Annotated in this window: 56 protein-coding genes and 1 tRNA gene (2 of these 57 only partly in view); 42 read left to right on the top strand and 15 right to left on the bottom strand. The window is 67.0% G+C overall.

Translation table 11 applies throughout. From position 1 onward, the window contains the following. Nucleotides 1-43, top strand: partial view of a hypothetical protein gene (locus AC1DR1_RS11290; protein ID WP_229992921.1) — the end only. Its footprint begins 461 nt before the window's first position; the window shows 43 of its 504 coding nt (coding positions 462-504); its start codon lies off the left edge, out of view; the stop codon is at nucleotides 41-43. A gap of 84 nt (nucleotides 44-127) precedes the next feature. Here the strand turns inward: AC1DR1_RS11290 and AC1DR1_RS11285 are convergent, their stop codons facing one another. Both AC1DR1_RS11285 and purU read right to left on the bottom strand, forming a co-directional pair. Then, nucleotides 128-553 (bottom strand): class I SAM-dependent methyltransferase, encoded by a 426-nt coding sequence (locus tag AC1DR1_RS11285; RefSeq protein WP_229992920.1) that lies wholly within the window; start codon nucleotides 551-553, stop codon nucleotides 128-130. 21 nt (nucleotides 554-574) lie between these two features. Continuing rightward, nucleotides 575-1435 carry a formyltetrahydrofolate deformylase gene (gene purU / locus AC1DR1_RS11280; protein ID WP_364747198.1) on the bottom strand — a complete coding sequence of 287 codons (861 nt, stop codon included), beginning with the start codon at nucleotides 1433-1435 and terminating at the stop codon, nucleotides 575-577. 313 nt (nucleotides 1436-1748) lie between these two features. On the opposite strand from purU, the gene glyA reads away from it, so the two are divergent. The 11 genes from glyA (at nucleotide 1749) to AC1DR1_RS11225 (ending at nucleotide 11640) form a co-directional block, all read left to right on the top strand. Beyond that, the gene (gene glyA / locus AC1DR1_RS11275; RefSeq protein WP_290369333.1) at nucleotides 1749-3047 is read left to right on the top strand and encodes a serine hydroxymethyltransferase; all 1299 of its coding nucleotides are present in this window, start codon (nucleotides 1749-1751) and stop codon (nucleotides 3045-3047) included. Between the two features lie 3 nt (nucleotides 3048-3050). Next, nucleotides 3051-3974, top strand: a complete 924-nt coding sequence (locus AC1DR1_RS11270; protein ID WP_476992591.1) for a bifunctional methylenetetrahydrofolate dehydrogenase/methenyltetrahydrofolate cyclohydrolase — start codon at nucleotides 3051-3053, stop codon at nucleotides 3972-3974. A gap of 180 nt (nucleotides 3975-4154) precedes the next feature. Then, nucleotides 4155-5102, top strand: a complete 948-nt coding sequence (locus AC1DR1_RS11265; RefSeq protein WP_476992590.1) for an ABC transporter ATP-binding protein — start codon at nucleotides 4155-4157, stop codon at nucleotides 5100-5102. A 28-nt stretch (nucleotides 5103-5130) separates the two neighbouring features. After that, on the top strand, nucleotides 5131-5994 hold the full coding sequence (locus tag AC1DR1_RS11260) for an ABC transporter permease (protein ID WP_476992589.1): 864 nt from the start codon (nucleotides 5131-5133) through the stop codon (nucleotides 5992-5994). Beyond that, nucleotides 5991-6839 (top strand): ABC transporter permease, encoded by an 849-nt coding sequence (locus AC1DR1_RS11255; protein WP_229992915.1) that lies wholly within the window; start codon nucleotides 5991-5993, stop codon nucleotides 6837-6839. The genes AC1DR1_RS11260 and AC1DR1_RS11255 overlap by 4 nt, the downstream gene beginning before the upstream one ends. 64 nt (nucleotides 6840-6903) lie before the next feature. Beyond that, entirely contained in the window at nucleotides 6904-7260 is a 357-nt protein-coding gene (locus AC1DR1_RS11250; protein WP_229992914.1) for a VOC family protein, read from the top strand. 127 nt (nucleotides 7261-7387) lie between these two features. After that, the gene (locus AC1DR1_RS11245; protein WP_229992913.1) at nucleotides 7388-7957 is read left to right on the top strand and encodes a hypothetical protein; all 570 of its coding nucleotides are present in this window, start codon (nucleotides 7388-7390) and stop codon (nucleotides 7955-7957) included. 10 nt (nucleotides 7958-7967) lie between these two features. Continuing rightward, entirely contained in the window at nucleotides 7968-8801 is an 834-nt protein-coding gene (locus tag AC1DR1_RS11240) for an exodeoxyribonuclease III (protein ID WP_229992912.1), read from the top strand. A gap of 17 nt (nucleotides 8802-8818) precedes the next feature. Continuing rightward, on the top strand, nucleotides 8819-9913 hold the full coding sequence (gene trpS / locus AC1DR1_RS11235) for a tryptophan--tRNA ligase (protein ID WP_229992911.1): 1095 nt from the start codon (nucleotides 8819-8821) through the stop codon (nucleotides 9911-9913). Between the two features lie 4 nt (nucleotides 9914-9917). Beyond that, nucleotides 9918-10529: a 2'-5' RNA ligase family protein gene (locus AC1DR1_RS11230; protein WP_229992910.1), complete on the top strand. Its 612-nt coding sequence runs from the start codon at nucleotides 9918-9920 to the stop codon at nucleotides 10527-10529. After that, the gene (locus tag AC1DR1_RS11225; RefSeq protein ID WP_229992938.1) at nucleotides 10474-11640 is read left to right on the top strand and encodes a YihY/virulence factor BrkB family protein; all 1167 of its coding nucleotides are present in this window, start codon (nucleotides 10474-10476) and stop codon (nucleotides 11638-11640) included. The genes AC1DR1_RS11230 and AC1DR1_RS11225 overlap by 56 nt, the downstream gene beginning before the upstream one ends. Here AC1DR1_RS11225 and AC1DR1_RS11220 read toward each other — a convergent pair. The 5 genes from AC1DR1_RS11220 to sdhC all read right to left on the bottom strand — a co-directional run bounded on the left by AC1DR1_RS11220 (nucleotide 11603) and on the right by sdhC (nucleotide 16112). After that, complete coding sequence (locus tag AC1DR1_RS11220; RefSeq protein ID WP_229992909.1) at nucleotides 11603-12367, bottom strand: alpha/beta hydrolase family protein; 765 nt, start codon at nucleotides 12365-12367, stop codon at nucleotides 11603-11605. The genes AC1DR1_RS11225 and AC1DR1_RS11220 overlap by 38 nt on opposite strands. Before the next feature lie 116 nt (nucleotides 12368-12483). Beyond that, nucleotides 12484-13266, bottom strand: a complete 783-nt coding sequence (locus AC1DR1_RS11215; protein ID WP_018774751.1) for a succinate dehydrogenase iron-sulfur subunit — start codon at nucleotides 13264-13266, stop codon at nucleotides 12484-12486. Between the two features lies 1 nt (nucleotide 13267). Next, entirely contained in the window at nucleotides 13268-15067 is a 1800-nt protein-coding gene (sdhA, locus tag AC1DR1_RS11210; protein ID WP_229992908.1) for a succinate dehydrogenase flavoprotein subunit, read from the bottom strand. Between the two features lie 196 nt (nucleotides 15068-15263). Then, entirely contained in the window at nucleotides 15264-15728 is a 465-nt protein-coding gene (locus tag AC1DR1_RS11205) for a succinate dehydrogenase hydrophobic membrane anchor subunit (protein ID WP_018774749.1), read from the bottom strand. Between the two features lie 3 nt (nucleotides 15729-15731). Next, nucleotides 15732-16112, bottom strand: a complete 381-nt coding sequence (sdhC, locus tag AC1DR1_RS11200; RefSeq protein ID WP_079553238.1) for a succinate dehydrogenase, cytochrome b556 subunit — start codon at nucleotides 16110-16112, stop codon at nucleotides 15732-15734. A 267-nt stretch (nucleotides 16113-16379) separates the two neighbouring features. Between sdhC and AC1DR1_RS11195 the strand changes: the two genes are divergently transcribed. From AC1DR1_RS11195 to AC1DR1_RS11080, 24 genes are all read left to right on the top strand, one after another. Beyond that, nucleotides 16380-17513, top strand: a complete 1134-nt coding sequence (locus AC1DR1_RS11195; RefSeq protein WP_229992907.1) for a mannose-1-phosphate guanylyltransferase — start codon at nucleotides 16380-16382, stop codon at nucleotides 17511-17513. Nucleotides 17514-17611: 98 nt separating this feature from the next. Further along, entirely contained in the window at nucleotides 17612-18811 is a 1200-nt protein-coding gene (locus tag AC1DR1_RS11190) for an amidohydrolase (RefSeq protein WP_229992906.1), read from the top strand. A gap of 239 nt (nucleotides 18812-19050) precedes the next feature. After that, complete coding sequence (locus AC1DR1_RS11185; protein ID WP_229992905.1) at nucleotides 19051-19515, top strand: MarR family winged helix-turn-helix transcriptional regulator; 465 nt, start codon at nucleotides 19051-19053, stop codon at nucleotides 19513-19515. 83 nt (nucleotides 19516-19598) lie between these two features. After that, complete coding sequence (locus AC1DR1_RS11180) at nucleotides 19599-20030, top strand: organic hydroperoxide resistance protein (protein ID WP_229992904.1); 432 nt, start codon at nucleotides 19599-19601, stop codon at nucleotides 20028-20030. Continuing rightward, nucleotides 20027-21058, top strand: coding sequence for an NADP-dependent oxidoreductase (locus tag AC1DR1_RS11175; protein WP_229992903.1), 1032 nt, complete (start codon nucleotides 20027-20029; stop codon nucleotides 21056-21058). Before AC1DR1_RS11180 ends, AC1DR1_RS11175 begins: the two co-directional genes overlap by 4 nt. A gap of 367 nt (nucleotides 21059-21425) precedes the next feature. Next, nucleotides 21426-22532, top strand: coding sequence for a BMP family lipoprotein (locus AC1DR1_RS11170; protein WP_414645524.1), 1107 nt, complete (start codon nucleotides 21426-21428; stop codon nucleotides 22530-22532). A 163-nt stretch (nucleotides 22533-22695) separates the two neighbouring features. Then, entirely contained in the window at nucleotides 22696-24375 is a 1680-nt protein-coding gene (locus tag AC1DR1_RS11165) for an ABC transporter ATP-binding protein (protein WP_229992902.1), read from the top strand. Further along, on the top strand, nucleotides 24368-25768 hold the full coding sequence (locus AC1DR1_RS11160; protein WP_229992901.1) for an ABC transporter permease: 1401 nt from the start codon (nucleotides 24368-24370) through the stop codon (nucleotides 25766-25768). Before AC1DR1_RS11165 ends, AC1DR1_RS11160 begins: the two co-directional genes overlap by 8 nt. Next, entirely contained in the window at nucleotides 25765-27081 is a 1317-nt protein-coding gene (locus AC1DR1_RS11155; protein WP_229992900.1) for an ABC transporter permease, read from the top strand. The genes AC1DR1_RS11160 and AC1DR1_RS11155 overlap by 4 nt, the downstream gene beginning before the upstream one ends. Nucleotides 27082-27083: 2 nt before the next feature. Next, complete coding sequence (locus AC1DR1_RS11150) at nucleotides 27084-27488, top strand: cytidine deaminase (RefSeq protein ID WP_028277348.1); 405 nt, start codon at nucleotides 27084-27086, stop codon at nucleotides 27486-27488. After that, nucleotides 27485-28816 carry a thymidine phosphorylase gene (locus tag AC1DR1_RS11145; protein ID WP_364747207.1) on the top strand — a complete coding sequence of 444 codons (1332 nt, stop codon included), beginning with the start codon at nucleotides 27485-27487 and terminating at the stop codon, nucleotides 28814-28816. Before AC1DR1_RS11150 ends, AC1DR1_RS11145 begins: the two co-directional genes overlap by 4 nt. A 122-nt stretch (nucleotides 28817-28938) precedes the next feature. After that, entirely contained in the window at nucleotides 28939-29574 is a 636-nt protein-coding gene (locus tag AC1DR1_RS11140; RefSeq protein ID WP_229992897.1) for a DedA family protein, read from the top strand. Nucleotides 29575-29730: 156 nt separating this feature from the next. Next, nucleotides 29731-30450, top strand: coding sequence for a DedA family protein (locus AC1DR1_RS11135; RefSeq protein ID WP_229992896.1), 720 nt, complete (start codon nucleotides 29731-29733; stop codon nucleotides 30448-30450). Nucleotides 30451-30482: 32 nt separating this feature from the next. Next, nucleotides 30483-31634 (top strand): adenosine deaminase, encoded by a 1152-nt coding sequence (locus tag AC1DR1_RS11130; protein WP_229992895.1) that lies wholly within the window; start codon nucleotides 30483-30485, stop codon nucleotides 31632-31634. A gap of 64 nt (nucleotides 31635-31698) precedes the next feature. Further along, entirely contained in the window at nucleotides 31699-32283 is a 585-nt protein-coding gene (locus AC1DR1_RS11125) for a MazG nucleotide pyrophosphohydrolase domain-containing protein (RefSeq protein ID WP_229992936.1), read from the top strand. 185 nt (nucleotides 32284-32468) lie between these two features. Then, the gene (gene eno / locus AC1DR1_RS11120; protein ID WP_104172754.1) at nucleotides 32469-33749 is read left to right on the top strand and encodes a phosphopyruvate hydratase; all 1281 of its coding nucleotides are present in this window, start codon (nucleotides 32469-32471) and stop codon (nucleotides 33747-33749) included. Between the two features lie 86 nt (nucleotides 33750-33835). Continuing rightward, nucleotides 33836-34609, top strand: coding sequence for an FtsB family cell division protein (locus AC1DR1_RS11115; RefSeq protein WP_229992894.1), 774 nt, complete (start codon nucleotides 33836-33838; stop codon nucleotides 34607-34609). Between the two features lie 165 nt (nucleotides 34610-34774). Beyond that, nucleotides 34775-35446: a DUF501 domain-containing protein gene (locus AC1DR1_RS11110; protein WP_229992935.1), complete on the top strand. Its 672-nt coding sequence runs from the start codon at nucleotides 34775-34777 to the stop codon at nucleotides 35444-35446. After that, entirely contained in the window at nucleotides 35443-36426 is a 984-nt protein-coding gene (locus AC1DR1_RS11105; RefSeq protein ID WP_229992893.1) for a Ppx/GppA phosphatase family protein, read from the top strand. The genes AC1DR1_RS11110 and AC1DR1_RS11105 overlap by 4 nt, the downstream gene beginning before the upstream one ends. Before the next feature lie 65 nt (nucleotides 36427-36491). Continuing rightward, a complete protein-coding gene (locus AC1DR1_RS11100) occupies nucleotides 36492-37886 on the top strand; it encodes a S8 family serine peptidase (RefSeq protein WP_476992588.1) in 1395 nt (464 codons plus the stop codon). Nucleotides 37887-37924: 38 nt separating this feature from the next. Continuing rightward, nucleotides 37925-39388 carry an NAD(P)/FAD-dependent oxidoreductase gene (locus AC1DR1_RS11095; RefSeq protein ID WP_229992891.1) on the top strand — a complete coding sequence of 488 codons (1464 nt, stop codon included), beginning with the start codon at nucleotides 37925-37927 and terminating at the stop codon, nucleotides 39386-39388. 124 nt (nucleotides 39389-39512) lie between these two features. Continuing rightward, nucleotides 39513-40457, top strand: a complete 945-nt coding sequence (locus tag AC1DR1_RS11090; protein WP_229992890.1) for an N-acetyltransferase — start codon at nucleotides 39513-39515, stop codon at nucleotides 40455-40457. A 32-nt stretch (nucleotides 40458-40489) separates the two neighbouring features. Then, nucleotides 40490-40563 (top strand) — tRNA-Leu (locus AC1DR1_RS11085). A gap of 187 nt (nucleotides 40564-40750) precedes the next feature. Next, nucleotides 40751-42100, top strand: coding sequence for an ABC transporter substrate-binding protein (locus AC1DR1_RS11080; RefSeq protein ID WP_229992889.1), 1350 nt, complete (start codon nucleotides 40751-40753; stop codon nucleotides 42098-42100). A 353-nt stretch (nucleotides 42101-42453) separates the two neighbouring features. Here the strand turns inward: AC1DR1_RS11080 and AC1DR1_RS11075 are convergent, their stop codons facing one another. From AC1DR1_RS11075 to AC1DR1_RS11060, 4 genes are read right to left on the bottom strand one after another with little or no spacing between them, the layout of a single operon-like run. After that, complete coding sequence (locus AC1DR1_RS11075) at nucleotides 42454-43227, bottom strand: ABC transporter ATP-binding protein (protein WP_476992587.1); 774 nt, start codon at nucleotides 43225-43227, stop codon at nucleotides 42454-42456. Next, entirely contained in the window at nucleotides 43224-44306 is a 1083-nt protein-coding gene (locus AC1DR1_RS11070; RefSeq protein ID WP_229992887.1) for an ABC transporter ATP-binding protein, read from the bottom strand. Before AC1DR1_RS11070 ends, AC1DR1_RS11075 begins: the two co-directional genes overlap by 4 nt. After that, on the bottom strand, nucleotides 44303-45271 hold the full coding sequence (locus AC1DR1_RS11065) for a branched-chain amino acid ABC transporter permease (RefSeq protein WP_229992886.1): 969 nt from the start codon (nucleotides 45269-45271) through the stop codon (nucleotides 44303-44305). Before AC1DR1_RS11065 ends, AC1DR1_RS11070 begins: the two co-directional genes overlap by 4 nt. A 9-nt stretch (nucleotides 45272-45280) precedes the next feature. Continuing rightward, nucleotides 45281-46543, bottom strand: a complete 1263-nt coding sequence (locus AC1DR1_RS11060) for a branched-chain amino acid ABC transporter permease (protein WP_476992586.1) — start codon at nucleotides 46541-46543, stop codon at nucleotides 45281-45283. A gap of 499 nt (nucleotides 46544-47042) precedes the next feature. Between AC1DR1_RS11060 and AC1DR1_RS11055 the strand changes: the two genes are divergently transcribed. Together AC1DR1_RS11055 and AC1DR1_RS11050 are read left to right on the top strand one after the other, a co-directional pair. Continuing rightward, nucleotides 47043-47996, top strand: a complete 954-nt coding sequence (locus tag AC1DR1_RS11055) for a hypothetical protein (RefSeq protein ID WP_476992585.1) — start codon at nucleotides 47043-47045, stop codon at nucleotides 47994-47996. Between the two features lie 120 nt (nucleotides 47997-48116). Continuing rightward, the gene (locus AC1DR1_RS11050) at nucleotides 48117-49049 is read left to right on the top strand and encodes a Bax inhibitor-1/YccA family protein (RefSeq protein ID WP_476992584.1); all 933 of its coding nucleotides are present in this window, start codon (nucleotides 48117-48119) and stop codon (nucleotides 49047-49049) included. Nucleotides 49050-49165: 116 nt separating this feature from the next. Here AC1DR1_RS11050 and AC1DR1_RS11045 read toward each other — a convergent pair whose 3' ends face one another. After that, on the bottom strand, nucleotides 49166-50404 hold the full coding sequence (locus AC1DR1_RS11045; RefSeq protein WP_476992583.1) for an acetyl-CoA C-acetyltransferase: 1239 nt from the start codon (nucleotides 50402-50404) through the stop codon (nucleotides 49166-49168). 20 nt (nucleotides 50405-50424) lie between these two features. Further along, entirely contained in the window at nucleotides 50425-51585 is a 1161-nt protein-coding gene (galK, locus tag AC1DR1_RS11040; protein WP_476992582.1) for a galactokinase, read from the bottom strand. Nucleotides 51586-51661: 76 nt separating this feature from the next. Here galK and AC1DR1_RS11035 point away from each other — a divergent pair, with 76 nt between their 5' ends. The 4 genes from AC1DR1_RS11035 to AC1DR1_RS11020 all read left to right on the top strand — a co-directional run bounded on the left by AC1DR1_RS11035 (nucleotide 51662) and on the right by AC1DR1_RS11020 (nucleotide 55945). Further along, a complete protein-coding gene (locus AC1DR1_RS11035) occupies nucleotides 51662-52636 on the top strand; it encodes an aldose 1-epimerase family protein (protein ID WP_476992581.1) in 975 nt (324 codons plus the stop codon). 103 nt (nucleotides 52637-52739) lie between these two features. Further along, nucleotides 52740-54053 carry an AI-2E family transporter gene (locus tag AC1DR1_RS11030; RefSeq protein ID WP_476992580.1) on the top strand — a complete coding sequence of 438 codons (1314 nt, stop codon included), beginning with the start codon at nucleotides 52740-52742 and terminating at the stop codon, nucleotides 54051-54053. A 21-nt stretch (nucleotides 54054-54074) separates the two neighbouring features. Continuing rightward, a complete protein-coding gene (ilvA, locus tag AC1DR1_RS11025; protein WP_229992879.1) occupies nucleotides 54075-55313 on the top strand; it encodes a threonine ammonia-lyase in 1239 nt (412 codons plus the stop codon). Between the two features lie 5 nt (nucleotides 55314-55318). After that, nucleotides 55319-55945: a rhomboid family intramembrane serine protease gene (locus AC1DR1_RS11020; RefSeq protein ID WP_229992878.1), complete on the top strand. Its 627-nt coding sequence runs from the start codon at nucleotides 55319-55321 to the stop codon at nucleotides 55943-55945. Between the two features lie 156 nt (nucleotides 55946-56101). Here AC1DR1_RS11020 and greA read toward each other — a convergent pair whose 3' ends face one another. Together greA and AC1DR1_RS11010 are read right to left on the bottom strand one after the other, a co-directional pair. Then, the gene (gene greA / locus AC1DR1_RS11015) at nucleotides 56102-56596 is read right to left on the bottom strand and encodes a transcription elongation factor GreA (RefSeq protein WP_476992579.1); all 495 of its coding nucleotides are present in this window, start codon (nucleotides 56594-56596) and stop codon (nucleotides 56102-56104) included. A 207-nt stretch (nucleotides 56597-56803) separates the two neighbouring features. Continuing rightward, nucleotides 56804-57064 carry the 3' portion of a DUF4307 domain-containing protein gene (locus AC1DR1_RS11010; protein WP_229992876.1) on the bottom strand. 192 nt of this gene lie beyond the right edge of the window, so the window shows 261 of its 453 coding nt (coding positions 193-453); its start codon lies beyond the right edge, outside the window; the stop codon is at nucleotides 56804-56806.

Below are 57064 nucleotides of genomic sequence, written 5' to 3'. Positions count from 1 at the left end.
CGGCTTCCTGGGCGGCTACATGCGCAGCGTCCAGCGTCCCTGAGCCCAGACGAGGCCGTTGCGCTATCAGATGTGGTCCTTACGGGGCGCTGAGAACCACCACAAGTGATAGCGCAACGGGTGTTTTTCAGGCGGGGGAGCGGAGGACCGTGAAGCCCTCACCGCGGCTGCCGCCCTCGCGGCGCGGGTCCGGGACGGGCAGCACGACGGCGATTGGCGCGCCGGGTTCCGCCACCCGGCCAAGTTCGCGGACGACGTCGTCCCACTCCTCCGGGGCCAGGCCCGCCAAAGCGTCCACCGCCCACACCGAGGAAAACGCGGCATCGGCGAACGGCAGCGATGCCGGGCCCGCCACGGTGGCCTCGAGCCCGTGAGCCCGGGCGATGTGGATGTTCTCCTCGGACCGGTCTACGCCGGTGAAATGGATGCCGGACTGCACAAAGTGCAGCCCGTCGGTGCCCGGGCCGCAATCCAGCCCCAGCACTGCGTGCCGGCCCTCGTTCTTCAACAGCGCCACGAACGATTCGAGCCGGTCCCTGCGGGTGGGTTCCATAGCTCTAGTGAAGAACCGGTTTCAGTTAAAGACAACCGTCCGGTTGCCGTCGAGCAGGACGCGGTGCTCGGCATGCCACTGCACGGCCTGGGCGAGGGTGCGGCCCTCCACGTCGCGGCCCATCTGGACGAACTGTTCCGCGGTGCGCCGGTGGTCCACCCGGATCACTTCCTGCTCGATGATCGGTCCCTCGTCCAGGGCGGCCGTGACGTAGTGTGCCGTGGCGCCGATGAGCTTCACTCCGCGGGCATGCGCCTGGTGGTAGGGCCTGGCGCCCTTGAAGGAGGGCAGGAACGAGTGATGGATGTTGATGGCCTTGCCCGTGAGCTCGGTGCAGAGCTCGTCAGAGATGATCTGCATATACCGGGCGAGGACGGTGAGTTCGACGTCGTGCTCCTTCATCAGGAGCCGGAGGGCGTCCTCGGCCTGGACCTTGGTGTCCGCGGTGACGGGGATGTGGTGGAACGGGATGCCGTAGAACTCCGCCAAACCCTCAAGGTCGCGGTGGTTGGACACGATGGCCGGAATCTCGATCGGCAGGGTGCCGGAGCGCTGCAGGAACAACAGGTCATTCAGGCAGTGGGCTGACGTGCTGGCCATCAGCAGGGTGCGGACCTTCCGGCCGGCGGGGTTGAGGCTCCACTGCATCCCGAAGGCCTGCGCCACGGGCTCAAGTGCCGCCTGCAGCTCCGCCTGGGCCGCCGCCGTCGTCGCCTCCACCCGCATGAAGAAGGTGCCCGTGCCCTGGCTGCCGTACTGCTGGGAGTCGGTAATATTGCAGCCCGCCACCAGCAGGGCTCCGGCGACGGCATGCACGATGCCTGGCCGGTCAGGGCACGACAGGGTCAGGATGTAGGAGGCAGTCAGGTTCTCGTCAGTCACGAAGACCAGCCTACCTTCGCTTCAAGGGCAGTTTTGAAAGGGTTTTGGTAGTGTTAACCCGTCGCAACTGGCGTTGGATGGCTAACCATCAGGGAGCGGCACTCACGAAGACCACGGATCGTACGCCTGGGCCGAGGGTCATGTCTTACCGGTCGGCAGCATCACCGCTGCCGTACCGTTGCTGGCGCCCGCACGGGGTGCTAACCGCCGCTGCCGCGGTCCGCTGTCAAGGGGCCCGTAATCATAGGGCGGCGCAACGGGCCAGCCGGTAGCCTGACCAATAGCCGTACCCGTTGCCTACCAGGAGTTCCTCGTGACTACTACCACCGCCACCTCAGCCGCCGTGAGCAACCAGCCGCTGGCCGAACTCGACCCGGAAATCGCCGCCGTACTTGCCCAGGAACTTGGCCGCCAGCGCGGCACCCTGGAAATGATCGCCTCCGAGAACTTCGCCCCGCGCGCCGTGATGGAAGCGCAGGGCTCCGTCCTGACCAACAAGTACGCCGAGGGCTACCCGGGACGCCGCTACTACGGCGGCTGTGAGTACGTCGACGTCGCCGAGCAGCTCGCGATCGACCGCGTCAAGGAACTCTTCGGCGCCGAATACGCCAACGTGCAGCCGCACTCGGGCGCGCAGGCCAACGCCGCAGCGCTCGCCGCCATGATCACCCCGGGCGACAAGATCCTGGGCCTCTCCCTGGCCCACGGCGGGCACCTCACCCACGGCATGAAGCTGAACTTCTCCGGCAAGCTCTACAACGTGGCCGCCTACCAGGTCGAGGAAGACAACTTCCGGATCGACATGGACAAGCTGCGCGAACAGGCCATCGCCGAAAAGCCCCAGGTGATCATCGCCGGCTGGTCCGCCTACCCGCGGCACCTCGATTTCGCTGCCTTCCGCTCGATCGCCGACGAGGTCGGTGCCCTGCTCTGGACCGACATGGCGCACTTCGCCGGCCTCGTCGCCGCCGGACTGCACCCGAGCCCGGTCCCGTACTCCGACGTCGTGACCTCCACGGTGCACAAGACGCTGTCCGGTCCGCGCTCCGGTGTGATCCTGGCCAAGCAGGAATGGGCCAAGAAGCTTAATTCCGCGGTGTTCCCCGGCCAGCAGGGCGGCCCGCTCATGCACGTGATCGCCGCGAAGGCCGTGGCCTTCAAGATCGCCGGCACGGAGGAATTCAAGGAGCGCCAGGAACGCGTGCTCGAAGGCGCCAAGATCATCGCCGAGCGCCTCGGCCAGGCCGACGTCGCCGACGCCGGCGTCTCGGTCCTGACCGGCGGCACCGACGTGCACCTGGTCCTGGTGGACCTGCGCAACTCCCAGCTGGACGGCCAGCAGGCCGAGGACCTCCTGCACTCGGTGGGCATCACCGTCAACCGCAACGCCGTGCCGTTCGATCCCCGCCCGCCGATGGTCACCTCCGGCCTGCGCATCGGCACCCCGGCCCTGGCCACCCGCGGCTTCGGCGCCGAGGAGTTCACCGAGGTCGCCGACATCATCGCCACCGCGCTGAAGTCCGGCGCTGCCACGGAGATCGAGTCCCTGCAGGCCCGCGTGGACAAGCTCGCCGCCGACTTCCCGCTGTACCCGCAGCACGAGCAGTGGTAGTCCATGACTTCTACTAAGACTGCAAGAACAGCGCAGATCCTTGACGGCACGGCTACCGCCGCCGCCATCAAGGCCGAGCTGACCGGGCGCGTGGCCGCACTCAAGGCCAAGGGAATCACTCCCGGACTGGGCACCATCCTGGTGGGCTCCGACCCCGGCAGTACCTGGTATGTCGGCGGAAAGCACAAGGACTGCGCCGAGGTGGGCATCACGTCCATCCGCCGCGACCTGCCGGAAGAGACGACGCAGGACGAACTCCTGGCCGTGGTCCGCGAGCTCAACGAGAACCCGGAATGCACCGGCTACATCGTCCAGCTGCCGCTGCCCAAGCACATCGACCAGGACGTCATCCTGGAGGCCATGGATCCCGAGAAGGACGCCGACGGCCTGCACCCGATGAACCTGGGCCGGCTCGTGGCCAACGTCAGCGGACCCATGAAATCCCCGCTGCCCTGCACACCCAAGGGCTGCGTGGAGCTGCTGACCCGGCACGGGATCGACCTGAACGGCAAGCGCGTCCTCGTGGTGGGCCGCGGCGTCACCATCGGCCGCCCGGTGGGTCTGCTGCTGACCCGCAAGGACGTCAATGCCACGGTCATCCTGGCCCACACCGGAACGGTGGACCTGCCGGCGGAACTGCGGCAGGCCGACGTCGTGATCGCCGCCGCCGGGCAACCGCACATGATCAAGGCCGGGGACCTCAAGCCCGGCGCGATCGTGCTCGACGTCGGCGTCAGCCGGGTCGACGACGGCAACGGCAAGGCCGTGGTCACCGGCGACGTGGACCCCGCTGCGGCCGACGTCGCCGCATGGCTCTCGCCGAACCCCGGGGGAGTGGGCCCCATGACCCGCGCCATGCTGCTCGCCAACGTGGTGGAGACCGCGGAACGCCACTTGGCACAGGAACGCCACTCCGGGCTCGCCTGAGGCTGCGGTGGTTGGGCCGGGCTCCGGCAGGCCCAACCACCGCAGGATTGCGCACGTTTCACCGCCGRCAGGCATAACGGAACGGATACGTCAGGAGTTTTTACGAAAAGACTCTTTCATAGTTTGCGGGGATCCACTACCGTAGTGCGGGTGTCCGAACTTGCCTCTAAAGAATCACGCGTGAGCAGCCCCTCTGACGCCGCTCCGCAGTACGTCATCACCGCCGAGAACCTCACCAAACGCTACGGCGACGTCACCGCCGTCGACGGCATCTCCTTCCGCGTCCCCGCCGGGGAAGCCTTCGGCCTGCTGGGCCCCAACGGTGCCGGCAAGTCCACCACGATGAAGATGATCGGCGGGGTCTCGCAGCGCACTTCGGGCACCCTGAGCATCATGGGCCTGGACCCCGAACAGCACGGGCCGGAAGTCCGCGCGCACCTGGGCGTCGTGCCGCAGCAGGACAACCTGGACGAGGAACTGAAAGTCCGGGACAACCTGCTGGTGTACGGCCGCTATTTCGGCCTGCCCATGAGCTACCTCAAACCCAAGGCCGACGAGCTGCTCGAATTCGCCCAGCTCACCGACAAGGCCAAGTCCAAGGTGGACGCCCTGTCCGGCGGCATGAAGCGCCGCCTGACGATCGCCCGCTCCCTGATCAACGAGCCCCGGATCCTGCTGCTGGACGAGCCGACGACCGGCCTGGACCCGCAGGCGCGGCACATCCTCTGGGACCGCCTGTTCCGGCTCAAGGAACAGGGAGTCACCCTGATCCTCACGACGCACTACATGGACGAGGCCGAGCAGCTGTGCGACCGCCTGATCGTGGTGGACAAGGGCAAGATCATGGCCGAAGGATCCCCGGCCAGCCTGATCCGGGAATATTCCACCCGGGAGGTCCTTGAACTGCGCTTCGGCTCGGAGCGCAATGCGAGCGTCGGCGCGGAGCTCGAAGGCATCGGCGAACGCCTCGAGACCCTGCCGGACCGGGTGCTCATCTACGCCCACGACGGCGAGGCCGCCCTGGAGCAGGTCTCCGCCCGGGGCCTGCGTCCCGTCACGTCGCTGGTCCGCCGCTCCTCGCTCGAAGACGTCTTCCTGCGCCTGACCGGCAGGAGCCTAGTTGACTAAGAAAGCAGAGTTGACTAAGAAAGCAGAGTTGACTAGGGCAACACAGGCGGGTACGACGGCGGCGGCGCCGGCCCTGCGCGCGCACTCCCCGGAAGTCTCGGCCGCCCGCGCCCGCCGCTGGGGCGCCTTTTTCTACGCCGAGCAGGTCCTCCGCGTCATGAAGGGCTACGGCTGGACCATCGTCATGTACGGCGTGGGCCAGCCGGTGGCCTACCTGTTCGCGATGGGCGTTGGCCTGGCCACGCTGGTCGAGACCAACGGCGCCGCCGTCTTCGGCGGGGTCAGCTACCTGACGTTCATCGCGCCGGCCCTGCTGATCTCGGCCGCCGTCATGACGGCCGCCAACGAGTTCACGTTCCCGGTGATGGACGGCTTCAAATGGCGGCGCGTCTACTACGGCCCGCACGCGTCGCCGCTGACGCCGGAACAGATCGCCGGCGGCCAGGTCATCGCCGTCACCGTCCGCTTCCTGCTGCAGTCGGCCATCTACTTCGCCGTCGTCGCGCTGTTCGGCGCCTCACCCGGCGCCTGGGGCTGGGTTTCGATCCTCATCGCCACGCTCGCCGGCCTGTCCTTCGGCCTGCCGCTCATGGCCTACGCGGCCACCATCAAGGAAGACCGGGGCCAGTTCGCCATGGTCATGCGGTTCATTGTCATGCCGCTGTTCCTGTTCTCCGGCACGTTCTTCCCGCTGGACACGCTCCCGCTCGGCGTCCGCTGGATCGGCTGGATCTCACCGATCTGGCACGGAACGGAACTTGGCCGCGTGGTCAGCTACGGGTACGAGGAAGAGCCGTGGCTCACCGTCGTCCACCTTGTCTTCCTGCTGGGCCTGGCGGCTGCCGGCTGGGTCCTGACCAAACACCAGTTCGCCAAAAGGATGGCCTCATGAGCGTCCTGACCGGAAGTTTCAACGCAGGGGAGAGCAGCGTCACGGAAGCCGCACGCCGCCGGCACTTCGGGCCCATCTACTCCCGCAACGTCCGCGCCGTCGTCGCCCGCGGGCTCATGGCCACCAAGAGCAGCAACTGGATGGTCATGGTCTCCGGGTTCTTCGAACCTGTGCTGTACCTGATTTCGATGGGCGTGGGTCTGGGCGCCATTGTCGGTTCCGTCCAGGGCCCGGGTGGGCAGGAGATCAGCTACGCCGCGTACATCGCGCCGGCCCTGCTGGCAGTGTCCGCCATGAACGGCGCCGTCTATGACTCCACCTGGAACGTCTTCTTCAAGATGAACTTCGCCAAGCTCTACCAGGGCATGCTCTACACCTCGCTGGGGCCGCTGGATGTCGCCATGGGCGAAATCTTCCTGGCCCTGCTGCGCGGGGCCATGTACGCCACCGGTTTCACCGCAGTGATGGGCGTGATGGGCCTCATCACCACTGCATGGGCCGTCCTGATGATCCCGGCCTCGGTGCTGATCGCCTTCGGCTTCGCGAGCTTCGGCATGGGGATCACGAGCTTCATGAAGACCTTCCAGCAGATGGACTGGATCAACTTCGTGATGCTGCCGATGTTCCTCTTCAGCGCCACGTTCTACCCGCTCAGCGTCTACCCGCAGTCCATCCAGTGGCTCATCCAGGCCATGCCTCTCTGGCACGGCGTGGAACTGCTGCGCCAGATCAGCGTGGGGGTGTTCACCCCGGCCACCGCGGTGCACATCGGCTACTACCTCGTCATGATTGCCCTCGGCGTCCTGCTCACCACGAGCCGCCTGCGCAAGCTGTTCCTCAAATGAGGCCATAAAACCAGGCCATGAAACGCGGGCCACGGCCCGCACGTTCCCCGGATAAGGAGACCCCATGATCGGAAAATGGCAGGCACTCGTGATCGACTGCGAGGACCCGGACAAGCTCGCCGACTTCTACCAGGAGCTCCTGGGCATGATCCGGGTGCAGGAGGAAGAGGAGTTTATTTCGATCGGCGACGCCGCCGACCGTCCCGCCGTCGCCTTCCAGCGTGTGGACCGGCTGGTCCGGCCGCAGTGGCCGGACCCCGAGCATCCCCAGCAGATGCACGTGGACGTGATAGTCGGTGACCTCGACGCCGGCGAGGCGGAAGTCCTCCGGCTCGGGGCCACGCGCCAGACGGGCGGCGGCAAGACCTTCCGGGTCTACACGGATCCCAGCGGCCACCCGTTCTGCCTGGTCCTGACCTAAAAGCTGGTCCTGACCTAAAAGCTGGTCCTGACCTAAAAGTACCCGTCCTGACCTAGGCAGTCTGGTGCGGCGTTCGCCCGGGGTGGAAGCGCAGCGGCCGGCCGGCCCCGTTTGCGATAATGGGCTCATGCAATCTCTGGGTAGCTCCGCGTCCACGTCCAACGACACCACGGCCAAAGGCCGGTTCTCCATGCTCCGCATCAGCGGGCCGGGGCTGCTGGTCTTCATCATCGCGTTCGTGGTGGCCGTGATCTTCGCGGCCAACCAGAACGACGTCGTGGGATGGATCGTGGCGATCATCGCCGGCTTCTGGCTGGCGCTGGCCTCCTTCGTGGTGTTCAGCATCCAGAAGGCCGCCAAGAAGGCCGGGGCCAGGCTGAACGAGGCCCAGAACGCCTTCAACGCCGCGGCCGGGCGGCCGCCGGCGGCGGGCAGCGCTGACCACGGCGGCACCCGCGTGGTCAGCGAAAGTCGCGCATCGGACGGCGTCCGCGACATGAAGCTCGACCACTCCTTCAAGATCGTCCAGGTCCAGGTCCGCGTCATCGAACAGGAGCGCGCGAAGGGCGACGCCGCGGACCGCGACACGATCAACCGTGCCCTGGAGACCATCGAGATCACCGCCACCAACGCGCGGGACATGATCAAATCCCCGGGCGGCGACGACGCACCCGTTAGCGGAACCATCATCGACTAGAGTGGATCGGGTGAGCTCGGCATTGAAGAAGGACCACCTTCGCATCGCGTCAGTCAACGTCAACGGCCTGCGTGCCGCCTACAAGAAGGGCATGGCGGAGTGGCTTGAACCGCGCGAGGTGGACATTCTGTGCCTCCAGGAGGTCCGCGCGCCCGATGCGATCGTCGAGGAACTGCTCGGCGAGGGCTGGTACATCCTCCACGCCGAAGCCGAGGCCAAGGGCCGGGCCGGCGTTGCCATCGCCTCGCGCGAAGAGCCCCTTGCCACCCGGGTCGGGATCGGCGATGACTTCTTCGCCACCACCGGGCGCTGGGTCGAAGCGGACTACACCGTGCGGGATGCGGCCGGGCAGGCCTCACAGCTGACCGTCGTCAGCGCCTACGTGCACTCGGGCGAGGCCGGCACTCCCAAGCAGGATGACAAGTTCCGCTTCCTCGACGTCATGACCACCCGGCTGCCCGAACTGGCCAAACACAGTGACCACGCCCTGGTGGTGGGCGACCTCAACGTCGGCCACACGGAGCTGGACATCAGGAACTGGAAGGGCAACGTCAAACGTGCCGGCTTCCTGCCGGAGGAAAGGGCCTATTTTGACCGCTTCTTCGGCGAAGAAATCGGCTGGAAGGATGTTCACAGGGGCCTGGCGGGTAACGTCGACGGCCCCTACACATGGTGGTCGCAACGTGGCCAGGCCTTCGACAACGACACCGGCTGGCGCATCGATTACCACATGGCCACGCCCGATCTCGCTGCTGCCGCAGTGTCAGCCGTAGTTGACCGGGCCGCGACCTGGGACACACGCTTCTCCGACCATGCCCCGCTGGTAGTGGACTACCGGCTCTAGTCTTAAGGCTTCCACGAATGACCACCTCTTCAACCGTGACCGACACCGGCCTCGCCCCTGACGCCGCGAAACCCGCCCCGGCGGCCACCGCGGCCCGGCACCGCATCCTTTCCGGCATGCAGCCCTCCGCCGACTCCCTGCACCTGGGCAACTACCTCGGTGCCCTCGTCAACTGGGTCCGGATGCAGGACGAGTACGACGCCGTCTTCTTCATCCCTGACCTGCACGCGATCACCGTTCCGCAGGATCCGGCCGAGCTGGCCCACCGCACGCGGGTCACAGCCGCGCAGTACATTGCCGGCGGCGTGGATGTCGAGAAGTGCACGCTGTTCGTTCAGTCCCAGGTGCCGGAGCACGCCCAGCTTGCCTGGGTGCTGAACTGCATCACTGGTTTCGGCGAGGCGTCCCGGATGACCCAGTTCAAGGACAAGGCCTACAAACAGGGTTCAGACCACGCCAGCGTCGGACTGTTCACCTACCCCATCCTTCAGGCCGCGGACATCCTCCTGTACCAGCCGCACGGTGTCCCCGTGGGAGAGGACCAGCGTCAGCACGTGGAACTGAGCCGTGACCTCGCCCAGCGGTTCAACTCCCGCTTTGGCCACACGTTCACGGTGCCGCAGCCCTTCATCCAGAAGGAATCGGCGAAGATCTACGATCTGCAGCAACCCAGGGCCAAGATGTCCAAATCGGCGGATTCGCCGGCGGGCCTGATCAACCTGCTGGACGATCCAAAGGTCACCGCCAAGCGGATCAAGTCCGCTGTTACGGATGCGGAGACGGAAATCCGGTTCGACCGTGAGGCGAAGCCGGGCGTGTCCAACCTGCTGACCATCTACTCGGCGATCACCGGTCAAAGCGTTGATGCCCTCGTTACCGCGTACGAGGGCAAGATGTACGGGCATCTCAAGGCGGACCTCGCCGAGGTGGTCACGGAGCACCTGACTCCGATCCGGAACCGAGCCAAGGAGCTGCTGGACGATCCCGCGGAGCTGGACCGGCTCCTTGCCCTCGGTGCCGACAAGGCCCGGGAGATTGCCTCGATCACTCTGCGCGACGTCTACGCCAAGGTGGGTTTCCTGCCTTACGCCGGCGCCCAGGGAGCCCGCTAGGTCAATGTCCTCCGTCAGCAAAGTCACCGCGAAAGCCGCCACGTCGAACGGACAGCGCAGCGAAGGCATCAGCATCGGTGTGATCCTGAGGTTCCCGGCGGACATCGCTGAGGAGCTCCAGCGCTGGCGGGCATCGTTCGGGGATCCGATGGCCGCCGTCGTCCCCGCCCACATCACGCTGGTCACCACCACCATGACGCAGGACTGGGACGCGACCCAACGCCATGTCCGGGACGTGGCGCGCCGGCAGGAGCCTTTCATGGTGACCATCGCGGGGACCGGGTCTTTCCGGCCGGTGTCCCCGGTGGTCTTCCTGAACGTCGAGGACGGCTTCGGGGACTGCGTGAACCTGCACCGCCAGCTGCAGTCCGGCCCGCTGGAGCGGGAACTGCCGTTCGGCTACCATCCGCACGTCACCGTGGCCCACGACGTTGCCCCGGAAAGCCTCGATGAGGCCGAAACAGTCCTCAAGGATTACAGGGCCACGTTCCCTGTGGCTAGCATGGGACTTTACGAGCACGACGACAACGGCATCTGGCAGCTACGGGAAGAGCTTGACTTTGGGACCAAACCTGACCACGACAGAGGCCCGGACGGCACCGCAGACGCCCGATAAGCCGCCGCTTCCCACCGATCTGGCCGGGCTGAAACTGGAAGTCATCCGCAAGAGGGTCGAATGGGGCAGGGTTCGACGCTCCGGCGGCGGGACGATTGCGTCCCTGACGGCAATGATGATGTGGCTCCTGGCCAAGCTCAACATGCTGCTGCCAATGCGCGCTTACTTGCACTACCTCCGCCAGCGCGGCCCGCTGTTGAGTGCCGGCATCGGGTTCCGGATGTTTTTCTCCATCACAGGCCTGTTGGCCACCGGCCTGTCCCTGGCCGGCCTCGTGCTCAGCGATCATCCGGCCCTGCTGGACCAGGTCATCAAGAGTGTGGCCGCCGCCGCGCCGGGCCTGCTGCAGGTCGACGGCAGCGAGGGGCTGGTTGATCCCCAGGAGCTGCTGAACCCCACCAGCCTGGGCTGGGCCGCCGGGATCGCCGCCGTGGTGACGGTGTTCACGTCCCTGGGCTGGATCAGCGGCATCCGCGACGGTATGCGGAGCATGATGCAGCTCGGCCCCCTGGTGATGAATCCGATCCTGCAGATACTCAAGGACGTCGGCACGCTGCTGCTGATGGGGGTGGCCCTGGTGGTCAGCTCCGCAGCCTCGCTGATCTTCGGCACGGCCGCCGGATGGGTGACCGAGCAGCTGGGCCTCGATCCGATAATGGCCGGGCCGCTGACGACCTCCGTCACTATCCTCGTGCCGCTGCTGCTCGGCTGGGGCACCGCCCTGATCATGTACCGGGTGGCTGCGGGGCTGAAGCCGGCCCGGCGCTCACTGCTCGAAGGGACCACTCTCGCCGCGGTGGGCACCACAATTCTGATGATCTTCAGCACCCAGCTGCTGGCCAGCGCGGGCAAGAACCCCATCCTGGCGCCCTTCGCCATCATCATCGGCCTGCTGATCTGGTTCAACCTGGTCAGCCAGGTTTACGTGATCTGCGCCGCGTGGGTGGCGATCCGGGAGGAAGACCTCAAGACGGAGCCCGCCACCGCGACCACCGGCTGGGGCGCCCGGCGGGTCCAGCCGGGCAAGACGCCGGTGGAGCACCGGGCCCGCCGGAGGTCGCTGTCCGCCGCGTTCAGGCGTCGAGGTACTGGTCGGCCCACGCCGAAATAATCTTTGCCGCACGGGCCGCCTGGCCCTTGCCCGTCAGCAGGTGGTCGCTGCCCTCCAGCGAGACGAAGCTGCGCGGGTGGCGTGCCGTCTGGAAGATGGTGCTGGCGTTTTCGATCCCCACCGTGTTGTCGGTGGGGGAGTGCAGCACCATGAGCGGCTTGTGCAGCTGCCGGATGCAGTCCGTCAGATCCGCATTTTCGAGGTCTTCGACAAAGTGCCGGCGGATCTCCACCCGCTTGCCGCCGAGGTCCACCTCGGCGCTTCCCTCGCTCAGGATCCGGTCCAGCGCCGCGTCAAAGACGTGCGCCACGTGCTTGGGGGAGAAGGGTGCCCCCACCGTGGCCACGGCCTTGAGCTCCGGGATCTGCCGTGCGGCGGACAGGACGGCCGCGCCGCCGAACGAGTGGCCCACGAGCAAGGACACCCGCCGTTCCGAGTCCCGCATGAATTCGGCGGCCTTGACGGTATCGGCCACCTTGTGGCTGAAGGACCCCTCCGACCACATTCCCGCGGACTCGCCGAGGCCCAGGTTGTCGAACCGGAGCATGCCCACGCCGTTGTCCGCCAGGGCCTTGCACATGCGGGAGGCCGAGGGACTGTCCTTGCCCAGGGTAAAGCCGTGCGAGAACACGCCCCAGCCCTTCACCGGGCCTTCGGGCAAGTCCACAACGCCGGAGAGCAGTTCGCCGGTGGAACCCTGGAAAGAGACTTTTTCTGAGCGGGACACGGTGTCCCCTTTCGTGTGAGCGGGTAGACGACGACGGCGCCCCCACCCGTGAGGTGAGAGGCGCCGTCGTCGTTTTTCTCTTGGTGCTGACTCTGTAGGTTCTGGCGAACCGGTCGTTAGATCTTGCGGGAGAGGATGGCCTGCTTGACCTCGGCGATTGCCTGCGTGACCTGGATGCCGCGGGGGCATGCTTCGGTGCAGTTGAAGGTGGTGCGGCAGCGCCACACGCCTTCCTTGTCGTTGAGGATCTCCAGGCGCATGTCGCCGGCGTCATCGCGGGAATCGAAGATGAAGCGGTGCGCGTTGACGATCGCGGCCGGGCCGAAGTACTGGCCGTCGGTCCAGAACACCGGGCAGGACGAGGTGCACGCGGCGCACAGGATGCACTTGGTGGTGTCGTCGAACCGCTCGCGGTCCTCGGCGGACTGCAGGCGTTCCTTGGTGGGCTCGTGGCCGCGGTTGATCAGGAAGGGCATGACTTCGCGGAAGGACTGGAAGAACGGCTCCATGTCCACGATCAGGTCCTTCTCCACCGGCAGGCCCTTGATCGGCTCGACCGTGATGGGCTTGGACGTGTCCAGGTCCTTCAGCAGGGTCTTGCAGGCGAGACGGTTGCGGCCGTTGATACGCATGGCATCGGAGCCGCAGACGCCGTGGGCGCAGGAGCGGCGGAAGGAGACGCTGCCGTCCATCTCCCACTTGATCTTGTGCAGGGCGTCCAGGACACGGTCGGTGCCGTACATGGTGACCTTGAAGTCATCCCACGTGGCGTCCTCGGAGACCTCGGGGTTGTAGCGGCGCACGCGCAGCGTGACGTCGAAGGACGGGATCTCCCCGCCACCGCCGACGCCGGCGGGCAGTTCGATCTTGGATGCTGGCTCAGCGAGTTCAGCGCTCATCTTAGTACTTCCTCACCATCGGCTCGTAGCGCGTAAAGACCACCGGTTTGGTGGCAAGCCGGATGCCGGCAATCGCCTCGGCGGAACCATCCGCCGGGGCGTGCTCGTCCTTGTACGCCATGGAGTGCTTCATGAATTTTTCGTCGTCGCGCTCGGGGAAGTCCTCGCGGAAGTGGCCGCCGCGGGATTCCTCGCGGTGCAGGGCCGCCACGGTCATGACCTTGGCGAGCTCCAGCAGGAAGCCCAGCTCCACGGCCTCGAGCAGGTCCAGGTTGAAGCGCTTGCCCTTGTCCTGGACGCTGATGCGCTGGTACCGCTCCTCGAAGGAGGCAATGTCCTTCAGGACCTGGTTCAGCGTGTCCGCGGTGCGGAACACCTGCATGTTGGCGTCCATGGTGTCCTGCAGTTCCTTGCGGATCGCAGCGACCTTCTCGGTGCCGTCGGAGGTGCGGACGTGGTCCAGCAGGTTCAGCGTGTAGGCCTCCGGGTCAGCGGGGAGTTCCACGAAGTCGGCGGTCTTGGCGTATTCGGCCGCGGCGATGCCGGCGCGCTTGCCGAACACGTTGATGTCCAGCAGCGAGTTGGTGCCCAGGCGGTTGGAGCCGTGGACGGAGACGCAGGCAACCTCGCCGGCGGCGTAGAGGCCCGGGACCACCGTGTCGTTGTCCTGGAGGACCTCGGCGGTGATGTTGGTGGGGATGCCGCCCATGGCGTAGTGCGCCGTCGGGAACACCGGAACCGGCTCCGTGTACGGCTCCACACCCAGGTAGGTGCGGGCGAACTCGGTGATGTCCGGCAGCTTGGCATCGATGTGCGCGGGCTCAAGGTGCGTCAGGTCCAGGAGGACGTAGTCCTTGTTCGGGCCGCAGCCGCGTCCCTCACGGACTTCGTTGGCCATGGAGCGGGCCACGATGTCGCGCGGGGCGAGGTCCTTGATGGTGGGTGCATAGCGCTCCATGAAGCGTTCACCCTCGGAGTTGCGCAGAATGGCGCCTTCGCCGCGGGCGGCCTCGGAGAGCAGGATGCCCAGGCCGGCCAGGCCTGTCGGGTGGAACTGGAAGAACTCCATATCCTCCAGGGGGATGCCGCGGCGGAACGCGATGCCCATGCCGTCACCGGTGAGGGTGTGGGCGTTGGAGGTGGTCTTGAAGACCTTGCCGGCGCCGCCGGAGGCGAACACCACGGACTTGGCCTGGAAGACGTGCAGCTCGCCGGAGGCGAGGTCGTAGGACACGACGCCGGCAACGCGCTTCTGCTTGTACGGCGTGCCGTCCTCGCGGACAGCGTCCTCTTCGACGGTCAGCAGGTCCAGGACGTAGTACTCGTTGTAGAACTCGACGTTGTGCTTGACGCAGTTCTGGTACAGGGTCTGCAGGATCATGTGGCCGGTGCGGTCGGCGGCGTAGCAGGCGCGGCGGACCGGTGCCTTGCCGTGATCGCGGGTGTGGCCACCGAAACGGCGCTGGTCAATGCGGCCCTCGGGCGTGCGGTTGAACGGCAGGCCCATCTTTTCCAGGTCCAGGACGGCGTCGATCGCTTCCTTCGCCATGACCTCGGCAGCGTCCTGGTCAACCAGGTAGTCGCCGCCCTTGATGGTGTCGAAGGTGTGCCACTCCCAGTTGTCTTCCTCGACGTTGGCCAGGGCCGCACACATGCCGCCCTGCGCCGCGCCGGTGTGGGACCGGGTGGGGTAGAGCTTGGTCAATACTGCTGTTCGGGCGCGCTGACCTGATTCGATCGCCGCGCGCATCCCGGCGCCACCGGCACCGACGATCACGACGTCGTACTTATGGACCTGCATACCAGACGCTCTTTCTCTCAAAATTCGCTATAACCCACCGGCGGGCCGTGCCTGCCCGGTGGATTCTCGTGCAATCTGCGCCTGCGCTTGGCAGGCAAGATCAGTTGCCGTGAGGGACCGCAAGTTCTTACCCGTTGGGGCAGCGGTCCGCGGCGGTTCCCCGCCGTTACGGCCTTTGCCGTTACGGCGTTTGCCGTTATGGCGCCGGGCAGAAGCCGCCGGGAAGCTGGACGCCGTTGGCCACGGGGCACGGATCGAACGTGAAGATGACCAGGGTGCCCAGGATGATGATGACCGTGGTGGCCGCGTAGAGCACAATCTTCAGCCAGAGGCGCGTGGCGTCCTTCTCGGCGTAGTCATTGATGATCGTGCGGACGCCGTTGGTGCCGTGCAGCATGGCGAGCCACAGCATGGCCAGGTCCCAGAACTGCCAGAACGGGTCGGCCCACTTGCCGGCCACAAAGCCGAAGTCGATCGCGTGGATGCCCTCGCCGACCAGCAGGTTGACGGTCAGGTGGCCGAAGATCAGCACCACCAGCACAACGCCGGAGAGGCGCATGAAGAGCCAGGCGAGCATCTCGAAGTTGCCCTTGGAACCGCCGGTCCGGCGGTACTTGGGCTGGATCTTTCCGCTGCGCGGACTCTGAATGGTTGCAGTCATGGCTTAGTGACCTCCAAGGGCGAGGGACAGGTGGCGGATGGAGAAGCCGACCATGACGACGACCCAGAGGCCCAGGACCGTCCAGAGCATCTGACGCTGGTACTTGGCACCCTTCTTCCAGAAGTCGACGGCGATGATGCGCAGGCCGTTGAAGGCGTGGAACACGATCGCCGCGACAAGGCCCGTTTCACCCAGGGCCATGAGGGGGTTCTTGTAGGCACCAATCACGGCGGTGTAGGCCTCGGGGGACACGCGCACCAATGAGGTGTCCAGCACGTGGACCAACAAGAAGAAGAAAATCACTACACCTGTAATGCGGTGTCCAACCCAGGACCACATGCCTTCACGGCCGCGGTACAAGGTGCCAGCTGGTTTTGTCGGCACTGAATAAACCTCCCTGCAACACAGCGGCGCTGGCATGGGATCCACGCGGGGGGAACGCCTGCTGCGAGAGCACTCGTAAGCTCAAGCCTAAATCTAGGCTTCGCTCACAGCTTATTCAATTTAGGAACCCCTTGTTGACAGGCCCCGGTGCTGTTTTGCGTTGGTTTTGAGACGAACGCCACATTTGGCCATCGTCATGGGGGCTGGAAGGGCGTGATCCCGGCCCAATCTGGGGCGATTTGGCCGCTGTCGGCTAAAGTAGCGGTGATGACTACAGACAAAGTGACAAGCCAGGATTCACCGTTGGACCGTTTTATTGCGGTTATTCCGGCGGGCGGGGTGGGGACCCGTCTTTGGCCCCTGTCGCGGGCAGCAGCCCCGAAATTCCTTCACGACCTGACCGGTTCGGGCAGCACCTTGTTGCGCGCGACCTATGACCGCCTCCAGCCCGTCGCCGGCAAGCACGTGCTGGTGGTGACCGGCGCCGCCCACAGGGCAGCCGTCTGCCGCCAGCTGCCCGAGGTCCTGGACTCCAACCTTGTCCTGGAAAGCGAACCCAAGGACTCCGGTGCCGCGATCGGCCTCGCCGCGGCCATCCTGCATGAGCGGGACCCGGACATCATCATGGGCTCGTTCGCTGCGGACCAGGTCATCAGCCCCGATGACCTCTTCCAGGACGCCGTCCGTGAGGCCGTCTACACCGCCGCCGCGGGGAAGATCGTCACCATCGGCATCAAGCCGACCCATCCCTCCACCGGATTCGGCTACATCCGCTCCGGCGCGAACCTCAACATTCCGGACGCTCCCAGCGCGCAGTCCGTGGTGGAGTTCGTGGAGAAGCCCAGCGAGGAAGTGGCCCAGCAGTACGTCGACAGCGGGGAATATGTCTGGAACGCGGGCATGTTCGTGGCGCCGGTCTCGCTGATGCTCAAGCACCTCGAGGCCAACCAGCCCGAGCTCTTCGCCGGACTCCAGGAAATCGCCAAGGCCTGGGACACCCCGGAGCGCGACGCCGTCACGGCCCGGGTGTGGCCCACCCTGCCCAAGATCGCCATTGACTACGCCGTCGCCGAACCGGCCGCCGCCGCCGGCGACGTCGCCGTGGTGCCCGGAACGTTCCTCTGGGACGACGTCGGGGACTTCGCCTCCGTAGGCCGGCTCAACAGCGCCAAGGAGGTCGACGAGGTCACGGTACTGGGCGAGGGCGCACGCGTTTTCACCGAGAACGCCAGTGGCGTGGTGGTCTCCGATACCAAGCGCGTCATCGCGTTGATCGGCATCAAGGACGTCGTGATCGTTGACACCCCGGATGCCCTGCTGGTCACCACGAAGGAACACTCGCAGCGGGTCAAGCAGGCCGTGGATGCCATCAAGGCCAAGGGCGACACCGACGTCCTGTAGGCAGATTGGAGCGGGTCAGGGGTTGTGCAAATGTTCAGCAATCCGTAACGCGCCGTACCCGATGCCGCTATTCATTGTCCGCTCGCTAGAGTTATTCCGTGCGCAACTACTCGACTGAAGCTGAGCCCACGACTCTCGTGGGGCCGTGGCTGGAGCCCCTCCTGCCGGAGCTGATCGCTTTCCGCCGCGACCTCCATGCGCACCCGGAACTTTCGTTCAAGGAGTTCCGCACCACCGACAAGCTGGCGAAACGGCTCGAGGAAGCCGGGCTCAAACCCCGCCGCCTCGAGGGCACGGGCCTGACGGTCGACGTCGGACAGGGTCCCATCGCCACCGCCCTGCGCGGGGACATCGACGCCCTGCCGATCATCGAGGAAACGGGCCTCGAGTTCGCCTCGAAGAACCACGGCGTGACCCACGCCTGCGGCCACGACGTCCACACCACCACCATGCTCGGCATCGCGCTGGTCCTGCAGCGCATGCATGAGCAGTCCCCGCTGCGGGGAACGGTCCGGATCATCTTCCAGCCGGCCGAGGAAACCATGCCCGGCGGCGCCACCTCCTGCATCGAGCAGGGCGTCCTGGAAGGCGTGCCGCGGATCCTGGCACTGCACTGCGATCCCCGGATCGAGATCGGCAAGATCGGCACCCGGATCGGGGCCATCACCTCCGCCTCGGACACCATCAAGATTGAACTCTCCGGCCGCGGCGGCCACACCTCCCGCCCCCACCTGACCGAGGAACTGGTCTTCGCCCTGGCACAGATCGCGGTCAATGTTCCCGCCGTGCTCTCGCGCCGTGTCGATGTCCGCAGCGGCGTGTCCGTGGTCTGGGGCCAGATCTCCGCCGGCTCGGCCCCGAACGCCATCCCCGGCAGCGGCTACATGGCCGGCACCATGCGGTGCCTGGACCGCGAGGCCTGGCACGACGCCGGCGAGCTGCTCGATGACATCATCCGGCAAGTCGCCGAGCCCTACGGCGTCGACGTCCACCTGGAACATACCCGCGGTGTGCCGCCGGTGGTCAACTCCGAGCACGAGACGGCGCTGATCGAGGCGGCGGCCCGCGCCGAAATCGGCGAGGGCGCCGTGGTCCTGACACCGCAGTCCATGGGCGGGGAAGACTTCGCCTGGTTCCTGGCCGACACCCCCGGTGCCATGATGCGCCTGGGCACCAAGACTCCGGGCGGGGAAGAGTATGACCTCCACCGCGGCGACTACATCGTCGACGAGCGGGCGCTCGGCCTCGGCATCCAGGTGCTCACCGCGGCGGCCTTGCGCACCATCCGCGACCTCTAACTACAGTCCCGGCACCTGGCCCCGACTCTCCCTGCACCGGCACCGCACCTGCCGCGCTGAGTTTCCCCACCTTTGCCAGCACGACGCCGGGACGCGCTGGCGTTGCGGGCCGACGCGCCGTCGGAGCCCGGCGAAGATGGGGAGATTCAGCGGCCGCGGCAGCTTCTGGGGTCAGCCGGCCATGTTCGGTTGTGCACAACTAAATTGTGTACAACTCAATTGTGCGATATGGTGAATCCATGACCACGCCAGAAGAGGCCCGCCCTGCCAGCCCGGAAGCGCTCCGCCTGAACCGGCAGGTGTGCTTCGCGATGTACTCGGCCTCGCGCGCCGCCACGGCCGCCTACCGGCCCATGCTGGAGGAACTCGGCCTGACCTACCCGCAGTACCTCGCCATGCTGGTGCTCTGGGAGGCGGAGCCGCGCAGCGTCCGCGAGCTGGGGGAGGAGCTCGGACTCGACTCCGGCACGCTGTCGCCGCTGCTCAAGCGGCTCGAAGCGCTCGGCCTCGTCCAGCGCCGCCGGTCCGCCGAGGACGAGCGCCGCGTGGAGATCTTCCTCACCGAAACCGGCGCCGCCCTGAGCGCCAGGGCCAGCGGCATCCCGCAGCGCCTGGCGGACGCCGCCGGGCTCACCGCCGCGGAACTGGACCAGCTCCGCGAAACGCTGGGCCGGCTGGCCAGCGCACTCCACGCCTCCCGCTAAGCCCCTTCCCCTAAACCCTTTCCCTGAAGCCTTCCCCCGGGCCATTGCCCACCACGACTTACCGCCCACAGAACGGAAACCCCATGAAGACCCTTTACACAGCCGAGGCACTGGCCTCAGGCGAAGGCCGCGACGGCACCGCCGTCAGCAAGGACGGTAAGCTCAGCGTCACCCTCGCCAGCCCGGTGGAACTCGGTGGCGACGGCGCCGGAACCAATCCCGAACAGCTCTTTGCCGCCGGCTATGCCGCGTGCTTCCACTCCGCCCTGCGCCTCGTGGGACGCAAGGAACGCGCCGACCTGACGGACTCCGCCGTCGCCGCCAAAATCCACTTCGGCGCCCTCGCAGACGGTGCCGGATACGGCCTGGCCGCAGAGCTCGAGATCGCCCTGCCCGCCGTGGACCGGCAGACCGCCGAGGCTCTGGTGGCCAAAGCCCACCAGATCTGCCCCTACTCCAACGCCACCCGCGGCAACATCACTGTCGACATCACCATCCTGGAGGTAGCCGCATGAGCGCCAAAACCGAAACTCTCACCCTTCCCGCCACCACCCGCGAGATCCAGCTGGCGTCCCGTCCGCACGGCCGCCCCGTGCCGGAGAACTTCCGCCTCGCCCAGTCTCCGCTGCCCGAGCTGCAGGACGGCCAGGTTCTGGTCCGCAACCTCTACATCTCGGTCGACCCGTACATGCGCGGCCGCATGAACGACGTCAAGTCCTACTCCGCGCCGTTCGCGCTGGACAAGGCGCTCGACGGCGGCGCCGTCGGCGAAGTCATCGCATCCCGCGCCGACGGGCGCGCTGTCGGCGATACTGTCGTGCACAGCCTCGGCTGGCGTGAATACGCCGTCGTCGATGCCGCGGCCACCACCCTGGCGCGCACCGATCTGGCCCCGGCATCCGCGTTCCTCGGAGCCCTCGGCATGACCGGCCTGACCGCCTACGCGGGACTGCTGAAGGTCGCAGAATTCAAGCCCGGCGACGCCGTCTTCGTCTCGGGCGCCGCCGGCGCGGTCGGCTCGCTCGTGGGGCAGATCGCCAGGGCCATGGGAGCGTCCCGGGTCATCGGCAGCGCCGGCTCGCCGGAAAAGGTGGCACGGCTGCTCGAACTCGGCTTCGATGCTGCGTTCAACTATCACGATGGCCCGGTTGCGGAACAGCTCGCCGCGGCCGCGGGTGAGCGCGGGATCGACGTCTACTTCGACAACGTCGGCGGCGAGCACCTGGAAGCAGCCTTGTCCACGCTCACCGTCGGCGGCCGGGTGGCCATGTGCGGGGCGATTGCCCAGTACAACGCGACCGAACCCACGCCCGCGCCGCGGAACCTCATGCAGGCGATCGGCAAACAGCTGACACTCAAGGGCTTCCTGGTGGGCGGCTACTGGCAGCACATGGCCGAGTTCGTCGAGATCATGTCCGCCTGGCTCGCCGATGGAACGGTCCGCTACGACGAGACCGTGGTGGACGGCCTGGACAACGCCCCGCAGGCCTTTATGGACCTGCTCGACGGCGCCAACACTGGCAAGATGCTGGTGCGGCTCTAACACGGCGCCGGCGCATCACCAGAAACCGCCTGCCGGACACGTGGACGCCTCCGGCGCCAGTTTCCGCTTCGACGCCTCCGGCGCCAGTTCCTGCGGGGACCGGCGCCGGAGGCGTTTGCGCGCCCTCGCTGGCAGGAGGGCCGGCTACGGACCCCGGCTACCCCTAGGTAACAAGTTCTCAACAATCTGGGTAATTGCCGTGAAGTCTGCTACGTGCACGTGGCGCAGGCCACTAAAGTAGCTTCCATCAGTGCGCCTCGGCGCAGTGCTGCGAATCCATCAGTGACAACAGAGATCAGCGGAACACCGCAGACAGACACTCATTGAACTTCCGTCGTAGCGCCTACTCTTTCTTCCTGGAGGAAAATTGAAGAACTCTCTGCGTGCCACCTTCAAGCGCGGATCAATGGCCGGCGTCGCCACCGCCGGCGCGGCTGCACTCCTGCTGACCGGCTGCGGGGCCGCCCCGGAGGCCAGCACCGCCACCAACACGGCCAGCAACTTCAAGGGCTGCATCGTGTCCGACTCGGGTGGATTCGACGACCAGTCGTTCAACCAGTCTTCCTACGAGGGCCTGAAGAAGGCCGAGAAGGATCTTGGCATCCAGACGGCCGAGGCCGAGTCCAAGACCAACAACGACTTCGAGCCCAACCTGCGCGCCATGGTCTCCGCCGGCTGCAACCTGACCATCACGGTCGGCTTCCTGCTTGGCGACGCCACGAAGGCCCAGGCCACCGCGAACCCGGACAAGCACTTCGCCATCATCGACTTCGGCTACGAAACCCCGGTCGCCAACGTCAAGCCGATCATCTACGACACGGCCCAGGCCGCGTTCCTGGCCGGCTACCTCGCGGCAGGCACCACGAAGACCGGAACGGTAGCCACCTTCGGCGGCATCAAGATCCCCACGGTCACCATCTTCATGGACGGCTACGCCGACGGCGTGAAGTACTACAACGAGAAGAAGGGCAAGGACGTCAAGGTCCTTGGCTGGGACAAGGCCAAGCAGGACGGCTCCTTCACCGGTGACTTCGAAAAGCAGGACAAGGGCAAGCAGTTCACCCAGAACTTCCTGGACCAGGGCGCCGACATCGTCATGCCCGTCGCCGGTCCGGTCGGCAAGGGTGCGGGCGCGGCCCTGCAGGAGGCCAAGGCAGCAGGCAAGGACGTCAAGCTCATCTGGGTTGACTCCGACGGCTTCCTCACGGCACCGGATTACAAGGACATCATGCTCTCCTCCGTCATGAAGCAGATGGGCGAGGCCGTCGAGACGGTGGTCAAGCAGGACAAGGACGGCCAGTTCACCAACAAGCCGTACATTGGCACCCTCGCGAACGACGGCGTCCAGCTGGCTCCGTTCCACGACATGGATGCCCAGGTCCCGGCCGAACTGAAGTCCGAGCTGGACCAGATCAAGAAGGACATCGCCGACGGCAAGCTGAAGGTTGAATCTGCAGCCAGCCCCAAGGCCTAACTTCCTCCGCTAAGCGCCACGGCCCGTCCGGTCACCACCGCACGGGCTGTGGCGCTTTTCGTTGCGGCCCGCTCGCCTCACACCGCAGGCACTAAGCTGGTGCTGCAGCCCCCACTACGCGTCCGGATCAAGCCTTCCGGACATCTCGAGATTGGTCAGAGTTTTGAAACTTGAACTCAAGGGCATTACAAAACGCTTCGGCTCCCTGGTAGCCAACGATCACATCGATGTGGTTGTTGAACCCGGGCAGATTCACTGTCTGCTCGGCGAGAACGGCGCTGGCAAGTCCACGCTGATGAACGTCCTGTACGGACTGTACGAGCCCACAGAGGGCGAAATCCTGATCGACGACAAACCGGTCACCTTCCGCGGCCCCGGCGACGCGATGGCGGCCGGGATCGGCATGGTGCACCAGCACTTCATGCTGGTCCCGGTCTTTACCGTCGCTGAGAATGTCGCGCTGGGAGCGGAGACCACCAAAACCGGCGGATTCCTGGACCTCGAGGACACACGCCGGAAGATCCGGGAGATCTCGGACCGGTACGGCTTCGACGTCGACCCCGACGCGCTGATCGAAGACCTCCCCGTGGGCGTGCAGCAGCGCGTCGAAATCATCAAGGCACTGGTCCGCGACGCCAAGGTGCTCATCCTCGATGAGCCGACGGCCGTGCTGACCCCGCAGGACACCGATGAGCTGCTGGACATCATGCGCCAGCTCAAGAGCCACGGCACCTCCATCGTCTTCATTTCCCACAAGCTGCGCGAGGTGAAAGCCGTTTCGGACACCATCACCGTCATCCGGCGCGGCAAGGTGGTGGGCACGGCCGATCCCGGCGCCTCGACCACCGAGTTGGCGTCCATGATGGTGGGCCGGGCCGTGAGCCTGACCCTGGACAAGGCTCCTGCCAATCCGCAGGAGACCACGTTCGAGGTCAAGGACCTCACCGTCATCGCACCCAGCGGCCAGCATGTTGTGGACGGCATCAGCTTCGGGATCGCCCGCGGCGAGATCCTCGCCGTCGCCGGCGTCCAGGGCAACGGCCAGACCGAATTGACCGAGGCCATCCTCGGCCTGCAGGAGAGGGTCCACGGCTCGATCACCCTCGACGGTGAAGAACTCCTGGGCAGCAGCGTCAAGGACGTCCTCAATGCCGGCGTCGGATTCGTGCCGGAAGACCGTTCACTCGACGGGCTGATTGGCACGTTCTCCATCGCTGAGAACCTGATCCTGGACCGGTACGACCGCGCGCCGTTCGCCAAGGGCATCAGCATGAGCCCGGCCAAGGTCCTGGAGAACGCCAAGACCCGGATCGAAGAATTCGACGTCCGCACGCCGTCCGGCATGCTCGCGGCCGGCACCCTCTCGGGCGGCAACCAGCAGAAGGTCGTCATGGCCCGGGAGCTCTCCCGGCCGCTGCGGCTGTTCATCGCCTCCCAGCCCACCCGCGGCGTGGACGTGGGCTCCATCGAGTTCCTGCACAAGCGGATCGTCGCGGAGCGGGACCACGGCACGCCTGTCATGATCGTCTCCACCGAACTGGACGAGGTGATTGAACTCGCCGACCGGATCGCCGTGCTGTACAAGGGCAGGCTGGTCGGGATCGTCCCGGCCGGYACCGGGCGCGACGTCCTGGGCCTGATGATGGCCGGGGTTTCCCCGGACGAAGCCCAGGCCGACGCCGCAGGCAAGCACGCGGCTCCATCCCTCTCTGAAAACCCGGCCGGGAACGCAGCAGAAAACCCGGCAGAAAACCCGGCCGAAACCCCAGCAACGAACCCGGCGCCCGCCGCCCCGTCCGTGCAGGAGCCCCGCTCCGGCGCCGTAGGAGACCCCCATGAGTGAGAACACCGAGCCTCGGCCCGCCGCCGCACCGGACCCCGACCGGCTTCCGGCCGCCCAGACCACCGCCGTGGAGCCTGAGCCGCTCGAGGACGATGCAGACTTCGTCACCTCGCTGGACACCGCGGGCGGCGCCCACCAGCCATCGGCCGTCCCGGTCTCGGCCCAGAGCGGAACCCTTCCCGGCGCCCCGGAAGAGGAATCGGTGCTGCGCAAGATCTTCACCGGCAACGGCATCGTGACCATCCTGGCGGTGCTGCTGGCACTGATCCTGGGCGGTCTGCTGATCGCCATGACGGACAAGGTGGTCGGCACCACGGCCGGCTATTTCTTTGCCCGGCCCAGCGACTTCCTCGCCGCCGTCTGGTCCGCCGCCACCGAGTCCTACGTCGCCCTCTTCCAGGGCGCGGTCTATAACCCCCGCGGGACCGGAGCGGCCGGACAGTTCGCCCCCCTCATGGAGACGCTGACCATCGCCACCCCACTGATCACGGCGGGCCTCGGCGTCGCCCTGGCCTTCCGCGCGGGCCTGTTCAACATCGGTGCGCAGGGCCAGATCATCATGGCCGGCATCCTCGCCTCGTGGGTCGGCTTCGCGCTGCACCTGCCGACCGGGCTGCACCTGCTGCTGGTGCTCGTGGCCGGCGTCATCGGCGGCGCCGTCTGGGGCGGCATCGTCGGTGTGCTCAAAGCCAGGACGGGTGCACACGAGGTCATCGTGACCATCATGTTCAACTACATCGCCCTCTATTTCCTGCGCTACCTGCTGGACACGGACTTGTTCCAGCGCCCGGGGGCGGACACACCGATATCGCCGATCGTGGACCCCAGCGCCGCGTACCCGCTGATCTTCGGCAGCCAGTACCGGCTGCACCTGGGCTTCCTGCTGGCCATCGCGGCCACCGTGTTTGTCTCATGGCTGCTGAACCGGTCCACGATCGGTTTCGAGTTCCGGGCCGTCGGAGCCAACCCCAAGGCAGCCCTGACCGCCGGCATCAACGTCTCCCGGGCCACCATCCTGGTGATGACCATCGCCGGCGGCCTGGCCGGCCTGGCCGGCGTGGCGCAGGTGGCCGGCACCGAAAAGGTCCTGACCGATGGTGTCGCGGCAACCTACGGCTTTGACGCGATCACTGTGGCGCTGCTGGGACGTTCGTCGCCGTGGGGCACCTTTGCCGCCGGCCTGCTGTTCGGAGCCTTCCGAGCAGGCGCCGTCCAGATGCAGATCCAGACCGGAACTCCGATCGACATCGTCCTCGTGGTCCAGTCGCTCATTGTGCTGTTCATCGCGGCGCCGCCCCTGGTCCGGGCGATCTTCGGACTCAACCCGCGCAAGAAGAAGGCCGCGACCGCCGGCAAAACCAAGCAGGCCGCAACCACCGGAGGTGCCGCATGAGCACAACAGCAACCTCGCCCGTCCAAGGAAAGCCCCAGCCGGAGAAGAACGGCGGGCCGGCGGTGTCCGCCAAGCCCGTGACCTGGAAGTTGCCGGTGACGCTGTCGGTACTGGCCACCCTCGCCTTCATCTTCTTCGGGCTGCTGGGTCCGCAGGGGAATGCCAAGTTCGGCGTTTCCTCCGGCGGAGACTTCTTCCAGCTCCCGGCGATCGAAGTGCCCGCATTCCTCAGCGGCATCGTGCTCTCCATGATCCTGCTGGGCCTCGCGGGCTACGCCTTGGTCCTGAAGGCAAGAAATAACCAGCGGCCCCCGCGCTGGGTGCCGGCCGTGTTCACCGTGGTGTTCGTCGTCGCCTTCCTGATCTGGGTGGTGGGCGGCGCCCGGACCCCCAGCATTTCGCTGGCCGGCCTCATCGCCGGGTCCGTGACGCTCGCCGTGCCGATCGTCTTCGGCTCCCTCTCAGGTGTGCTGTGCGAACGTGCCGGCGTCGTTAACATCGCCATCGAAGGCCAGCTCCTGGGCGGTGCCTTCACGGCCGCGCTCGTCGCCAGCCTGACGCACAACCCCTACCTGGGCCTGCTTGCGGCGGCCGTGGCGGGCGCCCTGGTCTCCATGGTGCTGGCGCTGTTCAGCATCAAGTACGTGGTCAACCAGATCATCGTCGGCGTCGTGCTCAACGTCCTGGTCTCCGGGCTTACCGGCTTCCTGTTCAGCACCGTGATGCAGTCCGACCCGGAGAAATACAACTCGCCCGGCGAGCTGCCCAACATCGATATCCCGGTCCTGTCCGGCATCCCGGTGATCGGGCCCATCCTGTTCAAGCAGTCCGTGGTGGGCTACCTGATGTACATAGCCGTCATTGTGATCTGGATCGGGCTGTTCAAGACGAAGTGGGGCCTGCGCGTCCGGGCCGTGGGCGAGCACCCTCAGGCCGCTGACACCCTGGGCATCAAGGTCAACGCGACCCGCTTCTGGAACGTCACGATCGGCGGCGCCGTCGCCGGAATCGGCGGATCGTTCTTCACCCTCGTGGCGATCGACAGCTTCACCAAGGAAATCTCCGGCGGCCGCGGCTTCATTGCCCTCGCCGCCATGATCCTGGGCCGCTGGAACCCGATCGGGGCCTTCTTCGCCGCGCTGTTGTTCGGCTTCGCAGACAACCTGCAAAGCATCGTGACGATCATCGGCACGCCCGTGCCGAGCCAGTTCATGGCCATGCTGCCGTACGTCGTGACCGTGTTTGCCGTGGCCGGGCTCGTGGGCCGCTCCCGGCCGCCGGCCGCCGACGGCATACCTTACGTCAAGGGCTGAGAATGGACAGCACCGACGTCGACTGGGCAGCGCTCGAAGCCGCGGCAGTGTCCGCCATGAAGAACGCCTACGCGCCGTATTCGAAGTTTCCGGTGGGGGCCGCGGCCCTCACCGGGGACGGGCGGATCGTCAGCGGCTGCAACGTCGAGAACGCCAGCTACGGGCTGACCCTGTGCGCCGAGTGCGCCCTGGTGGGCAACCTGCAGATGACCGGCGGGGGACGGCTCCGTGCCTTCTACTGCGTGGACGCCGGCGGGAACGTCCTCATGCCGTGCGGGCGCTGCCGCCAGCTGCTCTACGAATTCCGGGCTCCGGATATGGAGCTCATGACCACGCAGGGAATCAAGACCATGGACCAGGTCCTTCCCGATGCCTTTGGCCCCCAACACCTGGAGGAACCCCGGTGACACAAGCGACTCAGAGCACCAGCAACACCGAAGCGTTCGACGCCGTCGACATCATCCGCATCAAGCGGGACAAGGGCGTGCTCAGCCCGGCCCAGATCGACTGGACGATCGACGCGTACACCCGCGGCGCCATCGCCGACGAACAGATGGCCGCCCTGAACATGGCCATCCTGCTCAACGGCATGGACCGGGCCGAGATCTCCCGCTGGACGGCGGCCATGATCGCCTCCGGGGAGCGGATGGACTTCTCCGGCCTGCGCAGGCCCGACGGCGGCGTAAAGGCGACGTCGGACAAGCACTCCACGGGCGGCGTCGGGGACAAGATCACCCTGCCGCTGGCGCCCCTGGTAGCGGTCTTCGGCGTGGCAGTGCCGCAGCTCTCGGGCCGCGGCCTCGGCCACACAGGCGGCACTTTGGACAAGCTCGAGGCCATCCCGGGCTGGCGGGCGGCCCTGAGCAATGAGGAAATGATGGCCCAGCTCCAGGACGTCGGCGCGGTCATCTGCGCGGCCGGCGCGGGACTGGCCCCGGCGGACAAGAAGCTCTACGCGCTCCGCGACGTCACCGGGACCGTGGAGGCCATCCCGCTGATCGCCTCCTCGATCATGAGCAAGAAGATTGCCGAAGGCACCGGCTCGCTGGTGCTCGACGTCAAGGTGGGCAGCGGCGCGTTCATGAAGGACGAGGCCCGCGCCCGCGAACTGGCCGAGACCATGGTGGCCCTGGGCAAGGACGCAGGCGTCAACACGGTGGCCCTGCTCACCAACATGAACACCCCCCTGGGCCTCACCGCGGGCAACGCGATCGAGGTTCAGGAATCCGTCGAGGTCCTCGCCGGGGGAGGCCCGGACGACGTCGTCGAACTCACCGTCCGGCTCGCGGAGGAAATGCTGGCGTGCGCCGGCGTCCGCGACGCCGATCCCCGGGCCGCACTCCGGGACGGCCGGGCCATGGATGTCTGGAACCGGATGATCGAGGCGCAGGGCGGGGACCCGCGCGCCAAGCTCCCGGTCGCCAAGGAATCCGAGGTCATCTACGCTCCGGCCGACGGCGTCCTGGTGGAGCTCGACGCGATGGCCGTCGGCGTCGCGGCCTGGCGGCTCGGCGCCGGACGCGCCCGCAAGGAGGACCGGGTCCAGGCCGGGGCCGGGGTGCGGATGCACGCCAAGCCCGGCGCCACAGTCAGGGCGGGCGAACCGCTCATGACCCTCCTGACGGACACCCCGGAGAAGTTCGAGCGCGCCAAGGAAGCGCTCGAACACGCCGCCGTGATCGCACCCGAGGGCTCCCGGCCGGCCCAGAAGCTCATCATCGACCGCATCGCCTAACCCCGTTGCACTATCACTTATGGTCCCCAAACCCCCGGGTTAGCCGCCATAAGTGATAGGGCAACCGCTGACCCGGCCGGTACACTGTGGATCTATCTGGCCCCGCCGCGCGTTAGGAAGCTGTGCAGGCAATCAACGACTTCATCCTCGCCGCTGCAGGGCAACCCTGGGTCCTCGTCCTGGTTTTCGCCTGCTGCGTGATCGACGGCTTCTTTCCGCCGATCCCGAGCGAGTCGGTGGTGGTGGGCCTGGCTGCAGTTGCCGCCACGGCCGATGTTCCCAATCCGGCGCTCCTGATCGCCACGGCCGCCGCCGGTGCATTCCTGGGCGACAACATCGCTTACGTGCTCGGCCGCCGCGTAGGAACCCGGCGCTGGGCATGGATGCGCGGCCCCCGCACGCAGGCGGCCTTCCGCTGGGCCGGACGGGAACTGCGGAAACGGCCTGCCTCACTGATCCTCGTGGCGCGCTTCGTCCCGATCGGACGGGTGGCCGTCAACCTGACCGCCGGCGCCACGCACTACCCGCGGAGCAGATTCGTCAGCCTGACGATCCTCTCGGCGCTGCTGTGGGCCGTCTATTCGGTGGGGATCGGCCTGTTTGTTGGCCCCTGGTTTGAGAAAAACCACGTGCTGGGCGCGGCCATGGCGATCATCTGCGCCATCGTTCTGGGCATCGTCCTGGACCGCGTGATCAGTAAGGTGCGCGGCCGTACCCCGGAGCAATCGACGCGTTCCGTTCCACCCGCCGAGTCCTAGGCGGATTGGCCCCGCCCATGGGACACTTAGGAGCGATTTGCGTCACGTTTGTTGGCCGCCCTTCGTCCAAGGTTCCGTCCAAGGTTCCACCCACTGTCATCGCATGTACGGTACGGCTTAGTTGTCCGTTCCCAGTCATCAAGGAGCACCGCCCGCATGGAGTTCATTAACGAGGCCGTGCTCCATGCCGCTGGCCAGTGGTGGATCTACCCCCTCCTGCTGGTTTTCTTCTTCGTGGACGGCTTCGCGATGGTGGTCCCCAGCGAGACCCTCATCGTTGCCCTTGCGGCGTATTCCGTGCACAGCGGCCAGCCCAATCTGTGGATTCTCGGCCTCACAGCGCTGGTTGGGGCCATCGCCGGCGACAACATGGCATACATGCTCGGCCGCAAAATTGGCCTCGAGCGGTTCCGCTGGATGCGCAAACCGAAGGTCCAAAAGGTCTTCGGCTGGGCACACTACGAACTCGAAAAGCGCGGCGCCGTCCTGATTTTCACGGCCCGGTACATCCCGTGGGGCCGTGTCGCCGTCAACTACGTGGCGGGCACGACGGCGTTCCCGCACCGGAGATTCTTCCTCCTGGACGCCTTCGCGTGCTTGACGTGGGTGGCCTACTCGATCGGCATCGGCGTCCTGGCCAGTTCCTTCCCGTGGCTGCATCACAACCCGCTGCTTAGCGCGGGGATCGCGGTGGTGTTCGCGATCGTCCTCGGTGTCCTCATTGACCATCTCCTGCGCTGGTGGCACAAGCGCCTCGGCCGCCACGACGCCGAGGTCGTGGACGAATGGCTCGACGGCGGGCCCACACACGAACCCGCCTCCGCCGTTCCTGCACCGATGACCGCCTCCGGGGATGCCGAGGCCACCAGAAAGTAGCGTCCCGCGCGCTCCGACCCTATGGTTGGAACGTGACTGAGACTATTCCTGACGCTGCCCCTGACCTCGAATTCGACCTGAAGGGCCTTCCCAAGGTTTCCCTTCACGACCACTTGGATGGCGGACTCCGCCCGGCCACCATCATTGAACTCGCGGAGGCCGCCGGCCACACGCTGCCCTCCACGGACCCCGTCGCCCTGGGGGAGTGGTTCCGCGAATCCGCCGACTCCGGCTCCCTGGTCCGTTACCTCGAGACCTTCGACCACACCATCGCCGTGATGCAGACCAAGGAAGGCCTGTTCCGCGTCGCGAAGGAATTCGTCGAAGACCTGGCCGACGACGGCGTCGTGTACGGCGAAGTGCGCTGGGCCCCCGAACAGCACCTGCAGAAGGGCCTGAACCTGGACGAAGTGGTCGAAGCCGTGCAGGCAGGTCTCGAAGCCGGCGTGGACGCCGTGGCCGAGACCGGCCGTGACATCCAGGTGGGCCAGCTCATCACCGCCATGCGCCACGCCGACCGCGGCCAGGAGATCGCCGAACTGGCTGTCCGCCACCGCAACAACGGCGCCGTCGGCTTCGATATCGCCGGTGCCGAGGACGGCTTCCTGCCGTCCCGTTTCAAGGACGCCTTCACCTACCTGGCCCAGCACAACTTCCCGGCCACCGTCCACGCCGGCGAAGCAGCCGGCCTGGAAAGCATCCAGTCGGCGCTTGTCGACGGCCGGGCCCTGCGCCTGGGCCACGGCGTGCGGATCGCTGAAGACGTCACGATCGAATTCGAAGAGGACGAAGACGCCGGGGGCGACGAAGTCAACGACACCATCGGCATGGTGACCCTGGGCGAGCTCGCCAGCTGGGTCCGCGACCGCGGCATCGCCCTGGAAATCTGCCCGTCCTCGAACCTGCAGACCGGCGCCATCGCCGGCTTCGGCGAGGGCATCGAAAGCCACCCGCTGGACATGCTCTACCAGCTGGGCTTCAACGTCACCATCAACACCGACAACCGGCTCATGAGCGGCGTCACGCTGACCGACGAGTTCGAGCTCCTCGTGGAGACGTTCGATTACGACCTCGACGACCTGCTGGAACTGACGCTGAACGCAGCCGAGGCCGCCTTCCTCCCGCTCGAGGAGAAGGAAGCACTGGTGGAATACATCAACGAGGCCTACGCCGACCTTGGCTAACGAGGACAACGCCGTGGGCGCGCTGGTCGATTGCATTAGCGAGCTGCGCGCCCACTGCCCCTGGATGGGTGCCCTTACCCACGAATCCCTTGTGGAGTACCTCCTGGAGGAGGCCTATGAGGTCGCGGAGACCATCGAGACGGCCGGCGGCGACGCCGAACTGAAGTCCGAGCTGGGCGATGTGCTGCTTCAGGTGGTCCTGCACGCCCGGCTCGCCGAGGAACGCGGCGCCTTTGACCTCGACGACGTCGCCCGCGCACTGATGGCCAAGATGATCCGGCGCAACCCGCACGTCTTCAGGCCCGACGGCTCGCTGCAGGATTCCTTCCCGGCAACGGTGGAGGAGATCGTCCTGAAATGGGATGCCGTCAAGAAGGCCGAGAAACCCGAACACGGCCACGTCTTCGACGGCGTTCCCGCCGCGCTGCCGGCCCTTGCCCGGGCCCAAAAGCTCCTGGACCGGGCCGAACGCGCGAACCTGGCGGCGGACACGGGCGGCGCCGCCGTCGAGATCCCGGCCACCGAGACGGAACTCGGCGACCTGCTGTTCGGGATCGTGGCGGGTGCCCGGGCCGGCGGGCTCGACGCCGAGCGCGCCCTCCGCGGAGCCCTCCGCCGTTTCCAGGACAGCAACGGCTCAAGGCCGTAGGCACAGCAGCGCCGGCACCATAGCGCCGGCATCATGACGTCCGGGGTTTGGATAGGTTTCCGTAACCTCCGCCACTCTCGACTACGCTAGTAGCGACGACGACGTCGGCTTTTCATACTTGGTGTACAGCCAGAGTCCAAGCAGTCAGATTCCCTGCAGATCGCTTCACCCAAAGGAGCATATCCATGGCGCTTATCGATGCCATCCACGCCCGCGAGATCCTCGATTCCCGTGGCAACCCGACCGTAGAAGTTGAAGTACTGCTCTCGGACGGCCAGATCGGCCGCGCAGCAGTTCCCTCCGGCGCTTCCACCGGCGAGCACGAGGCCGTAGAACTCCGTGACGGCGACAAGGGCCGCTACCTCGGCAAGGGCGTCCAGAAGGCGGTCGACGCGGTCATCGACCAGATCGCCCCGGCCCTGACCGGTTTCGATGCGACTGACCAGCGCAGCATCGACCAGGCCATGATCGACCTCGATGGCACCGCCAACAAGGGCAAGCTCGGCGCCAACGCCATCCTGGGTGTCTCCCTGGCCGTGGCCAACGCTGCGGCCGCCTCCGCAGACCTGCCGCTGTACAAGTACCTCGGCGGCCCCAACGCGCACGTCCTGCCCGTGCCGCTGATGAATATCCTCAACGGCGGCTCGCACGCCGACTCCGACGTGGACATCCAGGAATTCATGATTGTCCCGATCGGCGCCGAGACCTTCTCCGAGGGCCTGCGCTGGGGTGTCGAGGTCTACCACAACCTCAAGTCCGTCCTGCAGGCCAAGGGCCTGTCCACCGGCCTGGGCGATGAGGGCGGCTTCGCGCCGAACCTGCCGTCCAACCGTGCCGCACTGGACCTGATCCAGGAAGCCATCAAGAACGCCGGCTACACCCCGGGCAAGGACATCGCCCTGGCCCTGGACGTCGCCTCCTCCGAGTTCTTCAAGGACGGCGCCTACCAGTTCGAAGGCAAGGCACTTTCCGCCACCGAGATGAGCGCCTACTACGCCGAGCTCGTGGCCGACTACCCGCTGGTTTCCATCGAGGACCCGCTGGACGAGAACGACTGGGAAGGCTGGAAGACCCTCACCGACTCCATCGGCGACAAGGTCCAGCTCGTGGGCGATGACCTCTTCGTCACCAACCCGGCGATCCTGCAGCGCGGCATCGACACCAAGACCGCGAACTCGCTGCTCGTCAAGGTCAACCAGATCGGCTCCCTGACCGAGACGCTGGACGCCGTGTCACTGGCCCAGCGCGCCGGTTACACCACCATCACCTCGCACCGCTCCGGCGAAACCGAGGACACCACCATTGCTGACATCTCCGTTGCCACCAACGCGGGACAGATCAAGACCGGTGCCCCGGCCCGCTCCGAGCGCGTTGCCAAGTACAACCAGCTGCTGCGCATCGAAGAGGAACTCGACGACGCCGCACGGTACGCCGGACGCAGCGCCTTCCCGCGTTTCAAGGGCTAGTTAGCCGCGAAAACCGGTAACCGGTGGCTATGGTTGAAAGACCATGGCCACCGGTTCTGTTTTTGGTCCGCTTTTGAAGGAGTGACATGGCTACCCGACGCCCCAATGTTCCCCGGGCTACGCCTGCGGCCGCCAAACCCGCGGGCACAGGCTTGGGGGCGGCAGACGACGGCGGCGAAGTCATCCAGGCGGACTTTGGCGGCTCCCGCAGCGCCGCTCCGACGCCGGCCGCGCCCTCCGGCGCTTCGCCTGCCTCTCCACGTGCGGCTGCCCCCGCAGCGGGCAAGGCAGCCGCCAACGGTTCCGGCGCCGCAGCTCCCGCCGCCGGCAAACGCCGGCCTGCAGCAGCACCTGGAACAACACCAGCAGCATCCGCCGCGAAACCGGCAACCCGGCCGGCACCCGGGAAGGCTGGCGGCAAGGCCACGGGCCGGACAGCCGCAGGGGGTGCGGACGAATCCCTCGACCCGGTGCCCGCCAAGGCGTTCTCGGGCCGGCTGCTTGCGCTCGGCGTCGTGATGATTGCCATCACCATCCTGCTGGCCCCCACGGTCAAGATCTTCCTCGACAAACGCGCCGAAATCGCGGCGCTGCAGGCCGACATCGCGGCCAAGCAAACCAAGCAGGAGGACCTCAAACGCCAGGTTTCGCGGTGGCAGGATCCCAACTACGTGAAACAGCAGGCCCGCGACCGCATTAACATGGTTATGCCCGGAGAGACGGGCTACTGGGTATTCGGCAGCGATCTTCCTGCCGCACAGTCCAGTGGCACGGCGGGTGCAGCATCAGCACAAGACCCGGCCAACCTGCCGTGGGTGGACTCCCTCTGGGAGTCCATCAGGCGATCGGCAACAGACTAGAAGCGGCGCCCGCCGCCGGGATTGTCCCGCGGACAATCCGGAACAGGGCAGGAAGGTGCCACTCCCGTGGACGAGAACCGAGTGGACCAGAACCGAACGGACGAGAACGACGGCGCCCCGACGTCGGCGCCACGGCACAGGGCAAGCGTCCCGGAGGCCTCCCGCGTGCCGTCGCCGCACGACCTCGAGGTCCTGAGCCGCCAGCTGGGCCGGCCCGTGCGCGACGTCGTCGAAATCCCGGCCCGCTGCGTCTGCGGTAACCCGCTCGTGGCTGCCACCTCGCCGCGGCTCAGCAACGGTACGCCGTTCCCCACCACGTTCTACCTCACGCACCCGGTGATCACCTCGGCGGTATCGCGGCTGGAGGCCGCCGGGCTGATGAACGAAATGAACGACCGGCTCGCCGCGGACACCGGGCTCGCGGACCGGTACCGTGCCGCCCACGAGGCATACCTGGTCTCCCGTGCCGAGATCGGCGCGCGCTCCGGCATCGGTGCCGTTCCGGAAATCGACGGCGTCTCGGCCGGCGGAATGCCGACGCGCGTCAAATGCCTTCACGTCCTCGTGGGGCACTCGCTGGCCGCGGGCCCGGGAGTGAACCCGCTCGGGGACGAGTCGATCGCCGCCATCGCCGAATGGTGGACCGTGGACCGCTGCTACTGCGACGGCGCCTGGGACACCGGCGGCGAGGCCCCGTCCCGGGACCTCAGCCGCCATGGTCCGCAAGGCCTGCCGGAGATCGTGGGCCGGCCCGCGCCGGTCCGCAAGTCCCGCGGCGCCGCCGACGCCGGCGCTGCTGAGAATGCCGGCGCCGCCGGCACGGGGGAGTCCAGATGACCCGGGTCGCGGCCATCGACTGCGGCACCAACTCGATCCGCCTACTCATCGCAGATGCGAACGCAGATGCGAACCCAGATGCTGGCGCAGGCGGCGCAACCGGGCAGCCCACACCGCGGCTGACCGACATCGTGCGGGAAATGCGCGTGGTCCGGCTGGGCCAGGGCGTGGACTCTACGGGTGAACTGGCCCAGGAAGCGCTTGAGCGCACCTTCGCCGCGACCCGGGACTACGCCGCCCTCATCCGCGAGCACGGCGCAGCCAAAGTGCGCTTCGTGGCCACCTCCGCCACCCGCGATGCCAGCAACCGGCAGGTCTTCGTCGACGGCATCCGCGCCATCCTCGGCGTCGAGCCCGAGGTGATCACCGGAGACGAGGAAGCCGCGCTGTCCTTCGCCGGCGCCAGCAGCGTCCTGCCCTCCCGCGGGGAGGACCCCGTGCTGGTGGTCGACCTCGGCGGCGGAAGCACGGAGTTTGTGCTGGGCGACGCCGGCGGCGTCATCGCCGCCCGCTCGGTCGACGTCGGCTGCGTCCGGATGACCGAACGGCACCTGCGCAGCGATCCGCCCACGCCGGAGCAGATCGCAGCGGCCGAGGCCGACGTCGACGCCGCCATCAGCGAGGCGGCACGGACCGTTCCGCTGGAACGCGCCACCGTCGTCGTCGGCGTGGCCGGTTCCGTCACCACCATCACGGCGCACGCGCTGCGCCTGCCGGAGTATTCGCCGGCCGCGATCCACGGCACCGAACTGGACCTGGACGCGGTCCGGAAGGCATGCACCGAGCTGCTCGAAATGACCCGGGAGGAGCGGGCCGCGCTGCCGTACATGCACCCAGGGCGGGTGGATGTGATCGGCGCCGGCGGCCTCGTTTGGCGGCGGATCCTGCAACGCCTGGCCGATGTCACGGGCGGGCGCATCACCACGGCCGTGAGCAGTGAACACGATATTCTTGACGGAATTGCCCTCAGCATCCGATGATCCCGCCCCAGCAGTTGTGCCTCCGCGCGCGCCTTGCCGCTGGTGCATCCGCCGATAGGACCTGAATGACCAGAGCAACAGCCCGGCGCCGCCGGACCGCCTCCGCGTTGATGGCCTTGGCCCTTGCCGGCGGAGCGTCTACGGCGGCGCTGACCTTGGCCGCGCCCGCCTACGCCGACTCCTGGCGGGATAAGGAATACTGGCTCGCCGAGTCCGGCATCACCAAAGCCTGGGACGTATCCAAGGGAGCCGGCGTCAAAGTCGCCGTGATTGACAGCGGCATCGACGGCCAGCATCTGGACCTCGCTGGCGTGCTTGCCGGCGGCACCGACATCTCCGGCGCCGGCAATCCCAACGGCCAGGCGAGCATCGGGGCCAAACCCGAACACGGCACCTTAGTGGCCACCATGCTCGCCGGGCGCGGGCATCAGGCGCCCGACGCGACCGCCAAACCAACTGCCAGCGCCGCACCCGGGGCTGTAGTTGGCCCGGACGGGATCGTCGGCGTCGCCCCGGAAGCCCAGCTGCTGTCCGTTTCCACCTGGCTGGGTTCCGCCAACCCGGGCGGCAAGAGCGACCAGGACCAGATCCCGGAGGCAGTGCGCTGGGCGGTCGACAACGGCGCCCGCGTCATCAACATCTCCCTCGGCAGCACGTCACCGGAATGGCCGCAGAGCTGGGACGCGGCCTTCCTCTACGCCGAACAGAAGGACGTCGTGATCGTCGCCGCCGCGGGCAACCGCGTGGGCGGCAACGTCCAGGTCGGCGCGCCGGCCACGATTCCCGGCGTCCTGACGGTCGCCGGTCTGGACCGCGCCGGCGCGGCCAGTATCGACTCCTCCTCCCAGGGCATCAGCATCGGCGTCGCCGCTCCCGCCGAGGACCTGGCCGGCGGCATGCCCGGCGGCGGCTATGCCGAGTGGGCGGGCACCTCCGGGGCCACACCCATCGTTTCCGGCGTCGCTGCCCTGATCCGCTCCAAATGGCCCGAAATGTCCGCGAGCCAGGTCATCAACAGGATCGTGAGCACGGCCAAGGACGCCGGGGCGCCCGGGAAGGATCCGCTTTACGGCTTCGGGGTGCTGAACGCCGAGGCCGCCCTCAAGGCCGATGTCCCGGAAACCAAGGTCAATCCGCTGGGGTCGATTTCGGACTGGATCCGCGTCCACCGGCGGGGAAACCTCGCCACGACAGCACCGGCGGCGGCGGCCGCGCCCTCCAGCGCTGTCCCCACCCTGCCCGAGGCGACCGTGCCGGTCGCGGAGAAGCCGTCCCAGCTGAACAGCGCCCTGCYGGCCGTCGTCGTCCTGGGCTTCGGCTGCCTGCTCGTGGGAATCGTAGTGGCCGCTGCCGTCCAGTTGCGGGCCGCCATGCGAACGCCGCCGAAGCGCGGGCCCGGTGGTCCGGCCAAGGCCGAACCCGGGGCCGCCAACCCGGTGGACTCCAGCAACCCGTCGTAGTTAGTGAAGGTTTTCACAAACTACTGTATTCTTGACGCATGGCATCCTCCCTTCAGCTCCAGGACCGTCCCCGGGTACTCGTCGTCGGCGGCGGGTACGTCGGCCTGTATGTAGCCCTTAAACTTCAGAAAAAGATCGCGAATGCTGGTGGCATTGTCACCCTCGTGGATCCGCTGCCCTACATGACCTACCAGCCCTTCCTGCCGGAAGTTGCCGGCGGCAACATCGAGGCGCGCCACGCAGTCGTCTCGCACCGCCAGCACCTGAAGCAGACGGAGCTCATCCAGGGCCGCGTCACCTCAATCGACCACGCCAACCGCACGGCAGTGGTCGCACCCTCCGACGGCGGCGACACCTTCGAGGTGCCGTACTTCGACGTCGTCCTGGCCGCCGGCGCCATCACCCGCACGTTCCCCATCAAGGGCCTCGCGGAAAAGGGCATCGGCCTGAAGACCATCGAAGAGGCTGTCGCCCTGCGCAACAAGGTTCTCGAGCGCATCGAGACCGGCTCCCTCATGACGGACCCCGTTGAGCGCGCCCGCGCCCTGACGTTCGTCGTCGTCGGCGGCGGCTTCGCCGGCATCGAGTGCATCACCGAAATGGAAGACCTCGCCCGCGCCGCGGTCAAGAACAACCCGCGCGTCAAGCAGGAGGAAGTCCGCTTCGTCCTGGTCGAGGCCATGGGCCGCATCATGCCCGAGGTCACGGCACCGCAGGCCGTATGGGTGGTCGAACACCTCCGCAGCCGCGGCATCGAGGTCCTGCTGAACACCTCCCTCGACAACGCCGAGGGTTCCCTGAAGCTCATCAACCTCCCGGACAAGAGCCCGGCCCAGGAATTCGAGACTGACACCCTGGTCTGGACTGCCGGCGTGCAGGCCAACCCGATGGTCCGCTCCACCGACTTCCCGCTCGAGCCGCGCGGCCGCGTCCGCGTCCTGGCCGACCTGCGCATCGCAGGCGACGAGGGCATCATCGACAACGCCTGGGCTGCCGGCGATGTCGCTGCCGTCCCCGACCTCACGGGCAGCGGCCTGCCGGACGGCACCTGCGTGCCGAACGCCCAGCACGCCCTGCGCCAGTCCAAGCGCCTGGCCAAGAACCTGTGGGCCTCCCGCTGGGACAAGCCGCTCAAGGACTACAAGCACAAGAACCTCGGCGCCGTCGCCGGCTTCGGCGAATGGAAGGGCGTGGCCAACATCAACCTGGTTGGCCGCATCGGCCTCAAGGGCCCGCTGGCCTGGCTGGCACACCGTGGCTACCACGGCATGGCCATCCCCACCGTGGAGCGCAAGATCCGCGTGATCTCCGGCTGGCTGTGGGCCTTCTTCCTGGGCCGCGACACCACGCAGCTGATGGACCTGGACAACCCGCGCGGCGCCTTCGTGGCCGCAGCGACGCCGGCCCCGAAGCCGGCCGCTGCTCCGGAACCCGCCAAGGCCGAAGCCAAGCCTGAAGCCAAAAACGACACCAAGGAAGCTGTTCCGGCCGACTCCAAGTAGCCTGATCCGAGCTTTCGGCGGCGGCTGTTCCCCTCCGGGGGAGCAGCCGCCGTTTTCGTTGCCGGAAGCCGCGGGGGCGCCGGGAAGGGGCAGGTGCGCAGGGCCCCGCGCCTAGACTGGCTCCATGACAGCTGAAAAGGACCTGCACACCCTCCTGGCCACCATGCACCCCGAACTGCGCGAGGGCGACTACGTCTACGCCCTGTGGCCGCACGGCAGACCCCTGGCCGGGGCAATCGCGGCTGCCGTCCGCGAGGCGGAAGGGCTGACCGTTGTGCTGCCGCGGGACGAAGCAGACAGCCTGGGGCTCTCCTACGACTTCGTCGCAGCGTGGATTACGCTCCAGGTGCACTCGTCGCTTGAGGCGATCGGCCTGACGGCAGCCGTCAGCGCCGCCCTGACCGAGGCGAAGATCAGCTGCAACGTCCTGGCCGGCTTCCACCATGACCACCTGCTGGTCCCCGTGGCCGACGCCGACCGTGCTCTGGAGATTCTGCACGAACTGGTCGCAGACCATGGGGAGCACAAGCCGGCACCGGACCTCGTGTTGCGCAGCGAGGAACCGGCGGACCGCCCGGCCATCCTCGCCCTGACAGCCGCCGCGTTTGCCATTTCACCCGTCACGGGGCATCACGTGGACGGCGAACCCGAAGAGGTGAAGCTGCTGGCCCAGCTGTTCGAGAGCCAGGAATACCTCCCCGAGTTCAGCGTCGTTGCCGAACTCAACGGCGAAATCGTGGGGCACGTGATCAGTACCCGCGGCTGGGTGGGCGAACTGGAGCTGCTCGGGCTCGGGCCGATCGGGGTGGTGCCCCGGCTGCAGCGCCACGGCATCGGCACCGCGCTCATGAACGAAACCGTGGCGCGGGCCAACGCCGCGGGGGAGCGGGGGATCGCGCTGCTGGGCAGCCCCGACTACTACTCCCGCTTCGGCTTTGTACCGTCCACATCGCTCGGGGTGGCACCACCGGAGGCCGGCTGGGGCGCGCACTTCCAGCTGCTGCCGCTCGCCGTCTGGCCCGGCGGCGTCAGCGGCACCTTCCGCTACGCCGGCCCTTTTTCGGGCTGATCCGTCCGGCGACGGGATACCATTGACCGGGCGCCCCAGTAGCCCAATTGGCAGAGGCAGCGGACTTAAAATCCGCGTGTTGTGGGTTCGAGTCCCACCTGGGGCACTTTGCTGCGCGCCGCCCAGAAACCGCCGCGTAACCCTCCAGATTTCCTCTATGCAACGAGTGTTATAAGGATGTGACCGTAGTCACTTATTTTCACGTCGAAATTGCACTAGCTTGAAGTGGAATCAGGAACACCTGATCTTTCGCGTCAAAGGCCGTTCGCACCTTTAGATCGAGGAGCTTGTACATGACTTCACTCCCCCAGGTTGCGCCCCGCATCGCTAAGCTCACAGTGCTTAGCCTCGGCGTCGCCCTTCTGGCTACGGCTTGCGGTGGTTCACCCGCCCCGAGTTCGACGGGATCCAGCTCAGCCGCGGCCGCGGGCATCGCGTGCCCGGCACCCAGCGCCACCGGCGCCGGCACCAGCGCTGCCGGCGAAACGGGCACCGTGCCCGCTTCTGCCACCACCACCCCCACGCCCCTGAAGATCGGCTCGCTCCTGCCGACGACAGGTTCGCTGGCCTTCCTCGGCCCGCCCGAAATTGCCGGTGTTAACCTCGGCATCAAGGAGGTCAACGACGCCGGCGGCGTCCTGGGCAAGCCTGTCGAGGTCATCCACCGTGACTCCGGCGACACCAAGACCGACATCGCCACCCAGTCCACCACGGCACTGCTCGGACAGGGCGTCAGCGCCATCGTCGGCGCCGCCTCCTCGGGTGTCTCAAAGACCGTGATCAACCAGATCACCGGTGCAGGCGTCGTCCAGTTCTCCCCGGCCAACACCTCGCCGGACTTCACCGCGTGGGATGACAAGGGCCTCTACTGGCGCACCGCCCCCTCGGACGTGCTCCAGGGCAAGGTCCTCGGCAACTACATGGCCACCTGTGGCGCCCAGACGGTCGGCATGATCGTCCTGAACGACGCCTACGGAACCGGCCTTGCAAAGAACGTCCAGGCCGCTTTCGAGGCAGCCGGCGGCAAGGTTGTTGCCCAGGAGCTCTTCAATGAGGGCGATTCCCAGTTCAGCAGCCAGGTGGACAAGGTTCTGGCCGCCAAGCCGGACGCCATTGCCCTGATCACCTTCGACCAGGCCAAGAGCATCGTTCCGCTGATGACGGGCAAGGGCGTCAAGCCGACCCAGATCTTCATGGTGGACGGCAACATGTCCGACTACAGCAAGGACTTCCAGCCGGGAACCCTCAAGGGCGCCCAGGGCACCATCCCGGGCACCTTCGCCAAGGAGGACTTCAAGAAGCAGCTCCTGGCGATCGACCCGGCGCTGAAGGACTACAGCTACGCGGGTGAGTCCTACGATGCCGTGAACCTGGTCGCACTGGCTGCCGAGGCCGCCAAGAGCACCAAGGGCACTGACATCGCGGCCCAGCTCAAGGCAGTCTCTGAAGGCGGCGAGAAGTGCAACACCTTCCCCACCTGCGTCACCCTGCTCCGCAACGGTAAGGACATCGACTACGACGGCCAGTCCGGCCCCGTGTCGTTCTCCGACGCCGGCGACCCCACGGAAGCCTACATCGGCATCTACGAGTACCAGGATGACAACACCTACAAGCCGGCCAAGGAAGAATTCGGCAAGCTGTAAGCCGCTTCCCACCGACACGCAAAAGACCCCCGTCCAGTCCGGACGGGGGTCTTTTGCGTGCGGGGGAGCGGGGCGGAGCGGCAGGGCGGGCCAAGGCGTCACGCACAGCAGGCTTTCGAGGGGTGCCGGGGCGCCCGACGGCGGGAACCCGCCTCAGCCCGCCGTGTGCCCGCACAAGACTCTGCGCCGCGTGACGCCGTCGTCGTTCTGCCGGGAGCGCAGGAGCCGAGCACGTGGCTGCGGAGGCGCCCGGACGGTACCAACCGGGGCCGAGTCCGGAGCGACCTACGCCGGGCACGCAGAAGGGCCGCCACCGGCTGGTGACGGCCCCTGCGGGGATACTGCCCGAAGCGCTATTCCACAGTGTCTGCGAGCGTTCCCAGGTAGAGCTGGATGACCTTGGGATCCTTCATGAGTTCCCGGCCCGTACCCGTGTACGCGTCCTTGCCCTGGTCCAGCACGTAGCCGCGGTCGCAGATCTGCAGGCAGCGGCGCGCGTTTTGCTCCACCATGATGACTGAGACGCCGGCCCGGTTGATCTCGTGGACCCGGAGGAAGGTCTCATCCTGCTTGACAGGGGAGAGGCCTGCAGAGGGCTCATCGAGCAGCAGCACGGCCGGGTCCATCATGAGGGCCCGTCCCATGGCGACCATCTGGCGTTCGCCGCCGGAGAGCGAGCCGGCCCGCTGGGCGCGCCGCTTGCCGAGCTCCGGGAACAGCTCGGTGACGAAGTCGAACCGTTGGGCGAAGTCCTTGGGCCGCTGGAACATACCCATCTGCAGGTTTTCCTCGATGGTCAGGGCCGCGAACACGTTGTTGTTCTGCGGAACGAAGCCGACACCCTTGCTGACGAGCTTGTTGGCCTTGAGCCCGGTGATGTCCTGCCCGCGGACCACTACCGAGCCGGAGTGGACTTTGACCAGGCCGAACATGGCCTTCAACAGCGTGGATTTGCCGGCGCCGTTGGGGCCGATGATGCCGATCAGCTCACCCTTGCGGGCTTCGATGCTGCAGCCGTTGAGGATATTGACGCCGGGGATGTAGCCGGCCACCAGATCGGTGACCTTCACGACCGAGTCGCCGTCGAAGGCGGGCTGGGCGGCCGCTGCCGCGCTGGTGGCGCTCATTCTGTGTCCTTCTCTGTGCGGTTCGGCTCTTCGGCGCGGTTCGGCTCGCCGGCGCTGCGGCGGCCACGCGTCGTCCCGTTCTTCGCCGCTTCCTCCGCCTCAGTGGCGAGGACGTCGGCGGAGATGATGCCGGCGTTTTCAGTGCCGACAATCGACTCCTCGTCGGCGACCAGTTCCGCGGCCAGTTCCTTGATGCCCTCCGCATCGCCCAGATCCACGTCGTGGTGGGCGCCGAGGTAGGCGTCGATCACGGCGGGGTTCTTCATGACTTCGGCGGGAGGCCCTTCGGCCACGATCTTGCCTTCTGCCATCACGACCACCCAATCGGCGATGTGGCGGACCATGTTCATGTCGTGCTCGACGAACAAGACGGTCATGCCCTCGGCCTTGAGGTTCTTGATGTGGTCCAGCAGAGACTGCGTCAGCGCCGGGTTGACGCCGGCCATCGGCTCGTCGAGCATGACCAGCTTGGGCCGGACCATGAGGGACCGGGCCATTTCCAGCAGCTTCCGCTGCCCGCCGGACAGCGACGCCGCGTAGTCGTCCTTCTTGGCGTCCAGCTTGAACTTCTCCAGCAGCACGTTGGCTTCCTGGGTGATCTTCTTTTCCTGGCCGCCCCAGATGCCCTTGAACAAGGCTTTGGACAGCCGTTCGCCGGACTGGCTGGAGGCGCCGAGGCGCATGTTCTCCAGGACTGTGAGCTTGCCCATGACCTTGGTGAGCTGGAACGTGCGCACCATTCCCATGCGGGCAACCTTGTACGAGGAGACGCCGGCGATGTTGTTGCCCTCGAACTGCCATGTACCCGAGTTCGGGGTGTCGAATCCCGTGAGGAGGTTGAACAACGTGGTCTTGCCGGCGCCGTTGGGGCCGATCAGTGCAGTGATCTTGTGCCGCGGGATCTCGAGGTACTGGACGTCAACGGCGTTGATGCCGCCGAAGCTGCGGGTGACGTTTTCCGCCACCACGATCGGATCACGCTTCTTGCAGCCGGGCGCGATCTCTCCGGCAGCGATCGGACGGGTGTCCGTCATGTAGTCGATGCTCTCTGCGCGCGACTCTTCGCTTGGATTGCTCATGCGAATGCCAGCTCCTTCTTATTGCCGAGAACGCCCTGGGGCCTGAAGATCATCAGCAGCATGAGCGCCACGCCGACCAGGATATAGCGCAGCTGCCCGGCCTGGACCGTGTTCAGCCACGTGATGGTGCCGGACTCGATCAGGCCATAGAGGATGCCCTGGGTGAGCGAGAGCACCACCCAGAAGATCATGGCGCCGACCACCGGGCCGAGCACGGTGCCGAGGCCGCCGAGCAGCAGGCAGGTGTAGAGGAAGAACGTCAGTTCCGTGCCGTAGTTGGCCGGCTGCACCGCGCCGCGGGGAATCGTGAAGATCATGCCTGCCAGGGCACCGAGCGCGCCGCCGATGATCAGGGACTGCATCTTGTAGGCGTAAACGTTCTTGCCGAGCGAGCGGACGGCGTTCTCGTCCTCGCGGATGCCCTTGAGGACCCGGCCCCAGGGGCTTCGCATCAGCAGCCAGACAATGACGCAGAAGATGGCCACGACTGCCCAGGCGACCACCCGGATGAAGAAGTCGCGGTTGTTCATGCCGATGTAGGTGCCCGGCGGGAAGGGGTTCATGGCGTAGAAATCGCCCTCGAAGGCGGCCAGGCCGTTGGCCGAGCCGGTGATGGCGGTCAGCTGGTTGGTCGTGACGATGTAGCGCACGATTTCGGCCGCCGCGATGGTCACGATGGCCAGGTAGTCCGCCCGGAGCCGCAGCGTCGGGATGCCCAGCAAGAGGGCGAAGATGGCGGAGCAGACGACGGCGATGAGCAGTCCGATGAAGAACGGCACATGGAACGTCAGGGTGGAGATGGCGAAGCCGTAGGCCCCCACTGCCATGAAGCCTGCTTGGCCGAAGTTGAGCAGGCCGGTGTAGCCGAAGTGGACCGCGAGGCCGAGGGTGGCCAGGGCGTAGGCAGCTGTCGTCGGGCTGAAAAGCTCGCCGGCGGCGCTGGAAAAGATGAATCCGAAATCCATGGCTGTCTCCTAACCCACGCGCTCGCGGCGGCCCAGAATGCCCTGAGGCCTGAACAAGAGGACAACAATCATGATGAACAACGCTCCCACGTATTTGAGGTCGGCTGCGAGACCGAACACGGTGGTCAGCTCAACGAAGATGCCGACGATGATGGAACCGACCAGGGCGCCCCAGACCGTGCCGAGGCCGCCGAGGGTGACGCTGGCGAAGATGAGCAGCAGGATCTGGGAGCCCATGTCGAAGGTGACGCCGGGCCGGTAGTAGGCCCAGAGGATGCCGCCGAGGGCGGCGAGCATGCCGCCGACCACCCAGACGATCCGGATGACGGAGTCGACGTCGATGCCGGAGGCTGCGGCCAGCGCCGGGTTGTCGGCCACCGCGCGGGTGGCCTTGCCGAGGCGGGTCTTGAGCAGGACGACGCCGAGGGCGGCGATCACGACGGCGCTGACGAGGAGGGACAAGAGGTTGTTGGGGGAGATGGAGATCGGGCCGATCAGGATTTCCACGCTCTGGGCGAACGGCAGTTGCTGGGTGGCGCCGCCGAAATAGAACTGGATGATGTAGCGCACGGACAGGGCGAGGCCGATGCTGACGATCATCATCGGAACAAGCCCGGTTCCGCGGCGCCGCAGCGGCTTCCACAGGCCCGCGTCCTGGACGTAGCCGAACAATCCGCCGCCGACGACGGCCAGGACGACGGCCAGCCAGAACGGCAGGTGCATCTGGTTGAAGGCGAACACCAGTACCGCGCCGAGGGTGACCATTTCTCCGTGGGCGAAGTTCGTCAGGCCGGTGGTGCCGAAGATCAGGGACAGGCCCACGGACGCGAGGGCGAGCAACAGGCCGAAGCTCAGCCCTGCCACCAGCCGGTTGAGCAGGTTTTGCATGAAGTTCTGCTGCTCCACGACAATGCCCTTGCCAAAGGTGAAGATTACCGAGAGGTTTGAGGTCTGGCTGAAGGTGACGTTGCGGGGGTTCTCCTGGCCCTCGGCCAGCTTGATGCCCTCCGGCAGCGTGGACTCGTCGAGTTTGACCTCATAGGTCCCCTGGGTGGGGACGCCAATGGTCCAGGCTCCGTTGGGTCCCGATTTCGTGGTTCCCGTGAAATCGCCGCTCGTGGCGGTGATGGTTACCCCGGGGATCGGTGCGCGGTCGTCGCCGCGCAAGAAGCCGCTGATGCTGTTGGTGAACTGGGTGGCCGACGGGGATGGTGTCGGCGAAGGGGTCGTGGCGCTGGACGCCGGGGCCACGATGAGCAGTAGCGCAGCCATGGCTGCAAATACTGCCCCCACAGCCCTCAGTAGTCTGCCGCGCCGTCTCTGCGACAGGCCGCTCGTTGTGCTTCTCAAATTGAAAACCTCCACATGGGGGTGCTGTGGGTTGCGCCTTTGCAACCGTTGCGAACGGTCAGGGGACGAGCGTCTCGCAATACGATCCATTGTTGTGATGTCCGTCACCCTGTGTGGCCTATGCTACAGCCCGGGCGAGGCAAAGAATGCCGCTGCGAGCAGGCAGAACGTCGCGATCGGGTAACAACCGTGTAGTCGCGGGAGTACCTCGCTGTAGCCCCGCTAAAGAAAACTTTTGTTGATTCCGAGTATGCCTAAACAGTGGCCGGTCCGGTCCCCGGTTTGCCCGGCCAACCCGGTGCCGGTACTGCCCGCCGGGCACATCCGCTCCGGCGTGCCGAACCAGCAAATCCAAGCTTTTTCCAAGTCCTCCGGCGTTATCGTGCGAAGAGCGCCTGAACCGATCTTGGAGGGCCGACTGATGAACCGGGTGGTGAAGCTGTGCCTCGCAGGTTCGCTTGTGCTGGCGATCCTGGGCCTTCCGGCGCTCAGCCTCGGCCCCGAGCCCGCCGGGGCGCAGGCCTGCGTGCCCTCGACAGATGCACTCACCGACCCCTATCCGGGGATCATGGCGGCGGCCTCCACCTTTGAAGCTGGCACCTTGGACGGATTCGGCGTCTCCACGGCCGGGACGGGAAATGCCTCGGTGTCCACCGGGCTGTCGCACTCCGGTAACTGTGCCGCCCGCCTGCACACCACCGCCGGGTCCGGCTCCATCGCGAGGCTGACCGTGGGCCTGACCCCCGGAAACACCGAGGCGTATGCGGACGGATGGTTCAATATCGCCGCTGAGGGAATGAGAGGGAACAATGTTCCCTACTTCCGGTTCTTTTCCGGCGGCGTCCGGGTCCTGGACGTTTTCCGGCAGAACATCTCCCATGAGCTGGTGCTCCGCACCTCGTCACCCGCGGGGTTCGCCTACACGACTTTGCGGCGGGACGTCCCCACTGACTCCTGGCACCGGCTGGTCATGCACGTGGTCCCCAACGGTCCCGGGACCACCGTCCAAATCTGGTGGGACGGGCGTTCCGTCTACGCGGGCACAGTCAGCATTTCCGCGACGACACTCGACACGGTCCAGCTTGGCTCCGAACACGATCAGCAAATGGCCGACATCTACATCGACGACGTCATTGTCAACAGCGGCACGGGAACGCCGGTGCCGGTTCCCGGCCCGCTCCCGGAGCCGAAGGGGGATCCGTCGAAGCGGCTCGACGATTTCCGCGACGACGGACAATCCGCCGTGCTGGCAGCCGGCACCGGTGCGCGGCGCACCGGGCGCCCGGCACGCCCAAAACGGCCGGCGTCCATGCGGGCTTCCTGGGCTGAATATCCCGCTGGTTTAGGTCACGGTTCGGTTGCGGCGGCTCCCTGAGGGAACTATCCCTCCCCGCCGGCCGTGGGAATTGGTAGCGTGACTATATAAAACTCCCTTTCGTATAGTCCGCATCGCACCGGAACATCATCCACCCCCTTATCTTGGAGGACACCCGCAATGGCATCTGGCGGAAACCCGATCTTCAGCGGAAAGAATTTCCGCGAAGCCACCCAGGCACCGCCTGCCCCGCAGGCCCCGTATGGCCAGAACCCCTACGGCCAAAACCCCTACGGTCAGGCCCCCTACGGCCAGAACCCCTACGGTCAGGCCCCGGGCCAGGGCGGGTGGAATTCTGCGCAGCAGGGCATGACCCAGGAACAGCTCCAGGACCTGTACAACCGCCCGGCGGCCGGCCCGGCTGACATCGGCAAGATGACGTACGACGACGTCATCATGAAGACCRCCGGGTGCCTCGGCATCCTGGTGGTCGGCGCCGCAGTGGCGCTCGCCGTCCCGCAGGGCACCGGATCCATGCTGATGATCCTCGGAGCCCTCGGCGGCTTCGCGCTCGCGATGGTCAACACCTTCAAGAAGCAGCCGTCCCCCGGGCTGATCCTGGCCTACGCCCTGCTTGAAGGATTCTTCCTCGGCGGCCTGACCCGCATCCTTGACAACCTGTTCCCGGGCGTCGGCATCCAGGCCGTCGTCGGGACGCTTTCCGTCTTCGCCGTGACGCTGGTGCTGTTCAAGAGCGGCAAGGTCCGGGCGACGCCCAAGCTCATGCGGTTCTTCATGATTGCCCTGATCGGCTATGCGGTGTTCGCGCTGGTCAACATGTTCATGATGATGACCGGGGCCGTGACCACGCCGTTTGGCCTGAGCACCAGCATGGAGATCATGGGCATCCCGCTCGGCGTCTTCATCGGCGTCCTGGCGATCGGCCTGGCCGCCTTCTCCCTGATCATGGACTTCACGTCCATCGAGGCGGCCATCAGCGCCGGAGCCCCGCAGCGCTTCTCCTGGACCRCCGCCTTCGGCCTCACGGTCACGCTGGTCTGGCTCTACGTCGAGATCATCCGACTGCTGGCCATCCTCCGCGGTGACGAGTAACCGCCGTCGTCCCTGAACACCGTTTCCTAACGAGGAGCCCCGCCTAACGGCGGGGCTCCTCGCGTTTGCGGCAGCCAGCTGCAATGCGTCAACTGCAATGCGTCAGTTGCCCACCGTCAGCTGAGCCGCTCCAGCACAACCGCCATGCCCTGGCCGCCGCCGACGCACAGCGTGGCCAGGCCGAGGGAGGCGTCGCGGGTGCGGAGTCCGTTGAGCAGCGTGGTGGTCAGGCGGGCTCCGGTCATCCCGAAGGGGTGGCCGAGGGCGATGGCGCCGCCGTGGACGTTGAGCTTCTCCGGATCGATGGCGAGCTCCCGCGCGCTGGCCACCACCTGGACCGCGAACGCTTCGTTGAGCTCCACGAGGTCGATCTCGCGGATGGTCAGCCCGGCGATTGTCAGCGCCCGGCGGGTCGCTTCCACCGGGCCCATGCCCATCAGCTCCGGGGACAGGGCGCTGACACCGGTGGAGACGATCCGGGCCAGCGGCTCGAGGCGCAGCTCGCGGGCGCGCACGTCACTCATGACCACGACGGCGGCGGCCCCGTCATTGAGCGGACACGCGTTCCCGGCCGTCACGGTGCCGCCGCTGCGGAAGACCGGCTGCAGCGCACCCACGGCCTCCGCGGTGACGCCGGGACGCGGCGAATCGTCGCGGTCGATCACCGTGCCGTCAGCGCGGGTGTAGGGGGTGATTTCTCGGGCGTAGAACCCGGAGGCGATGGCCGCCTCGGCCCGGTTCTGGCTGAGCACCGCCCAGGCGTCCTGCTCCTGGCGGGTGATGCCGTAGCTTGTGGCGACGTTCTCCGCCGTCTGGCCCATGGCGATGTACACGTCCGGCATCCGGCCGCCCAGGCGCGGGTCGGTCCACGGTGTGTTGGAGCCCGCGCGGGCCTCGGTGCGTTTGCGGGCCGCCTCGAATCGCGGGTTGTGCGTGCTCGCGTCGGTCTCGCCGGCACCGGCCCATTCCCGGTAGCGGGACACCGCCTCCACGCCGGCGGCCACGAACGCCTGGCCTTCGCCGGCTTTGACGGCGTGGAATGCCATCCGGAGCGTCTGCAGGCTGGAGGCACAAAAACGGTTGATGGTGGCGGCCGGAACGTTGTCCAGCCCGGCCAGGATGCTGACCACCCGGGCCATGTTGGAGCCGGCCTCGCCGCTCGGCTCGGCGCACCCCAGATAGATGTCGTCCAGGCCACGGCCCGGCCCGGCGGCGGCATCGAACGCCGGAATCCCGGCGAGGGCCGCCGTGACCATGGCGGCGGCGAGATCGTCAGGCCGCTCGTCCTTCAGGGACCCCTTGAACGCGCGCCCGATCGGGCTTCGGGCAGTGGAAACGATGACGGCTTCTGGCATGCGCCCAGACTACGCCCCGCCTATGCCACGCGCATGGCCCCGGCCGCAGGACTGACGCTGAAGACCTCCGGCGCCGCGTACCCGGCCCGGGCGAAGGCCCGTTCGACGGCGGCACGCACCTGCTGCTCCGATCCCGCCGGGGTCAGTGCGATCGCGGAACCGCCGAAGCCGCCGCCAGTCATGCGGGCCCCGATCGCGCCGGCGGACCGCGCCGTGTCCACGGCAAGGTCCAGCTCGGCGCAGGAGATCTCGAAGTCATCGCGCATCGAGGCATGGGACGCGTCCAGCAGGGGGCCAATGGCAGCCGGGCCCATGGTGTCCAGCAGCTCCACCGTCTGCAGGACGCGGTCGTTTTCGGTGACCACATGCCGGAGGCGGCGGAACGTCTCCGGGTCCAGGAGCCCGCTGGCCTCCTCGAGGTCCTCGAACCCGACGTCGCGCAGCGCCGGCACGCCCAGGACCTCGGCGGCGAGTTCGCACGATTCCCGCCGGGCCGCGTACCCGCCGTCGGCGTGGGAATGGGAAACCCGGGTGTCGATGACCAGCAGCACCAGCCCCGCGGCGTCGGCGTCGAACGGCACCAGCCGGACACTCTGGTCCCGGCAGTCGAGGAAGACGGCGTGGCCGGCCGTGGCCCGCAGCGAGGCGGACTGGTCCATGATGCCGGTGGGCGCGCCGACGAAGTCGTTTTCCGCCCGCTGGGTGGCCAGGACCATGTCCTGCGCGGAGAGGCCCGCGGCCATGAGCTCATTCAGCGCCGAAATCACGGCGCATTCAATGGCGTGGGAGGAGGACAGGCCGGCGCCGCGGGGGACATCGGAATCCAGGAGCAGGTCCACGCCGGGAACCGGCAGGCCCTGCTGCTGCAGGGCCCAGATGACCCCCAGCGGGTACTTTGTCCAGCCCCTGGCGCTGGCGCGGGCCAGCGAACCGGTGTCCGCGGTGGTCAGCCCCTGGTTCCCAAACGTGGAGAGCAACCGCACTGTGGAATCCGGCCGGACCCTGACGGCCACCCGGGCCGCCCGGTCGATGGCAAACGGCAGGACGAAGCCCTCGTTGTAATCGGTGTGCTCGCCGATGAGGTTGACCCGTCCCGGTGCCCGCCACACGCCGTCGGGCCGGGCACCGAAGACCGCCTCAAACCGGGCGGCGAGCCCGCTGCTGTCCAGGGGAGGATTCATGGCCTGGCGCCTGCGCTGCTGGAAGTCATGGAACCAAGGTATACGGGTTGCCGGGCGGGTCTGTACGGTGGTCATCATGGATCTCTCAGCGACCCCCTTGGCCTCCGGCCCCGATGAAACCATGCGGCGGTACGCCACCGGGCGGCAATACGAGCTCCGGCGCGGCGACGCCCTGGCCGTCGTCACCGAACTCGCCGCCGGCCTGCGGCTCTACAGCCGCGGAGGCACTGCCCTGACGGAGAGCTATGGCGATGCCGACATTCCGCCCGGCGCCACCGGAATCACCCTGGCACCGTGGGCCAACCGGGTGGAAGACGGTGTCTGGTACCTCAACGGCAAGAAGCTGCAGCTGGACATCACCGAGGCCTCCCGCAACAACGCCAGCCACGGGTTGCTGCGGAACTCCTCCTACGACCTCGTGGACGAGGACGAGTTCTCCGTCACCCTGGAAGCGGCGGTCTTCCCGCAGCACGGCTACCCGTTCCTGCTCAGGCACCGGGTCCGCTACGAACTGGCGGAGGACCTGGGGCTGGTAGTGCGCCAAACCCTTATCAACGACTCCCAGGACGCAGCGCCGTTCGTGCTTGGCGCGCACCCGTACCTGCGGCTGGGCGACGTGCCCAGCGAGGACCTCACCGTGAGCGTGGACGCCCGGACCCGGCTGGTCGCCGATGACCGCCTCATCCCGCGCAGCACCGAGCCGGTCAGCGGCGACTTCGATCTGCGCGGCGGCCGGCCGGTGCGGACCCTGGACCTCGATTCGGCCTATACGGACCTGGACTTCGACGGCGGCATCGCCCGGCACACGCTGAGCTCACCGGACGGGCGGACCGTAAGCCTATGGCAGGACGCCAGCTGCGGTTACGTCCACGTCTTCGTAACGACCGAATTTCCGGGCCGGTCGAAGGCGGTCGCGATCGAGCCGATGACCGGGCCCGCCAACGCGTTCAACAGCGGCGCGGGCCTGCGCTGGCTCGCGCCGGGGGAGCAGTTCTCCATAACCTGGGGCATCTCGGCCTCGCTGACGGCAGGGGCTGACCCCAGGGGCTGACCGGGCGGCCGGGGAACCGGCCCCGCGGCCCGGCCCCACCAGCCGGTTGCTGGTTGCTGGTTGCTGGTTTCCTATTAACCGGCCGCTGCGGAATCATGGGGCTATGACGCCAGCTGAGGACGCCGTACCCGCCACAAGCCCTTCCCCTTCCGCGGCCGGAACGGGGGCGCGTGCCGGGGCCCGGCCCCGGACCGACCGCGAGATCGACCAGGACATTCCCTACGGTGTGCGGATCGCCGCCGCCTGGGCGTGGCGCGCCGGGCTGATCCTGCTGCTGGTCGGGGGCCTGGTCTGGATGCTGAGCCACGTCAGCTTCCTCATCATCCCCGTCATGGTGGCCGCCCTCCTGTCAGGGCTCCTCAGCCCCGCAGTGCGCTGGATGGCCAAACGCAGCGTGCCCAAGGGGCTCGCCGTCGCCATCACGGTGCTCGGCTTCATCGGCATCATCGTCGGTGCCCTGACCCTGGTGGGGCGCCAACTCATGCAGGGCTTCGGCGAGCTGTGGTCCCAGGCGCTCACGGGCGTGCAGCAGGTCCAGACCTGGCTGTCCGAGGGCCCGCTCCACCTGACGGCCGCACAGATCGACAAGTACATCGAGGACGCCACCGCCGCGCTGCAGAACAACAGCAGCAGCATCCTCAGCGGGGCCCTGACGTTCGGGAGTACGGCCGGGCACTTCGCCGCCGGCCTGGTCCTGGCGCTGTTCATCCTGATCTTCTTCCTGCTCGAAGGCGACAGGATCTGGGCCTTCCTCGTCAGCCTCATGCCCCGGAAGGCGCGCCGCGCCACGGACGGTGCGGGCCGCCGCGGCTGGACTTCCATGGTCAGTTACGCCCGCATCCAAATGTTCGTCGCGTTCGTGGACGCCGTGGGAATCGGCGTCGGCGCCGCCATCATTGGCGTGCCGCTCGCGCTGCCGCTGAGCGTGCTGGTCTTCCTCGGTTCCTTCATACCGGTGGTCGGTGCGCTGGTCACGGGCGCCATCGCCGTCTTGCTGGCACTGGTCGCCAACGGGCCCGTCAACGCCCTGATCATGCTGGCGATCGTGCTCGGCGTCCAGCAGCTCGAAAGCCACATCCTGCAGCCGCTCGTCATGGGCAAGGCCGTCTCCCTCCACCCCGTGGCCGTGATCCTGTCCGTCGCGGCGGGCTCCTACCTCGCCGGGATCCCCGGCGCACTGTTCTCCGTTCCGATCCTCGCCGTAGCAAACTCGTCGATTCGCTACATCGCGGGCAGAACGTGGGAACATGATGAAGTGCTGGCAACCGCGGGACCAGAGGGCAGCCCTGCCCTCGAACCCGGCGCAGACGCCACCTTCACAGACGTCCACCTGCCGGGCGGAACCCCCGGCCGCGAGGGCGCCGCACCCAACAGCGGTGCTCCAGGCAGCGATGCCGGACGGGGCACCAGCGCCTGATCCGAAGAAGGAGAACAGTTCGTGAATACCCTTGAGAGCCTGCCCGTCACGCTGGACGCTGTCCTGGAGGCGCAGAAGCTGCTCGACGGGATTATTACGCGGACGCCCGTGGAATCATCGCGGGCCCTCGGCAGCACGGTGGGCGGCGAGGTCTTCCTCAAATGCGAAAACCTGCAGCGCGCCGGCTCCTTCAAGGTCCGCGGCGCCTATGTGCGGATGGCCAAGCTCTCCGACGCCGAAAAGAAGCGCGGCGTCGTGGCGGCCTCCGCCGGAAACCACGCCCAAGGCGTGGCTGTCGCAGCCAAGAGCCTCGGCATCAAGGCCCGGATCTACATGCCGCTCGGCGTCGCACTGCCCAAGCTTGCCGCCACCCGTAGCCACGGCGCCGAGGTGGTGCTGCACGGCCACAACGTGGACGAGGCGCTGGCCGAAGCCAAGCGCTACGCCGACGAAAGCGGCGCCGTCTTTGTCCACCCGTTCGACGACGTCGACGTCGTCGCCGGCCAGGGGACGGTGGGGCTGGAAATCCTCGAACAGGTCCCCGACGTCGATACCATCCTCATGGGCGTCGGCGGCGGCGGCCTCCTCGCAGGCGTTGCCGTTGCCGTGAAGGCACGCGCCAAGGAACTTGGCCGTGACATCCGCATCATCGGCGTCCAGGCCGAGAACGCCGCCGCCTACCCGCCCTCGCTCGCCGCCGACGCCCTCGTCCCGCTCAAGAAGGTCTCCACCATGGCGGACGGCATCGCCGTGGGCCGGCCGGGCCAGCTGCCGTTCAGCATCATCCGCGAGCTCGTCGACGACGTCGTCACGGTCAGCGAAGACGCCCTGGCCAGGGCACTGATCTTCCTGCTGGAACGCGCCAAGATGGTGGTGGAACCCGCCGGGGCCGTCGGCGTCGCGGCGCTCATGGAAGGCAAGATCGAAAACCCCGGAACCGTTGCGGTGGTTCTCTCAGGCGGCAACATCGACCCCATGCTGATGCTCAAGGTCATCCAGCGCGGCCTCTCCGCCGCCGGCCGGTACATGACCGTGCGGATGATGCTGGACGACCGTCCGGGCTCGCTGGCCACAATCGCCCGCATCATCGCCGAAAACGACGCCAACGTCACGGGCCTGGACCACACACGGGTGGGCGGCTCCATCAGCATGGGCGACGTCTCCATCACCGTCAACCTGGAAACCAAGGGCCACGAGCACTGCAGCCAGGTCCTTGCGGCGCTGCGCGCCGAGGGTTTCCAGCCGATCGTGGTGCACTAGGGGCCATGGTGACAGACGGGTCCCCGGGACGGCCGCCGGGAGTGGGGGACAATGCCGCGGCACGGGCCCGCCGGGGTCTGCTGGTGGTCGGTTCCTTCGTGGTGCTGCTCTACCTGATCGAGATCGTCAACACCGCGCTGTTCCACTCCCTGAACCGCACGTTCGGGCTGCGGCCGCGCAGCCTGGACGGGTTCCTGGACATCCTGACGTTTCCGCTGCTGCACTCCAGCCTTGCCCACCTGATGTCCAACACGCTCCCGCTGATTATCTTCGGGTTCCTCGTGTTCCTCTCCGGGCGGCGGGTGTTCATCACCGCCCTGGCCGCCAGCTGGCTGGCGTCCGGGCTCGCGGTGTGGCTCATCGGCGGCGCCAGCATCACGGTCGGTGCCTCCGGCCTGGTGTTCGGACTCTTCGCGTTCCTCCTGGTCCGCGGCTTCATCAACCGGAACTGGTGGCAGATCGTGCTGTCCGTGGTGCTGTTCATGGCCTACGGCGGCATCCTGTTCGGCGTCCTGCCCACCGTGGCCAGTTTTATCTCGTGGCAGGCCCACCTGGGCGGCGCGATCGGCGGCGTCGCGGCCGCACTGCTGCTGAGCACCCGGCGCCCGGGGGCGCTGCCCGCCGGACGCTGACAACCCGGGGGAGACCCTGCACCCTCGCGCCAGGCTGTCGCGCCAGGCTGACCCGCCAAAACAGGCGGAAAACACGACGCCGGCCGCCCCGCGAAGGGGAGACCGGCGTCGCTGTTTCGTGAAAGTGTTCCGTCACGGACGGAACGTGTTGCGGTGTCAGCCGGCGTACGGCTTGGCGGACATGATCTCCACCGTGATGTCCTTGCCGTTCGGGGCGGTGTAGCTGAGCTTGTCGCCCTCCTTGTGGCCGACGATGGCCGCGCCGAGGGGGGACTTCTCGCTGAAGACATCCAGGTCCGAGTCGCCGGCGATCTCGCGGGAGCCGAGGAGGAAGGTTTCCTCGTCGCCTGCGATCTTGGCCACGACGATCATGCCGGGCTCGACGATGCCGTCGTCGGCCGGTGCCTCGCCGACGTGGGCGTCCCGGAGAAGGGCCGTGAGCTGGCGGATGCGGGCCTCGATCTTGYCCTGCTCCTCTTTGGCAGCGTGGTAGCCGCCGTTCTCCTTGAGGTCGCCCTCCTGGCGCGCAGCTTCGATCTTCTGGACGATTTCTGCCCGGCCGGGGCCGGAAAGGTTGTCCAGCTCTGCCTTCAGGCGGTCAAAAGCTTCCTGGGTAAGCCAAGCCGCAGTTGCGCTGTTGGTGGTAGACACGGACTTCTCCTTTGGGTGGTCATACAAGCAAAGACCCCGCCACGGTGGCCACTTTTATGACGCAGTAACCAGCTCAGCGGGGGAAAGGTATTGATCCATTGTAGTCAATGCTGTGGATAAACCAAAGAGCACAGCGGCGTGGGTCACACCGTGTTACAGGCCGCTTCAGCCGGCTTCAGTCTACGTGCGGCCGGCGCTTGCCGCGGTCTACTTCCCGGCGTCGGGAATCCAGCAGCTGTCCACGACACCGGAGACCGCCTGGGATTCCGTGCGCAATTGGGTGCGGTGGGCGGTGGTGCGACCGCCGTCGGTGCCGACGTCCGCCGCGTTCGGCCCGATGTCCACGACCTTCCAGCCGACGATCGCGAACTTGGAGTCCATGGCCTTGACGGCGCATTTCGCATCCGCAGCGGGGTCCTTGGTGACCTGGAAGTCGATTTCCGTCAGCGTGGCGTCGGGGGTGCTGTA

The organism is Arthrobacter sp. P4_F10 (genome assembly GCF_056401435.1).
The sequence above is the reverse complement of the archived record's forward strand: the minus strand, read 5'-3'. Positions and strand labels throughout refer to the sequence as shown.

Bases quoted from the DNA above. Each gene is read 5' to 3' on its own strand.
- AC1DR1_RS11285 (WP_229992920.1), bottom strand. From the start codon at position 553: ATGGAACCCACCCGCAGGGACCGGCTCGAATCGTTCGTGGCGCTGTTG.
- AC1DR1_RS11270 (WP_476992591.1), top strand. From the start codon at position 3,051: ATGACTTCTACTAAGACTGCAAGAACAGCGCAGATCCTTGACGGCACG.
- AC1DR1_RS11255 (WP_229992915.1), top strand. From the start codon at position 5,991: ATGAGCGTCCTGACCGGAAGTTTCAACGCAGGGGAGAGCAGCGTCACG.
- AC1DR1_RS11250 (WP_229992914.1), top strand. From the start codon at position 6,904: ATGATCGGAAAATGGCAGGCACTCGTGATCGACTGCGAGGACCCGGAC.
- AC1DR1_RS11245 (WP_229992913.1), top strand. From the start codon at position 7,388: ATGCAATCTCTGGGTAGCTCCGCGTCCACGTCCAACGACACCACGGCC.
- trpS (WP_229992911.1), top strand. From the start codon at position 8,819: ATGACCACCTCTTCAACCGTGACCGACACCGGCCTCGCCCCTGACGCC.
- AC1DR1_RS11230 (WP_229992910.1), top strand. From the start codon at position 9,918: ATGTCCTCCGTCAGCAAAGTCACCGCGAAAGCCGCCACGTCGAACGGA.
- AC1DR1_RS11215 (WP_018774751.1), bottom strand. From the start codon at position 13,266: ATGAGCGCTGAACTCGCTGAGCCAGCATCCAAGATCGAACTGCCCGCC.
- sdhA (WP_229992908.1), bottom strand. From the start codon at position 15,067: ATGCAGGTCCATAAGTACGACGTCGTGATCGTCGGTGCCGGTGGCGCC.
- AC1DR1_RS11205 (WP_018774749.1), bottom strand. From the start codon at position 15,728: ATGACTGCAACCATTCAGAGTCCGCGCAGCGGAAAGATCCAGCCCAAG.
- AC1DR1_RS11195 (WP_229992907.1), top strand. From the start codon at position 16,380: ATGACTACAGACAAAGTGACAAGCCAGGATTCACCGTTGGACCGTTTT.
- AC1DR1_RS11185 (WP_229992905.1), top strand. From the start codon at position 19,051: ATGACCACGCCAGAAGAGGCCCGCCCTGCCAGCCCGGAAGCGCTCCGC.
- AC1DR1_RS11180 (WP_229992904.1), top strand. From the start codon at position 19,599: ATGAAGACCCTTTACACAGCCGAGGCACTGGCCTCAGGCGAAGGCCGC.
- AC1DR1_RS11175 (WP_229992903.1), top strand. From the start codon at position 20,027: ATGAGCGCCAAAACCGAAACTCTCACCCTTCCCGCCACCACCCGCGAG.
- AC1DR1_RS11160 (WP_229992901.1), top strand. From the start codon at position 24,368: ATGAGTGAGAACACCGAGCCTCGGCCCGCCGCCGCACCGGACCCCGAC.
- AC1DR1_RS11155 (WP_229992900.1), top strand. From the start codon at position 25,765: ATGAGCACAACAGCAACCTCGCCCGTCCAAGGAAAGCCCCAGCCGGAG.
- AC1DR1_RS11150 (WP_028277348.1), top strand. From the start codon at position 27,084: ATGGACAGCACCGACGTCGACTGGGCAGCGCTCGAAGCCGCGGCAGTG.
- AC1DR1_RS11135 (WP_229992896.1), top strand. From the start codon at position 29,731: ATGGAGTTCATTAACGAGGCCGTGCTCCATGCCGCTGGCCAGTGGTGG.
- AC1DR1_RS11125 (WP_229992936.1), top strand. From the start codon at position 31,699: ATGGGTGCCCTTACCCACGAATCCCTTGTGGAGTACCTCCTGGAGGAG.
- eno (WP_104172754.1), top strand. From the start codon at position 32,469: ATGGCGCTTATCGATGCCATCCACGCCCGCGAGATCCTCGATTCCCGT.
- AC1DR1_RS11115 (WP_229992894.1), top strand. From the start codon at position 33,836: ATGGCTACCCGACGCCCCAATGTTCCCCGGGCTACGCCTGCGGCCGCC.
- AC1DR1_RS11105 (WP_229992893.1), top strand. From the start codon at position 35,443: ATGACCCGGGTCGCGGCCATCGACTGCGGCACCAACTCGATCCGCCTA.
- AC1DR1_RS11095 (WP_229992891.1), top strand. From the start codon at position 37,925: ATGGCATCCTCCCTTCAGCTCCAGGACCGTCCCCGGGTACTCGTCGTC.
- AC1DR1_RS11090 (WP_229992890.1), top strand. From the start codon at position 39,513: ATGACAGCTGAAAAGGACCTGCACACCCTCCTGGCCACCATGCACCCC.
- AC1DR1_RS11080 (WP_229992889.1), top strand. From the start codon at position 40,751: ATGACTTCACTCCCCCAGGTTGCGCCCCGCATCGCTAAGCTCACAGTG.
- AC1DR1_RS11075 (WP_476992587.1), bottom strand. From the start codon at position 43,227: ATGAGCGCCACCAGCGCGGCAGCGGCCGCCCAGCCCGCCTTCGACGGC.
- AC1DR1_RS11070 (WP_229992887.1), bottom strand. From the start codon at position 44,306: ATGAGCAATCCAAGCGAAGAGTCGCGCGCAGAGAGCATCGACTACATG.
- AC1DR1_RS11065 (WP_229992886.1), bottom strand. From the start codon at position 45,271: ATGGATTTCGGATTCATCTTTTCCAGCGCCGCCGGCGAGCTTTTCAGC.
- AC1DR1_RS11060 (WP_476992586.1), bottom strand. From the start codon at position 46,543: ATGGCTGCGCTACTGCTCATCGTGGCCCCGGCGTCCAGCGCCACGACC.
- AC1DR1_RS11055 (WP_476992585.1), top strand. From the start codon at position 47,043: ATGAACCGGGTGGTGAAGCTGTGCCTCGCAGGTTCGCTTGTGCTGGCG.
- AC1DR1_RS11045 (WP_476992583.1), bottom strand. From the start codon at position 50,404: ATGCCAGAAGCCGTCATCGTTTCCACTGCCCGAAGCCCGATCGGGCGC.
- galK (WP_476992582.1), bottom strand. From the start codon at position 51,585: ATGAATCCTCCCCTGGACAGCAGCGGGCTCGCCGCCCGGTTTGAGGCG.
- AC1DR1_RS11035 (WP_476992581.1), top strand. From the start codon at position 51,662: ATGGATCTCTCAGCGACCCCCTTGGCCTCCGGCCCCGATGAAACCATG.
- AC1DR1_RS11030 (WP_476992580.1), top strand. From the start codon at position 52,740: ATGACGCCAGCTGAGGACGCCGTACCCGCCACAAGCCCTTCCCCTTCC.
- AC1DR1_RS11020 (WP_229992878.1), top strand. From the start codon at position 55,319: ATGGTGACAGACGGGTCCCCGGGACGGCCGCCGGGAGTGGGGGACAAT.